The following is a 57671-nucleotide window of genomic DNA, read 5'->3' on the forward strand; positions in this document are numbered from 1 at the left end:
CGCCTCCTCCTACTCGATTATATCTAATTCTATTTAATTTTTTTATGATTTCACGGTTGCTGGAGTTATAAAAAAATTAGGAAAAACATTGACAAAAAGCAAACAAATTAATATTATGTTTATTATATTATAAACTTTATAGGGAAGTGTTTGCTTTATGAAAGACGCTGAAATGTTTTGGAGTGCGTCTCAGGATGAGCTTAAACAAGGATATTTCGAAGGTGAGAATCAATATGTTTGTTTGCTGTGCGGAAATGCAATTGAAAAGGGAATCGTATACCCGAAAGATGGGGTTCTTTATGAAGCGAAGAGGTATATGGGGATTCATATTGAATATGCACACCGCTCCGTTTTCGATTACTTGATTGATCTCGATAAAAAACTAACAGGTCTCACGGACCATCAAAATCGCCTTCTTCGCCTTTTTTACCAAGGGAAGAATGATGCTGAGGTTCAGGAGGAAATGGGGATTGGGAGTCCTTCCACCATTCGGAACCATCGCTTTGTGTTGAAAGAGAAAGAGCGTCAGGCTAAGTTGTTTTTAGCCCTGATGGAACTATTGAAAGATAAAGATGAACATGCGCCGGCATTTATCCCGCTTCATCAAAAAGCAAGGATGGTCGATGATCGTTATAACGTTACCGAGGATGAAAAGGTGACTGTACTGAAAAAATACTTCCCTAAAGGCAGTCAGGATGCATTAAAGTCTTTCCCGCCAAAGGAAAAACAAAGGCTGATCATTCTCCAAGAAATTATGAACCGTTTTGAAAAAGAGCGGAAATACGGAGAGAAAGAAATCAATCAAATATTGGGTGCAGTTTATCCTGATCATGTTCTATTGAGAAGATACTTAATAGAATATGGATTCTTAGATAGAAAGCCTGATGGGAGCCAATATTGGCTGAAGAAATGATGACTGGAGGCATGAAATATGGATCGTAAAAAAGAATTGAAGCAATTATATAAAGAAACGAAAGTTGAAGCAGGTGTATACCAAATCAGAAATACGGTAAATAATAAAGTCTTTATCGGAAGCACCAGGAATATAAAGACGTTGAAGGGGAAACAATTTGAATTGGAAGTCGGAACAAACACGAATAAAGTGCTGCAAGATGAGTGGAACGAATATGGGAAAGAGGCTTTTTCTTTTGAGGTACTGCAGGTATTGAAACCGAAAGAAACGGGATTTTTTGATGCTAAACGAGAATTGAAAAAACTTGAAGAAGAGTGGCTGGAAAAAATACAGCCATACGAAGAACGGGGATACAATAGAATGAAATCGAACTGACTTGTATGTAGCCTTTAGAGATTCTCCGCGATTCCCGGCTTCTTGTTATTGGTGGTTCCTTTATCCCCTTGGAGGGTGGGGGATTGGTGTCCTTATACACGAATTACTACTCTTGCACAAGGGAACTTCGGGTCTGAGTGGGAAGAATGAAATAAAGGAATACATGGAAAAGGATAAAAAGAACGGCTGAATTTGGGCGTGTTCAAAACAGGGAGTCATTTATGGCTCCTTTTTTGCGGGAAGAAAATCAGGGGATCTCACTTGTTGTTAGTTTTTAAATGGTTTAAGCTAGTAATGAGGGAACTTTTTAAAATGAGGGGAAACCCGTGGGGACCTTCACTAAATAATTAATTTTAGGAGTAGCGAATGAAAAAAATAGGATGGACCATAACGGGGATAGGGACAATCGTTGCGCTGGGGGCCTTGCTTTATCCTTTGAATGTTATTGATAAAACACTATGTATATATTTATTACTCGGCGGTGCAGGGCTAATGTTTGTCGGGTCTATGATCAGGGCTTTTCGGCTGCTGAAAAGATGATTGATTTTTAAGGTTGATTAAAATCGTGCGATTAAGGTGATGACATGGAGAAAGACCAATTGAAATATGCCCAGCAGCATTTGGCTAATGAACGCACCTTCTTAGCGTGGATAAGAACGGTGATTGCGATAGTGGGGGTTGGTTTTCTTGCGACAAGCCTGCATTTTACGATTGGTGTGCATCGGGATGCCCGGATTGACTTGATCAGTATCGTGCTGGGGATGTTTGCGTGTGCATTGGGCCTTGTGATTACAGTTCTGGCGACATTCGGTTATCTTCAGAAGAAGCGGCAAATCAATGAAGGGACGTTCCGGCCTTCAAGTGCGCATGTAATTCTAATCGCTGTTTTTATGGTCATATTGTTATCGATGATCATTTTATATTTTGTGTTCATAAAAGTTTAAAACTGTCCTAACCTAAATAGGGCAGTTTTTTTCAGTTTCAACTATTATATACTTATTCTTACATTATCATGGTAAGATTTCTTCCATTAATTAAAATGCAATCAAAAAACATTTCATTTTGGGTATGAAAGAATAATTAGAATCTTTCAAAAGCAATTTCATTCAGTATTGTGCACGTCAGCCATGGAAAAACTTAGTTTTTACCGGAAGGGTAAATCAACTGCAAGGAAAAGATCGATCAAGTTTTGTCTTTTGCCTTCCTTGGAAAAATATTTATCAGCCATCATCGGTTTGTGAATAAACTTCACATGGTCAACGCAGTTTTAAACTCTTGGAAGTACTTTACTTTATTCAATTTCGATCACGTTTTAAATATTTGTTTAATTTCCATTTTGTGAGATATGATAAAGAGGAACTAAAAGGAGGTCATCAAGATGGTGGATATCAAAAAAGGTGAAAGTTCTTTTTTTGTCGAAGAATCTGGTGAGAAACTAGCGGAAATCACATTCTTTAAATCAGGTGATGATGAAATCACGGTCGATCATACCGTTGTTTCTGACAAGCTTCGCGGGCAAAAGGTAGGAAATGCCCTTGTTGAAAAGGTAATAGGCTTCGCAAGGGAGGAAAAACTGAAAATTGTTCCGGTATGTTCGTTCGTTCAAAAACAATTTGAAAAAAATGCAGAATTCGAGGATGTATTGGCTAAATGAACCAGAGGGCTGGACCAGGGGATGAGTAATATCGCCTGTGTTCAGCCCTTTGTCATTTTTTTTTAGATAATCTTCACCCCTTCAATACTCCAAGAAAATAATATTAAACGCCTTTCCACTCAAATGTTGAGACGATACTTGAATTGGTTAAATTAGCATATGAAGCGGTGATATTTGTTCATAAAACGCCTGGTTATCGAAGTTTCCCAGAATAAAATAAATGGTATGAACGAGGCAGAACATATAAATCAAAGCCAATCATGACTTATGCCAAAGGGGGACCAATCCTTGCGTAACCATGGACTTGCTGTAGATTTTGTCATTGTTAGTGATGACTGCAAGCGGGCATTGTGACAGAGGGCGAAAAGTGGACCGTGATTTTCCGCATCTTGGAATGTCAGGCGGTTTATCCGCGAAAGGGATTGAGGACGAATCTTTTATCAAGGGTGGCGTCAGCGAACAGAGAAAATGGCTGATCCGCTATTTGAGAAAATCATTACTGTTAACTGGCATCATGTGGGTAGTCCGAGGATATTTCAGTGGAGAAATTTGTGATCACTTTAATAATTTTAATGAGATATTTGATGTTTTTAAAAATTAAAAATTGAAAAAACTTTTTTTTTATAGAATGTGGTCATGATAGGTATGTAAGCGTATACAACAAATCTTTCAATTTAGAATTATCAAAAAATTATAAAAAACCTGTTGACTACTACCTTAAATACACGTAAGATAATCACAAATACAAGACATCAAACATAAGCGTTTCGAAAAATATGAATAATGCGAAAAGCATTGAAGAGGATAAGTAGTCTTTTAAAAAGGCAGTCACAGAGAGCCGGGTAGCTGAGAGCCGGTATTGTCCCGAAAGATGAACTCACCTTGGAGTTTCAGCTTGAACGTCAGACTAGTAGGGCTGAACGGGTGCGTACCAGTACCCGTTACCAAAACAGAGAATAGTGTAGGCTATTCAAAGTGCGCATGGAGTTTCATGCGAAAAAGGGTGGTACCGTGGAGTGGCTCATCAAGCCTTTTCACCCCTTTAACTTGCCGAGTGCAAGTACATTTGGGGTGAAAAGGCTTTTTTGTATGCATAAAAAGCTGAAAATTCTGAATGTTATGAAAACATTTAGTAGAAAAGTGAAGGAGGTTTTTACGAAATGACACAAAAGTCAGTTGTTGCTGATCGGAAGAGTGGAAAAACACATTATAGTGGAGCCGAATTTCTGCTGGATGCATTGAAAAAGGAAAATGTTGAAGTCATCTTTGGTTATCCGGGTGGATCTGTATTGCCGATTTATGACAAGCTTTACAGTTCAGAACTTTTTCATATTTTGACAAGGCACGAACAAGGTGCGATTCATGCAGCGGAAGGATACGCCAGGATTACCGGCAAGCCGGGGGTGGTCATAGTCACATCCGGTCCAGGGGCAACGAACATTGTCACCGGTTTGGCAGATGCGATGATTGACTCTTTACCGCTTGTGGTAATTTCGGGTCAGGTTGCTACAAGTGTAATTGGTTCGGATGCTTTCCAAGAAGCTGATGTACTGGGGATTACTACCCCGATTACAAAACATAACTATCAGGTAAGGAAGCCGGAAGACCTTCCGCGCATTATAAAAGAAGCTTTTTATATCGCTTCAAGCGGCCGTCCCGGTCCAGTATTAATCGATATACCTAAGGATATGGCCATTATAGAAGGTGAATCGACGGATAAGGAGCCAGAAATGGATCTCCCTGGCTATCAGCCGACGACCAAGCCTAATTACTTACAGATCAGAAAGCTTGTTGAAGCCGTAAGCGGAGCGAAAAGACCGGTCATTCTTGCTGGGGCAGGAGTCCTGCATGCAAAGGCCTCCCATCTATTAAAGGAATATGTCGAGCAGCAAGGCATTCCCGTCGTCCACACTTTATTGGGTCTTGGGGGCTTTCCGGCGGAACATCCTCTCTTTACCGGAATGGGTGGTATGCATGGCTGCTATGCAGCAAACATGGCGTTATCGAAATGTGATCTATTAATCAATATCGGTGCCAGGTTCGATGATCGATTGACTGGGAATCTAGCCAAATTCGCACAGCATGCAACAGTGGCCCATATCGATATTGATCCAGCGGAAATCGGTAAAAATGTGCCGACAAAAATTCCGGTCGTCGGAAGTGCCAAGGAAGCTCTGGCGGAGTTGATTGCGCAAAATGGCAAGAAACCGGATATTGATGTATGGACAACGCAGCTGACTGCATGGAATAAAGAGTTCCCATTGCGTTATACACATGAAGAAGGCGTACTGAAACCTCAGCGTGTCATCCAGATGCTTCATGAAAAAACGAATGGGGAGGCCATTGTTACGACGGATGTTGGACAGCATCAAATGTGGGCAGCACAATACTATCCGTTTAACAAACCGAATTCATGGGTCACTTCCGGTGGATTGGGGACGATGGGCTTTGGCTTACCTTCGGCTCTCGGAGCGCAACTGGCGAATCCGAAAGCGACGGTGCTTTCCATTTCGGGGGATGGTGGATTCCAGATGTGCCTGCAGGAACTTTCAGTCATTGCCGAAATGAATCTGCCAATCAAGATCATCATCGTCAACAACGGGGCACTCGGGATGGTAAGACAGTGGCAGGAACTCTTTCATGATAACCGCTTCTCACACAGTATTTTTCAATCGCATCCGGATTTCGTGAAATTGGCCGATGCTTATGGAATTCCGGGATACAAAGTGACGACGGAGGAAGAGGCGAGCAACTGCCTGGATGTAGCGTTAAAGACTGATGGTCCAGTGTTGATTGATTTCCGTGTAAAACAAAAAGAAAATGTCTTTCCGATGGTAGCACAAGGAAAAGGGCTTGATGAAATGGAAGGAGTTTAATCAATGAAGGGAATTCTTAGCCTCACCGTGAACAACAGGCCAGGCGTCCTGAATCGGATTACGAACCTGTTCACGAAAAGAAATTATAACATTGAAAGCATGACTGTCGGACCCTCCGAACAGGATGGCATTTCAAGGATGACCTTCGTGGTCGATGTTGATGACGAAGCTGTCATTGAACAGATCACCAAGCAATTGAATAAGCAGATCGATGTTTTGAAAGTATTTGATATTACGAATCAATCGATTGTGGCGAGGGAACTTGCACTCATTAAAATATTGGTGACTACACAAACCCGAGCCGAGATTTATTCAGTCATCGAACCCTTCCGAGCGTCAGTTATAGATGTCAGTAAAGATAGCCTGACAGTTCAAATCACTGGGGAATCGGATAAAATCGAAGCCTTCATTGAACTGATCAAGCCATATGGCATCAAGGAATTGGCAAGGACAGGGACAGCCGCCATCCCGCGTGGAATGCAAATTGCACACGCTAAGAGTGCGACAATCGTATAAAAACAAAACAAAAAAACAAAACAAAAACAATGATGAAAAGGGAGATGTAATTATTATGGCAAAAGTATATTATAACGCAGAGGCAAACGAGAATTTTTTCAACAATAAAAAGGTAGCGGTAATCGGATATGGTTCACAAGGACACGCACACGCACAAAACCTACGTGACAGCGGTGTAGATGTAATCATCGGAATCAGGAAAGGTAAATCATTCGATAAAGCGGTAGAAGACGGCTTTAATGTTTACACAGTGAAAGAAGCAGCAGAACAGGCAGATGTAATCATGAACCTATTACCGGATGAAACTCAGCCGAAAGTATACCAAGAAGAAATCAAACCGGTATTGCGTGCAGGTCAAGCGTTAATGTTCGCACACGGATTCAACGTCCATTTCAATCAAATCGTTCCTCCGGCAGATGTAGATGTATTATTAGTCGCTCCTAAAGGTCCGGGACATCTTGTTCGCCGTACATATGAACAAGGTGCAGGGGTGCCGGCATTATTCGCCATCTATCAAAATGTAACGGGTGAAGCAAAGGAATTGGCACTTGCGTACGCTCGGGGAATCGGTTCTTTAAGAGCTGGCGGTTTGGAAACCACTTTCCAGGAAGAAACGGAAACGGATCTATTTGGAGAACAGGCAGTACTTTGCGGCGGATTGACTGCCCTTGTGAAAGCTGGATTCGAAACCTTGACAGAAGCTGGATACCAACCGGAAGTAGCATATTTCGAGTGTTTACATGAACTTAAATTAATCATCGACCTTATGTATGAAGGCGGTATGGAAAACATGCGCTATTCCATTTCTGACACAGCTCAATGGGGAGATTTCGTTTCTGGACCACGCGTTGTGACGGAAACTACGAAAGAGTCAATGAAAGCGATCTTGAAAGACATCCAAGACGGTGAGTTCGCTAAAGGATGGATCTTGGAGAACCAAGCGAATCGTCCAGTCTTCAATGCGATCAATAACCGTGAAAACCAACATCAAATCGAAGTGGTTGGCCGTGAATTAAGAAAAATGATGCCATTCGTGAAACCTCAACAAAAAGAGAAAGAAGTGGTAGCAGTTGCGAAAAATTAATATATTTGAAACTACACTTCGAGATGGGGAGCAATCAGCCGGTGTAAATTTGAATTTTACCGAAAAACTTGAAATTGCTTATCAGCTTGAAAGATTGGGTGTTGATATTATCGAAGCCGGTTTTCCGGCAGCATCCAAAGGGGATTTCAACTCCGTACAGGAAATCGCGCGCAAAATCAAAAACAGCTCTGTCACAGGGCTGGCGCGTGCTGTAAAAGGTGATATTGATGCAGCTTGGAATTCATTAAGGGACGGCGCAGAACCAAGATTGCATACGTTCATCGCCACTTCGCCCATTCATCGTGAATATAAGTTGAAAATGTCGAAGCAGCAAGTGATTGAAAAGTCCGTTGAAATGGTTAAGTACGGAGCAGCGCGTTTTCCGATCGTGCAATGGTCTGCAGAAGACGCAAGCCGTACAGAACTTGACTATTTGGCTGAAATCGTTGAAGCGGTCATTCAAGCTGGTGCCAAGGTCATTAACATCCCGGATACTGTAGGGTATGCAGCTCCAATCGAATACGGAAACATTTTCAGGTACCTTCGTGAACATGTTCCTTCTATTGATAAAGTTAGTTTATCCGCACACTGCCATGACGATCTTGGAATGGCGACAGCCAATTCATTGGCTGCCATCGAAGGCGGGGCTACGCAAGTCGAAGGCACAATCAACGGAATTGGAGAACGTGCCGGAAATGTGGCGCTCGAAGAAGTGGCCATGGCACTCTACATCCGTAAAGATTTCTATCAAGCGGGAACGGATCTTGTATTGAATGAAATTAAAAGGACTAGTGATTTGGTCAGCCGCCTTACGGGAATGCAAGTTCCTGCTAATAAAGCCATTATTGGTGCCAATGCATACGCACATGAATCTGGCATTCACCAGGATGGCATGTTAAAAGAAAAAACGACATACGAAATCATATCACCTGAGCTCGTCGGTGTTTCGTCCAATTCACTTGTTTTAGGAAAGCATTCAGGACGCCATGCTTTCAAAGAAAGATTACAAGAGTTGAACTTTACGGTAACGGATGAGGAATTGAACTCGTTATTCGTCCAATTCAAGGAATTGGCCGATAATAAAAAGACGATGACAGATGAAGATATCGTTGCGCTGGTACTTGAAGAGAAAGCGACGGACATCAGTTTTTATGACATGGTTTCCTTACAGATTTCCCACGGTACCCATCAGACGGCGACAGCTACGGTCACACTGAAAAAAGGCGATAATGAAGAGATTCAGGAAGCGGCTACAGGTGCCGGCAGTGTTGAAGCCCTATATAACACGCTTGAAAGATGTTTGGGCAGCGAGATCAGCTTGCTGGACTATCGAATTCAATCGGTGGGCGGCGGAATGGATGCCCTTGCCCAGGTTTTTGTGAAAATTGATTATAACGGAGTGGAAACAAGCGGCCGCGGTCTCGATCAGGACGTCTTGGAAGCATCCGCCAAAGCGTATTTGAATGCTGTGAACCGTGTGATCATCATGAAGGAACTAGAAGAAAAAGCAGTATTACTATAGGAAGGGGAGATTTCGATGAAAAGGAATATTGCGGTGCTTCAAGGAGATGGCATCGGGAAAGAAGTAACAAGAGGCGCTGTAGAAATCCTCGAAGCCGTTGCCCAAAGATATGGACACGATTTTGAATTTCAATATGGTGAGATTGGCGGAGGGGCCATCGATAACACAGGTTCACCCCTGCCGGATGAAACAGTGGAGATTTGTAAAAACAGCGATGCGGTATTATTAGGAGCAGTTGGAGGACCTAAGTGGGATAACCAGCCTGCGCACCTAAGACCGGAACGAGGTTTGCTGAAAATCCGAAAAGATTTGAATCTTTATGCTAACATCCGTCCAATCAGCTATTATTCCAGCTTGTCGGAATCTTCTCCTCTTAAAAAGGAATTCATTGAAGATGTGGATTTCGTAATTGTCAGGGAACTAACTGGCGGCCTTTATTTCGGAAAGCCAAGTGAACGCGTTGAAAAAGAGGGGAAAGAGGCGGTCGTCGATACACTTTTCTATCAGAAAAGCGAAATGAAGCGCATCATTGAACTTGCTTTTGAATTAGCATCGGATCGCAAGAAAAAAGTAACATCCGTGGATAAAGCGAATGTTCTTGAATCCAGCAGGATGTGGCGTGAGACGGCTGAAGAAATTGCCAAGGACTATCCGGATGTAATGCTTGAACATATGCTTGTTGATAATGCAGCCATGCAATTGATCAAAAACCCGAAACAATTTGATATTATCGTGACGGAGAATATGTTCGGTGATATTTTAAGCGATGAAGCGTCGGTATTGACTGGTTCGCTTGGAATGCTTCCTTCCGCCTCTATATCAACAAAAGGGCCAAATCTCTATGAACCGATTCATGGCTCTGCCCCGGATATCGCGGGAAAAAATCTGGCCAATCCGATTGGGACGATTTTATCGGCGGCTTCCATGCTGCGCCTATCCTTTGGTTTGGAAGATGAAGCGAAAGCCGTTGAGCAGGCGGTGGAAACGGTCCTTGAATATGGCTTGAGAACAGGCGATATCGCAAATGGCCAACCGAATATTACGTCTACTTCAGAAATGATTGCAGAAATTAAAGCAAATCTTTTAGACCAGGAAGCCATTTCCAACATCATGGGAGCTTACGCATAAACTTCTTTCACGGCCTAACATTAGGCCGTGTTTTTTAAAAAAATACAAGATTAATCGAGGTGGGATAAAGATGGGAAAGTCGATTATAGAGAAAATATGGGATCGCCATATTGTAAATGAAGAGGAGAATAAACCGGATTTAATATATATAGACCTTCAATATATTCATGAAGTGACCTCTCCGCAAGCATTTGAGGGATTGAGATTAAAAGGACGCTCAGTCAGGAGACCCGACCGCACTTTCGCGACAATGGATCATAATGTGCCAACTGTTAATCGCTATTTCATCGAGGATGATATTGCAAGGAAACAATTAGAGGCGCTTGAGCAAAACTGTAAGGAGTTCGGTATCCGTCTTGCTGATTTAGACAGCCCGGATCAAGGTATCGTTCACGTTATCGGGCCGGAATTAGGCCTTACACAGCCAGGGATGACGATTGTCTGCGGAGACAGTCATACATCCACACATGGTGCGTTTGGCTCGATTGCGTTTGGAATCGGTACGAGTGAGGTCGAGCATGTATTGGCCACACAAACCCTATGGCAAACAAAACCCAAAACATTAAAGCTTGAGGTTAATGGCAAGCTTGGTCATGGCGTGATGGCGAAAGATGTCATTTTATATGTGATTTCTAAATTCGGTGTCGATTTCGGTACGGGACATATCATTGAGTATTGTGGGGAAGTTTTCCGGGATATGTCAATGGAAGAGAGAATGACGGTTTGCAATATGTCGATCGAAGGCGGGGCAAGAGCGGGGCTGGTAGCTCCCGATGAAACAACTTTCTCTTATTTGAAAGGTCGTAAATATTTGCCGAAAGGAGAAGAGTTTGAGCGCTGTGTTCAGGACTGGAAGTCACTTTCCAGTGATGAGGATGCTGTATATGACCAAGAAATCATTCTTGATGGCAGTCTGATTTCACCAATGGTCAGCTGGGGGACAAATCCTGGAATGGCTAGTGGAGTGGACGGAAAAGTACCTACCTTCGCAGAAGATATCATGGATCCTAAGGAACTGAATCGGGCCATTGAGTATATGGGTCTTGAGGAAGGCATGCCGATCACGAAAATTCCCGTACAACATGTATTCATAGGATCGTGTACCAATTCACGCATTGAGGACTTACGGCAAGCCGCAGAAATGATCGAAGGCCAAACTGTTCATAAAGGGGTTCGGGCGATGGTCGTACCCGGTTCACAAAGCGTCAAAAGGCAAGCGGAAGATGAAGGGTTGGATGAGATTTTCAAATCTGCGGGCTTTGAATGGCGTGAATCGGGCTGCAGCATGTGCCTGAGCATGAATCCTGACTTTGTTCCGGCCGGTGAGCATTGTGCATCCACAAGTAATCGGAACTTTGAAGGCAGGCAAGGAGCTGGAGCAAGAACGCACCTGGTTAGTCCAGCCATGGCAGCCGCGGCCGCCATTCATGGGAAGTTTGTCGATATCAGGAATTTGAAAAGAACTGAACAAGTCCATTAAGAATACGAATTAACCGGAGGTGCAGAGAATGGAACCCATTACTATATATAAAGGAAGAGCGGCGGCACTTGACCGTAAGAACGTGGATACGGACCAAATCATTCCAAAGCAATTTTTAAAACGGATTGAGCGAAGCGGATTTGGCGAGTTTTTATTCTATAACTGGCGTTTTGATGAAAATGGAAAGGAACGTCCTGATTTTGAATTGAATCAGCCCCATAATCAAGACACATCCATTTTAATAGCAGGTGAGAATTTTGGCTGCGGTTCTTCGCGTGAGCACGCCCCTTGGTCATTGAAAGACTACGGATTCGATATCATCATCGCTCCTTCTTATGCTGATATCTTTAAAAGTAATTGCATGAAAAATGGCATGGTTCCCATCGCTTTAACCCAGACTGAAGTAAACTATTTAATGGAGAGGGTGTCGGCTCTTGATTATGAGTTGACGATCGACCTTCCCAATCAGACATTGAAAGATGGTCAAGGGTTTGAAACAAGCTTTGAAATTCATCCATATTGGAAGGAAATGCTCATCAAAGGCTGGGATGAAATTTCGATAACGCTTCAATATGATAAAGAGATTTCGGACTATGAATCTCAAAAAAAGGCAGTATCAAGTATTTAATCGAAGAAGGTCATTTCCCGTTATCCTTTCATAATTGAAAGGAAGCGGGATTTTTTTTATCGGGGAAAGACGAAAAGGCGTTCATCAGGCATATAATTTTTTGTGTTTCCAGCTATTACATGCTAAACTGTTTCTCAAAAAGCGAACGGTGAGGCGGAAAATAGGATGGATGATGAGAACAACGAAAAGAAGGTCGGAGAAACCAAAATTATCGCCTTTCCAAATCTCGGTGAAAGGCTGATTGTAAAAGGACTGGATGAGCTTGGAAACAGAAACTTTAAAGCGGCTGCACAGCTTTTCAGCCAAGCCAGGGAGTATGAGCCCGAAAATGATGAAGTTTGCATGGGACTAGTGGTATCGTTAGTCGAACTTGAATATTACCAGGAGTCAAAAGAGTTGTGTATAGAGATGCTGAATAAAGGCATTGGCGACTATTTTCAACTGATCAATATTTATTTGATGGTACTGCTGCAATTGGGCGAGCATCAGGAAATGGTCACGACGATCGAACTGCTATTTGAAGAAAGTCAAATTCCTTTTGATAAAGAGGAGCATTTTGAAAAGATGCTTCAGTTCAGTAAACGGGCCCTTGAGGATAAAAAAGAGGAGAAGGAAAGGCAAAATCAGCAGCTTTCAGAGGAATTGCAGGAGGATGAGCTTTTTGAAGGGAAAACGGATAATGAAATGCTTATGGTCATTTCAAAACTCACGAATATCAATATTCGACCATTTATCCCTCAAATCGTAGAATTTCTACAAAAAGATGAGGGACACCCTTTCTTTAAAACGATGCTCCTTAACATCCTTATCGACCAGGAATATAACGAGGAAGTGACGTTGAGGAAATTCAATCAATCAAAGTCGGTCATACCAAGCGAATTGAAAAGTTTGAAGGAGACGGACTTCTATAAGAAGGTAACCGGACTGACCGAAGAGGAAATCAGTCAGGATAATCCGAGCTTATTTGAAATGGTCCATAGTTTGATTGAACGTCATTCTTTTTTATTGTTTCCTTTTGAACCCGGACCAGAAAGCTTGCCGGCATGGGCAGCTGCCTACCATGCCTTGGCGGAAGAATACATGACCGGGGAAGTTTTCATGAGGGAATTAGCGGACCTTTACCATGCTGATGAGGAAAGCGTTGCGGATATTCTTTCCTATATAAAAGAAATTGAAGAAATTTCTTATCCCATTATTTAAGCTATTGCTGTTGTAACAGATTAATCCTATGGTATAATGTAGTGGTTGTAATGTATAATCGTCTAATTTTGACGATTTCCCCAATATTTTTGGGATATATTTGAAGGATGACTTGTTAACACTTGCAAAGCATATTCATCCAATGCTTATTATTGAAGTATATAGATTTTTGGAGGGAAACACATGTCTGTAAAATGGGAAAAACAAGAAGGTAATCAAGGCGTACTAACAATCGAAGTTGACGCTGCAAAAGTAAACGAAGGTTTAGACGCAGCTTTCAAAAAAGTAGTGAAACAAGTAAATGTACCTGGCTTCCGTAAAGGTAAAATGCCACGTCAAATGTTCGAAAAAAAATTCGGCGTAGAATCACTTTACCAAGATGCGCTTGATATCATTCTTCCAGATGCTTATGCAAATGCTGTCGAAGAAGCTGGAATTCAGCCTGTAGATCGTCCAGAAATCGACATCGAGAAAATGGAAAAAGGCGAAAACCTGATCTTCACTGCAACTGTAACAGTTAAGCCTGAAGTTAAATTGGGAGATTACAAAGGTGTTGAAGTTGAAAAATTCAAAACTGAAGTAACTGACGAAGATGTTCAAAACGAATTGAAAACTTTGCAAGAGCGTCAAGCTGAGCTTGTCGTTAAAGAAGAAGGACAAGCTGCTGAAGGCGATACAGTTGTTCTTGACTTTGAAGGATTCGTTGATGGTGAAGCATTCGAAGGCGGAGCTTCAGAAAACCATTCATTGGAAATCGGTTCAAACTCTTTCATTCCAGGATTTGAAGAGCAACTTGTTGGTCTTGAAACTGGCGCTGAAAAAGATATCGAAGTTTCATTCCCTGAAGAATACCATGCTGCTGAACTTGCAGGTAAACCAGCAGTATTCAAAGTGAAAATTCACGAAATCAAAACAAAACAACTTCCTGAGTTGGATGATGAGTTCGCGAAAGATGTCGACGACGAAGTGGAAACTTTGGCTGAACTTAAAGAAAAAACAAAACATAAATTAGAGCATGACAAAAAACATGAAGAAGAAAACTTCATTCAAAACACTGTAATTGGTAAAGCTGTTGAAGGTGCAGAAATAGACGTTCCTGAAGCAATGATTTCAAACGAAGTTGACCGCATGATGAATGAGTTCTCTCAACGCATTCAATCTCAAGGTCTTAATTTGGAACTTTACTACCAATTCTCAGGTCAAGACGAAGAAGCTTTAAAAGCGCAAATGAAAGAAGAAGCTGAAGGGCAAGTTCGTACGAGCCTAACTCTTGAAGCGATCGCTGAAGTTGAAAAACTTGAAGCTACTGACGAAGATGTAGAAGCTGAACTTGCACAAATGGCTACTATGTACAATATGGAAGTTGACGCGATCAAACAAGCTCTTGGAAACTTAGATGGAATCAAAGGCGATCTTAAAATTAAGAAAGCAATTGACTTCTTGGTAGAAAACAGCAAAACAGTTGACGCAAAATAATTTTTATTAAATAAGTAGATTAAAATATTTCCTTTAAAAAACAAGGCGCGAGTAATCGTGCCTTGTTTTATACATATTGAGAATTAGTGTAAATTTCAAATATCGGTTATTTCCTGATTGATTTTTTTTGGATTTCGGTGTAGATTAGTTCTAATACCGCATATACATATTTATACAGCAAATCCTGCTTTTAAAAATCCAAAGTTTTGGGCATACTGGTAAAGGGCAAATACATATTGATTGATTATTGTACTTATTTAACAACTCGGACCGTGAGCATTTTTGTTACTAAACTTCCAAGAACATGATAAAATGCAAAACATACTTAGGATTTTGGAATGTTTAAGTAGATGTGTGCCTAGTTTTTTCATTACGATTGGGTACCGCTATGTAATAGAGTTGGAAGAGTATTTAAAGGGGTGAACGTACATGTTTAAATTTAATGATGAAAAAGGACAATTAAAATGTTCTTTTTGCGGTAAAACACAAGAACAAGTCCGTAAACTGGTTGCTGGTCCAGGTGTCTATATTTGTGACGAGTGTATAGAACTTTGTACGGAGATCGTCGAAGAAGAGCTGGGCACTGATGAAGAAGTAGAATTCAGAGATGTTCCTAAACCTATGGAAATCCGTGAAATTCTTGACGAATATGTGATTGGACAAGAACAGGCAAAGAAATCTTTGGCTGTAGCTGTTTACAATCATTATAAACGTATCAATTCCAATAGCAAAGTCGACGATGTGGAGCTTTCCAAAAGTAACATCGCCCTAATCGGACCGACGGGAAGCGGGAAAACCCTTCTTGCGCAAACATTGGCGCGATTACTGAATGTTCCTTTTGCCATTGCTGATGCCACTTCACTGACGGAAGCTGGATATGTTGGGGAAGATGTCGAAAACATCCTGCTAAAATTGATTCAAGCAGCTGATTATGATGTGGAAAAAGCGGAAAAAGGCATCATTTATATTGATGAAATCGATAAAGTTGCCCGTAAATCGGAAAATCCTTCCATTACACGTGACGTGTCTGGTGAAGGTGTGCAACAAGCTTTATTGAAAATACTTGAAGGAACGGTTGCAAGTGTTCCGCCTCAAGGTGGACGTAAACATCCACATCAGGAATTCATCCAAATCGATACGACCAATATTTTGTTCATCTGCGGCGGTGCCTTTGATGGCATCGAACCGATCATCAAACGCCGTCTTGGTCAAAAAGTCATTGGCTTTGGCTCTGACGTGAAAAAGGATGATATTGCAGAAAAAGAATTGCTTTCCAAAGTCCTTCCTGAAGACTTGCTTCGTTTCGGATTAATTCCGGAATTCATCGGACGTCTTCCGGTAATTGCGACTCTTGAGCAATTGGATGAAGCTGCTTTGATTGAAATCCTTACAAAGCCGAAAAATGCCCTTGTTAAACAATATCAAAAATTGCTTGAGCTTGACGATGTTGAATTGGAATTCGAACAGGAAGCGCTAAGTGAAATTGCTAAAAAGGCAATTGAACGTAAAACTGGTGCACGTGGTCTGCGCTCCATCATCGAAGGCATCATTCTTGAAGTGATGTTCGATCTTCCTTCACGTGATGATGTTGCAAAATGTGTAATCACAGGCAGCACGATTTCGAAAAACGAATCGCCAAAGCTCGTCCTAAAGGACGGTACTACCATCAAAGGACAAGAAAAGAAAACATCTGCTTGATTTATATGAAAAAGCAAGACTGCCAGTTCATCCTGGCAGTCTTTTTGTTTGTCTTTTTTTAAAATTTTTGTTATTTAGGATAAAAACGCCAAAATTTTCATCACGAATTTCTTGGATAATTTCGCCCTTCCAAAGGAGATACTAACAGAAATGACAAACTGGAGAGTGCAGGAGGGAATACGATGAATTGGACAGGATTGGCGTTATTTATCCAGCTGTTTTTTGGGATCATTATTGGATTGTATTTTTTGAACTTATTGAAAGGCCAGCGGACACAAAAAGTTTCCATTGACCGTGATTCACGTAAAGAGATGGACCAATTACGGAAGATGAGATCGATTTCGTTAACAGAGCCATTGGCAGAAAAGGTTAGACCAAGCACATTTAATGAAGTCATTGGTCAAGAAGATGGAATTAAATCTTTAAAAGCCGCTTTATGTGGGCCGAATCCCCAGCATGTGATAATTTACGGTCCTCCAGGGGTAGGGAAAACGGCAGCTGCCAGACTTGTTTTGGAAGAGGCGAAGAAAAATGGCAAGTCCCCCTTTAAGAATTCGGCTGTTTTCGTTGAATTAGACGCCACCACAGCCAGGTTCGATGAACGAGGGATTGCCGATCCGCTTATTGGTTCTGTGCACGATCCAATCTACCAAGGAGCTGGGGCAATGGGACAGGCTGGCATTCCGCAGCCAAAGCAGGGTGCAGTCAGCAATGCTCATGGTGGCGTACTGTTCATTGATGAAATAGGGGAGCTTCATCCAATACAGATGAATAAACTGTTAAAGGTATTGGAGGATCGTAAGGTCTTTCTGGAAAGTGCTTATTATCAAGAGGAAAATCAAAATATTCCCACTCACATCCATGATATTTTTAAAAATGGACTACCGGCTGACTTTCGGCTGATTGGAGCTACAACAAGAACGCCAAATGAAATCGCGCCTGCGATACGTTCTAGATGCATAGAAGTGTTTTTCCGTGAACTTGACCGGGAAGAAATAATCACCGTGGCTAAGAATGCCTCTGATAAAGTCGGGATCACCATCAGTGAAAAGGGCTTGCAGTCGATTTCGGATTATGCCCGAAATGGCAGGGAAGCTGTCAACATGATTCAGACTCTTTCAGGAATATCAATTAATGAAAACAGGACTTTTATCAGAGAAGAAGATATAGATTGGATGGCCCATAGCAGCCAGCTGACCCAAAGAATGGACAGGAAAATAGAATCGAATTCTAAAATAGGCCTTGTCAACGGTCTTGCCGTATATGGTCCCAACAGCGGGGCGTTGCTGGAAATCGAGGTTACGGTCATGGCTGCCTCTGATGAAAAAGGTTCGATAAACATTACCGGCATCGTTGAAGAAGAAAGTATCGGCGGCGGGAGTGGCAAATCGATTCGCCGCAAGAGCATGGCAAAAGGTTCGATAGAGAATGTCATTACGGTTTTACGGTCGATGGGAGTGCCTGCCAATCAATTCGATATCCATGTGAACTTTCCTGGCGGAAGTCCAGTAGATGGCCCTTCTGCAGGAATTGCAATGGCCACAGGCATATACTCGGCCATATATAAAATCCCTGTTGATCACACCTTGGCGATGACTGGAGAAATAAGCATTCATGGCGGCGTTAAACCGATCGGCGGTGTCATTCCGAAAATCAAGGCGGCTAAACTTGCCGGGGCAAAGAAAGTAATCATCCCAGCCGAAAACATGCAGCCGCTTCTAGCTGAAATCAAGGATATAGAAATCATTCCTGTTTCGAATGTAAAAGAAGTGCTGGATCAGGCACTGAAAAAAGAATTGATGTCGGAACAAATCCTTACAACCTTGGACCTATCAAAAAAAGAAAGTGTATAAAGGAAATGCCCCGGCTAAAAATAGAACCGGGGCATTTTAAGGGCCATATTGGCGTTCCTGACAAACTTGACGTAAAAATAAACACGCATTCAAACGTGCTTTTTTATCTAATATTGGAGATAATAATAGCAGTCGAAACGTGTTAAGGTAAACGAATAGACACTTCTATATAAATAGGATAGAATTGTTAAAAGGTTGAGAACATGGGTAAATAGTTTACAACGACGATACTAATTAGATGGAGGTGTCAGGAAATGACTGATAAAGAAATCATCGTCCCCCTCCTGCCGCTTAGAGGACTGCTTGTATATCCAACGATGGTACTTCATTTAGATGTAGGCCGAGATAAATCAGTGCAAGCCCTTGAGAAAGCAATGGTGGAAGACCATCTTATATTTTTGACGACACAACAAGATGTTTCGTTGGACGAACCAGGTGAAGAAGATTTATTTACAATGGGAACTTTAACAAAGGTAAAACAGATGTTGAAGCTTCCGAATGGTACAATCCGGGTGTTGGTGGAAGGGTTGAACCGCGCAGAAGTCATTGAATTTTACGATTATGAGACACATTATGGTGCCAAGATTAAAATATATGAAGACAGTGATGAAAAGGATGCTGAGCATCAAGCATTAATGCGCACACTACTGGATTATTTTGAACAATACATAAAAATGTCCAAAAAAATAACCGGTGAAACGTTTTCGTCCACTGCGGATATTGATGAGCCTGGGCGATTAGCGGATATAATCGCTTCACACTTGCCTTTGAAATTGAAGGAGAAGCAAGAAGTGCTTGAGACCATTGATATGAAAGAGCGTTTAAGCCGTGTCATCGAGATTATCAATAACGAGAAGGAAGTTCTTTTTCTCGAGAAAAAGATCGGCCAGCGTGTTAAGCGTTCGATGGAACGGACTCAAAAGGAATATTATTTACGAGAACAAATGAAAGCGATCCAAAAGGAATTGGGCGATAAAGAAGGAAAAACAGGGGAAATTGAGGTCCTCAACGAAAAGATTGAAGAAGCGGATATGCCTGAGCATATCAAAGAAACGGCATTAAAGGAATTGGACCGTTATGAAAAAGTTCCTTCGAGCTCAGCCGAGAGTTCTGTCATCCGCAATTATATCGAATGGCTGATTTCGCTTCCGTGGACCAAAGCGACCAAAGATGACTTGAATATTCATAAAGCCGAAAAAATCTTGAACCGGGACCACCATGGTTTGGAAAAGGTGAAGGAGCGGGTGCTTGAGTATTTGGCCGTCCAGCAATTGACCAATTCATTGAAGGGACCGATCCTTTGTTTGGTGGGACCGCCGGGGGTCGGGAAAACGAGCCTGGCTAAATCGATCGCTTCATCCCTGAATAGGAATTTCGTCCGTATATCTTTAGGTGGAGTGCGTGATGAATCAGAAATCCGCGGACATCGCCGCACATATGTAGGGGCGATGCCGGGACGGATCATTCAAGGCATGAAAAAAGCCGGAACGATCAATCCTGTCTTTTTACTGGACGAAGTGGATAAGATGTCCAATGACTTTAGGGGAGATCCATCTGCAGCGATGCTGGAGGTGCTTGATCCGGAGCAAAATCATAATTTCAGTGATCATTATATTGAAGAAACCTACGATCTTTCCAAAGTCATGTTCGTAGCGACGGCGAATAATTTGGGATCGATTCCCGGTCCGCTTCGTGATCGTATGGAAATCATTTCGATTGCAGGTTATACTGAGATAGAGAAACTTCATATAGCCAAGGATCACTTGCTGCCTAGACAGCTGGAAAACCATGGTCTATTGAAGACACAACTGCAAATCCGTGAGGAAGCTCTAACAAAAATCATCCGTTACTATACTCGGGAAGCCGGTGTTCGGAGTCTGGAGCGACAGCTTGCAAGCATCTGTCGGAAGACTGCAAAAATCATCGTTTCCGGAGATAAAAAGCGGGTCGTCATTTCTGATAAGAATGTCGAGGAGTTTTTAGGGAAAACCATGTTCCATTATGGACAGGCGGAAGTCGAGAACCAAGTCGGTGTAGCCAATGGGTTAGCGTACACGTCGGTAGGTGGCGATACGCTGCAAATCGAGGTTTCCTTATCACCAGGTAAAGGCAAGCTGATCCTGACAGGAAAGCTTGGCGATGTAATGAAAGAGTCAGCCCAGGCTGCTTTCAGTTATGTCCGTTCAAAAACCGAGAAACTTCAGATTGATTCGAACTTCCATGAAAAATATGATATCCATATTCATGTCCCCGAAGGTGCGGTCCCAAAAGATGGCCCTTCTGCAGGCATCACGATTGCAACAGCGTTAATATCGGCCCTTACAAATAGGCCGATCAGAAAAGAGGTAGGCATGACAGGCGAAATTACATTACGCGGACGGGTTCTTCCGATCGGCGGGCTTAAAGAAAAATCTTTAGCTGCCCATCGCGCAGGACTTACGAAAATTATCATCCCGCAAAATAACGAAAAGGATATTGATGATATCCCGGAAAGTGTCCGTAAAGCATTAACATTTGTTCCAGTTTCACACGTCGATGAAGTCCTTGAGCATGCATTGGTAGGTGTGAACGAATGAAAGTGACGAGTTCAGATATTGTCATCAGTGCTGTGAAGCCTGAACAATATCCAAATACCCCAATACCGGAATTTGCCTTGGCAGGCCGTTCCAACGTTGGGAAATCCAGTTTCATCAACAAAATGATCAATCGAAAAAACTTGGCGCGCACATCCTCTAAACCGGGTAAGACGCAGACCTTGAATTTTTATATCATAAATGAAGCACTCCATTTTGTGGATGTACCGGGTTATGGTTATGCGAAAGTATCTAAGACGGAGCGTGATGCTTGGGGAAGGATGATCGAAACGTACTTCACTTCCCGTGACCAGCTCCGCGCTGCGCTTCTGATCGTCGATTTGCGTCATCCACCGACAAAGGATGATATCGCAATGTATGAATTCCTGAAGCATTATGACCTGCCCCGGATCGTTATTGCCACCAAAGCGGATAAAATTCCAAAAGGCAAATGGCAGAAGCACTTGAAAATCACGCGCCAAACGTTAAATATGGAAAAAGAAGATGAATTGCTTCTATTCTCTGGTGAAACAGGAGAAGGTAAGGAACAAGCATGGGGCGTCCTTAAGAAATATATGTAAAAGAAAAGGGTATTCCGCATCTGGAATACCCTTTTTCATTATGGAATTTGTATAAATTGCCAATCAAAAATTTTCACTTTTTTCGAACCAAAAAATAAATGCCGATTGCCATCAAGGCAAATGGCCAAAATCTTTCGATGTTCGCGGTAGTTGTATCATCAAACCCGAAAGACGTTTGGATTTTATCATAGAATAATAAAGTGATCGAGATGATGAATAGTACCATGCCGTGAAACATTCCAGATTTTGTTTTACGTGCCCGGAGAATAAATCCCAGAGAGATGATTAAAATAAAGATACCTATATTATCCGGCCAAATATCCAGGTTCTCGACGATGTGGAAGTGAGCCCCGAACCCGAGTAAGATGACGCCTGGCAGGATGGACTCATATTCATTTCCGCTATATGCCTGAATCAGAAAGGCGGCACCAACTATACATAATAAGGTGGGCCAGCTGAAAAAGCCTGGAAAGATTTCGATTTGGGAATGTTCAAGAAAAAAGTAGAGCCCGAAACCGATTAAAACGATTCCTGGGAAAATACGCTGCGTTTTCATTTTATCCTCCTATGCAATTCGATTACTTGAAGTTTTTTGCCATTTTTGTTATGGTACTTTTGTACACAATGTCGAAATATGTATGTAACTTATGTAACTTACAAATCCGCTTAGACACCTTTTGTAACAATTCAGGCGTTTTGGCTGTCTTTTCCATGGTAGCATACGTTTTCATAAACTGTTCATATTATTTGCGTGAAACCATTTTAGTACATGGTATAATAAATTTACATGAAAAATTTTGGGGGTGCAAAACAAAAGGATGCATATTCTAGCGGTTGGTATAAATTACAAAACTGCCCCTGTTGAAATTCGGGAAAAACTATCGTTTAACGAAGCCGAACTTGCCGAGGCAATGAAAGCTCTTAAAAATAAAAAAAGCATCTTGGAAAACATTATTATTTCAACATGTAACAGGACGGAAATATATGCGGTCGGTGACCAGCTTCATACAAGCAGGTATTATATAAAGGAATTTCTTTCGGAATGGTTTAACATCGATAAAGAAGAATTTTCTAAATACCTGTATATCTATGAAGCCGATGGGGCTGCCGAGAATTTATTTTCAGTGACCTGCGGCTTGAATTCCATGATACTGGGAGAAACTCAAATTTTGGGACAAGTGCGTTCCAGCTACATGTTAGGACAGAAGGAAGATACGATTGGTACCGTTTTTAACCATCTCTTCAAACAAGCCCTTACATTAGCGAAAAAAGCCCATTCAGAAACGGAGATCAATACGAACGCCGTTTCTGTCAGCTATGCGGCAGTCGAGCTTGCAAAAAAAATCTTTGGAGGCCTGAACGGCAAGAATGTCTTGATTCTTGGGGCCGGTAAGATGGGTGAGCTGGCCATTCAAAATCTTCATAGCAATGGCGCTGACAGCATTACGGTCATTAACCGTACCTTCCAGAAAGCGGTCGACCTGGCCGAGAGATTCAATGGTACGGCGAAACAGCTTCAAGAGCTGCAATGCGCTTTAGTGGAATCTGATATCCTGATTACTTCAACTGGATCAAAAGATCTTCTTGTAACAAAGGAAATGATGTCATTCGTCAATAAGCTTCGTAAAGGCCGTCCTATTTTCATGGTCGATATCGCAGTGCCGCGTGACCTCGATCCGACATTGGCCGAGCTGGAAAATGTCTTCTTGTATGATATTGACGATCTTGAAGGGATCGTCCAAGCCAATATCGAAGAACGTAAAAAAGCTGCCGAGAAAATAGAATTGATGATCGAATCAGAAATTGTGGACTTCAACCAATGGATTAATTTACTTGGTGTGGTTCCCGTCATTTCTTCTTTACGGGAAAAATCCCTATCGATACAGAAGGAAACGATGGAAAGCATCGAAAGAAAGCTTCCGCATTTAAGCGAACGTGACAAAAAAGTTCTGAACAAGCATACGAAAAGCATCATCAACCAAATGCTGAAAGATCCGATACTTTATGCAAAAGAGCTGGCAGATGAGCCGAATGCAAAAGAGCAATTGAATAATTTTATGAAAATCTTTCATTTAGAGGAATTGATTGAAGACCAGCTGGTTGCGGATGAAAAAGAACGGAACAGCTCCAAGTCATCCCTATTGAATCCAGTTCCTGTCCAGTAATGAGGTAGATATGGAATTACTAATGACAAGATTGCATGAAGCCACTGTTTTATTGTATGCCATCAGTATGCTTTTATATTTTATCGATTTCCTTAATAATAACCAGAAGGCGAATAGGGTCGCCTTCTGGTTGCTTTCTATTGTTTGGGTACTGCAAACAATTTTTTTGTTTCTGTATGTTTTGAAAACGGGAAGGTTCCCGGTATTGACGATTTTTGAAGGCTTATATTTTTATGCATGGGTCCTCATTTCGCTATCTTTAATCATTAACCGATTGCTAAGAGTCGATTTTACGGTCTTTTTTACGAATGTATTAGGTTTCATGGTCATGGCCATCCATACCTTTGCGCCTGTTCAGATAGAATCTCAAGTGCTTGCACAGCGCCTGGTTTCAGAGCTATTGCTCATACATATCACTTTTGCCATCCTATCATATGGGGCATTCACGCTTTCTTTCGTTTTTTCACTTTTATACTTAATTCAATATGATTTACTGAAAAGGAAGAAGTGGGGAAAACGCCTGCTTCGTCTCGGCGATTTAACAAAGCTCGAGCATATGTCTTATGTCCTCGCGGTAATAGGTGTTCCATTATTAGTGGTCTCCCTTATCCTGGGGATTCAATGGGCTTATATAAAAGTGCCTGGGGTATCCTGGCTGGACATGAAGATCATCGGCTCATTCATTTTGCTTATCGCTTACAGTGTGTTTTTATACTTGAAAATTCGGAAACAAATGTATGGAAGGACGCTAGCCTTTCTGAATATTGGATCTTTCATGATTGTGTTAATTAACTTTTTCCTTTTCGGAAGCCTTTCAACATTCCACTTTTGGAATACATAGGAGGAAACTATGAGAAAAATAATTGTCGGTTCTAGACGTAGTAAATTAGCGATCACCCAAACGAATTGGGTAATCGATCAACTTAAAGAGCTTGGGGTCCCATACGAGTTCGAGGTGAAGGAAATTGTCACAAAGGGTGACCAAATCCTTGATGTAACACTTTCCAAGGTAGGCGGAAAGGGCTTATTCGTTAAAGAAATCGAACAAGCGATGCTTGATAAAGAAATTGATATGGCCGTACATAGTATGAAAGATATGCCTGCTGTGCTGCCTCCAGGCTTGACGATTGGCTGCATACCACCGAGGGAGGACCATCGGGATGCCTTGATTTCAAAGAATCATGAAACCCTTTCCGAACTGAAGCCCGGTTCCATCATTGGTACAAGCAGCTTGCGACGTGGCGCGCAAATTTTGGCTAGAAGGCCGGACCTTGAAATTAAATGGATTCGGGGTAATATCGATACCCGTCTGAATAAGCTGAAAACGGAAGATTATGATGCCATCATTTTAGCAGCGGCCGGACTATCAAGAATGGGATGGGAGCAGGACATCGTAACGGAATTTTTAGATGAGGATATTTGCATTCCGGCAGTTGGACAAGGAGCACTTTCCATTGAATGCCGCGATGACGACAAAGAACTGCTGGCGGAACTTGCAAAATTGACCTGTGAAAAAACGAAAAGAACGGTTGAAGCGGAACGTGCCTTTTTGGATAAAATGGAAGGCGGATGCCAGGTGCCGATTGCCGGATTTGCGGTGGCAAAAGATAATGGATCCGTTTCGTTGACGGCTTTGGTCGCTGCCCCGGATGGAAAGGTGATTTATAAAGAAATGGTTGAGGGTGCTGATCCCGAGGCGGTTGGGCATGCTGCTGCCAAACAGATTAGTGAAATGGGCGGTAAAGAATTGATTGATCGCGTAAAAGAAGAGCTTGATCAGTAATGAATCCCGTTCAACCCCTTAAGGATTATCAGGTATTAATCACCAGAGGGAAAGGACAGGCAGATGGTTTAAAAGAGTCGATCGAAAAAAATGGCGGAACACCGCTTCTTGTGCCATTGCTTGAGTTCACTCTTCCTGATCATATGGAAGATGTACAACAGCGGTTAGAAGAGTTGCTTACATATGACTGGATCATTCTGACCAGTCAAAATGGGGTGGATTTCTTCTTTAAGCTACTTGGAAACCAGCCTTTGAAGCTTCCGAAAATAGCAGTAATCGGCTCCAAAACAGAAGCGGCCCTGAAACGGCATGGATATAAGGCGGATTTCGTTCCAGCTCAGTTTGTTGCCGAAGGGTTCGTGGCGGAGTTCAATACCCGGCTTGGTCCGGGGTCACGCGTGCTGCTGGCAAAGGGAAATCTCGCAAGGGCGGTCATTGCGGAGGCGATCAATGAAGCTGGTGCATCCTGTGATGAAGTGATTATTTATCATACAGTGCTTCCCCGAAGCAGTGAAAAAAAACTGGTGCATCTTATAAAGAACCATGAAATCGACATCATCACCTTTACGAGTTCATCGACAGTCAATCATTTTTTACAGATCATGAAACGCCATGAATTGGATACATACATAGATCGGATCATCATCGCCTGCATCGGGCCGATTGCCGCTAAAACGGCTGAAAAACATGGGCTATCCGTCGATGTCTGTCCAGATGTTTATACGACGGATGCCATGGTTGCGGAGTTAATACGCTTCATCTTAAAAAGAAGTAAAAAGGGAGGAACTTTAAAATGAAAAACATTCCATTCAATCGCCACCGCCGCTTGCGTGCAAGTGCTGGCATGAGGGCATTAGTCCGTGAAACACAATTGCATAAAGAGGATTTGATCTATCCGATCTTCGTCATCGACGGGGAAAATGTGAAAAATGAAATCAACTCTATGCCAGGCATCTATCAGCTATCCATGGATAATCTGGGGGCCGAAATGGATGAAGTCGTGAGTCTGGGAATTAAATCAGTCATTTTATTCGGTGTCCCTTTTGATCATGATAAGGACGAACAGGGCACAGGGGCATTTCATCACAACGGACTTGTGCAAGCGGCAACCCGCTTTATTAAAAAACAATATCCTGAAGTTATTGTCATTGCGGATACCTGCCTTTGTGAGTATACAAGCCATGGCCATTGCGGGGTCGTTGAAGGGGAAAAAATCCTCAATGACGCTTCTCTTGACCTTCTTGCCAAAACGGCAATCAGCCAGGCAGAGGCCGGCGCCGATATTATTGCGCCTTCCAATATGATGGACGGTTTCGTTGCGGCTATCCGTACAGGACTAGATGAAGCGGGTTATGAAGATATTCCGATCATGTCCTATGCGGTGAAATATGCTTCGGCCTTTTACGGCCCATTCCGTGATGCTGCGAATGGTGCGCCACAATTTGGTGACAGGAAAACTTACCAAATGGATCCCGCCAATCGCCTTGAAGCGTTCCGTGAGGCTGAATCCGATGTTGCTGAAGGTGCGGACTTCCTAATCGTGAAACCAGCCCTTTCCTACATGGACATCATCAGGGACGTTAAGAATAACTTTAATCTTCCGGTTGTTTCCTATAATGTCAGCGGTGAATATTCAATGGTTAAGGCTGCTGCCCAAAATGGCTGGATTGATGAAAAAGCGATAGTGATGGAAATGCTGACAGGCTTGAAACGCGCAGGTTCCGACTTGATCATTACGTATTTTTCAAAAGAGGTAGCACGCTGGATAAACGAAGATAATCAATGATATAAAAAATATAACCTGTAATGGAAAAAGGGGATTGAATCATGCGGTCATATGAAAAATCGAAAAAAGCGTTTGCCGAAGCAAAAAATTTGATGCCAGGCGGCGTGAACAGCCCGGTGCGTGCCTTCAAATCTGTGGATATGGATCCCATTTTCATGGAGCGTGGAAAAGGCTCAAAAATGTATGATATCGATGGAAATGAATATATCGACTATGTTCTTTCATGGGGACCGCTTATCCTGGGTCACACGAATGACCGTGTCGTGGAATCATTGAAAAAGGTAGCGGAAACAGGTACAAGCTTTGGAACTTCTACGCTTATAGAGAATGAACTGGCCAAGTTGGTCATTGAACGGGTGCCTTCGATTGAAATGATCCGGATGGTATCTTCAGGAACTGAAGCGACGATGAGTGCACTAAGGCTGGCACGAGGCATTACAGGCCGTGATAAAATCCTGAAATTCGAAGGTTCCTATCATGGCCATGGCGATTCATTGCTAATCAAAGCGGGTTCAGGCGTTGCAACATTAGGTTTACCGGATAGCCCTGGAGTACCGGAAGGCATTGCAAAAAATACGATTACCGTAGCATATAATGATCTTGCTGCCACCAAATATGCGTTTGAACAATTTGGCGAAGACATCGCTTGTATCATCGTAGAACCTGTTGCAGGGAACATGGGCGTGGTTCCGCCACAACCTGGTTTCCTCGAAGGCTTACGTGAAGTGACGACCCAATACGGGGCTCTATTGATCTTTGACGAAGTTATGACAGGGTTCCGTGTGGGCTATAATTGTGCACAAGGCTATTTTGGCATCGTTCCTGATCTGACTTGCCTTGGGAAAGTAATTGGCGGCGGCTTGCCTGTCGGAGCATTCGGAGGCAAGCGTGAATTCATGGAACAAATTGCCCCAAGTGGGACAATCTATCAAGCAGGGACATTGTCTGGTAACCCTCTTGCGATGACGGCTGGCCTTGAAACGCTGAGCCAATTGACTCCAGAATCCTATGATGAGTTCACCCGAAAAGGGGATATGCTCGAAAAAGGAATTGGCGAAGCAGCGGAAAAGTACGGAGTTCCCCATACATTCAACCGTGCCGGTTCCATGATTGGACTTTTCTTTACTAATGAAGAAGTCGTAAACTATGATACAGCTAAAACATCCGACTTAGAATTCTTTGCTTCTTACTATAGGGAAATGGCGAATCAAGGCATCTACTTGCCGCCATCACAGTTTGAAGGTTTATTTCTTTCCACTGCACATAGTGATGAAGATATCGAAAAGACCATTGCAGCGGCAGAACAGGCTTTTGCAAAATTGAAATAATGATGCAAGGCTTCATGAATTTCCGCTATATTCGATAATAATAAATTTGAACTGGCTACCATTTTTCCAAAAACTTTTGGAGAAAGGTAGCCAGTTTTTTTGAATTTAATCAGTAAATGGAAGAAACGAATCAAAAGCTAGGAGGACGAATTAATTGGTAGAAGTCCCGAATGAAGATAGGCCGGGCCGATTGTTACAATCCAGCTTAATTTCAGCCTGAAAATTGAATCTCCTTCTTTTTAAAGGGCTAATATAAGGAGTATTGCAAATGAAATGAAGGAATAATCAGCTTCCTTCCTTCATAGATTGATATTGGTATAGGTACCGTTTCCTGAAGCTGAAAGGAGGAGTTGTCTTGTCGCAAGAAAATGAATCGTATTTACGATTTTCTTTAGAGGAATCCGTTTGGTTCCAGAAGGGACAGGAAGTGGCTGAGCTATATTCCATTTCCCTTGATCCAAATGTGGCGATTCAAGAAAGTGATCAATATGTTTATATACGAGGCTCGTTAGATTTAAGCGGTGAATACAAAGGCTCGCAAAATGGTGAAGAAGAGGAGTTTTCGCAGACCTTTTTGCCAAAAGCGGTTCAAAAGGTCGAGAGGCATCTCGATGGACTTAATGAGTTCACACACCGTTTTCCGGTTGATATAACGATTCCGAATAATCGGATTGCCTCATTGGATGAGGTAGATGTCTCGATTCAAAGCTTTGATTATGCCATGCCAGAGCATAACTGTTTGAAATTGCAGGCGGACCTTTTGATAACCGGAATCTATAATGATTCATATGTGGAAGAACGTTTCGATACCGACCAGGAAGTTGGGGAAACAGAGGAACAGGAAGAAACGGATGGGGAGAATGAGTCATATATTCCTTATGCAGCTGCAGTGCCGCCAATCCCGGACTTTCAGCCTGTTTTCCGCGATGAGGAGGAAGAAGAGTTATACACGCCTTTTTCTGCAGAAGCAAAACGAGTTTCTGAAGCAAACGAAGAAGAAGAAGAGGAACCGATTTATTTAAGCGATCAGCATAATGCCCCAGTTTTTGAAATGCCCGTTTCACCGTATCCTGAAGAGGAGGAGTGGGAAACGGAAGTGCATAGAGAGGAAGAAGCTGTAGAAGAAGATGTAATTGGCGATCCGCCTGAATCCACGGAAAAGGTACCTTCAATGGGAGAGGCGAAACTGGAGGAAGTACCAAGCAGGCAGGATTCCATGGAGAAGATGGAGATTCCTAAGGTGACATTGAGAGAAGAAGTAGTAGAAGAGCCAAGTCATGCTACCAAGCATCAAAATAGCCCAGTTTCAAATTTTGAAACCGAGGATGTCATCCGGCAGGGAGAAAATGACGTTGCAGCGGGTCCTATCCTTAATGAGAATGTGAAGGTGGAGCAGGAAGAGGAATTCAATTCGTCCATAAGCGATCTATTCAAAAAGAGGGAAAGACCTGCGCCTCCGGCTAAGGAGGGTAAGAATTTCAAAGGCAGGAAACAAGCCGCGGAACGTGATGATAAAGAAACGGCCGATCATGATGAAAAGCAGCTATCCATCATGGATTTATTCGGACGGAAACAAGAAGAAGAACTGGTAAGAATGAAGGTTTGCATTGTTCAGCAAGGGGAAACGCTTGATGACTTGGCTCAACGATATGATGTTACGGTTCAATCGATACTTTTCAGCAATGAATTGGAGTCGAATCAGAACGTCCATGAAGGGCAAGTCATCTATATACCGAAGGCTGTTGCATATAAGAATTGACCAGGACAGAGAGCAGAGCATATGGTCTGCTCCTGTTTTTTAGGTGCTAGAGGAATCGGATCGTTTAGTTTTTTTAGAGAAAGTGAGTGAGTCTCGTGAGGGAAAACGAGAATCAGCAGCCTGCCAATCGGGATCGGGACGCGGAGACCGTATTGAAGGAATATGCCATGTATGTACAATATATTGAGGACTTCGGACGTGTAAAAAAAATATACAGTGATCGCGGTACATTTGCCTTGAAATCCATGTTACCGCAGAATGGCATTGATTTTATCAAAAATGTTCAAAAATTGTACCATCGAGGCTATAACCGGATCGTTCCCATTTATCAAACGATGGATCAGCGTTACGCCGTTCTTCATAATGGACGTTTGTATTACCTGATGCCCTGGCTCAATAATGAAGGGGACGGGGAGCGCGATGAAAAACATAAGCAAATGTTCAGGGAGCTTGCTCGGATGCATACACTTTCCGTTAAGGAAATACAAGTGGATATCGAGGAACGGGAAGCCCATTATGAGCGGACGCTTGATGCCTGGAATAACGAGAAGGACTTTATGGATGAGTATATTGTCAGCTGTGAAAAGAAGTGGTATATGTCTCCATTCGAACTGACGGTTTGTTCTTTCTACACTGATATTTCACAAGCGCTGAAGTACTCGATCAAGAAGTTTGAAACCTGGTATGAAAAAACGAAGGATAGTGAAAAGGTTCGAACCGTGGTCACGCACGGAAAGGTTTCCATGAAGCATTTCGTTTATGATGAGCGGGGATATGGCTACTTCATCAATTTTGAGAATTCGAATACGGCTCCGCCGCATTTTGATTTACTGCCATTTCTCGTTAAATCGGCAAGGACCTATCCTGTCCAATGCGATGACTGCGTTGACTGGCTATATAACTATTTTCGTTATTTTCCGTTGAAAGAAGAAGAATTGCTGCTCATGCAAAGTTATCTGGCATTCCCTGGGTCAGCTTTGGAATTAGTGAAGGGTTACTCAGATGGCAGGGGTCATCGTTCAGAGCTTGATAATGTTACACAACTGCAGCGGCAATTTTGGCTTTTGAAAAATATTGAATATATGGTGATGAAAATCGAAGAAATCGAACAGCAGAAAAAGGCTGCTGCCGAGGCTGCCAAAGAAGAACAATCACCCTCAAGCTAAATATACATGATTGGATTATCTCCAGTCATGTATATTTTTTTGCTGTAAGGGAATACTTAAATCCAGTCGAAATACAAAGACATGGCCAGGAAAATAAAGGCGATTAGCAGGAGCATATCGAAGAAAGTCGGGAAAATCAGCGTACGTAATCCTTGGAACACAATAAAGGGGAAGATGAACTGCTGGCAGACACCGCGGAATTTCTTCACCCAAGGCGGTAAAGTATAGGGAGTATATCTTCGCTTCATATTATTACCTTCCTTTTTAGGACTTCTTTTTATTCTATGGGTGGGCAGTGGAAAAGGTGAAACAGGTGAAACAGCCGTCACATTCACTGTTCCTGGAGGATAAAATAAAGAATATGAACTTGATTTGTATCAAATGGGATGATTCCTCAGAAAGTAAGCGAAAAGATGATTGACTGGAGCCCCATGTTTTTTGTACTATATACTATATGCATTCAATGATTTTACATATGAATATAAATCAATGCAAAGACCGGAAATAGTAAGATGAAATGCACTTTTCAGAGAGGAAACCAAATTGGTGCGAGGTTTCCAGGCAGCAGCATCCGAAGTCGTCCGCGAGCAGTCTTCGTGAACCTCTTAGTAGCGAAGGCCGGTGAAGAGCCGTTATCCGATATTGAGAGCCGAAAGAGATTTTTTTATTTTTCGGAAAAAAGGTGGCACCGCGAACAACTTCCTTCGTCCTTTTATGATGATGGAAGTTTTTTTTATGCCCAAAAAGGAGGAAATGTTATGGAAGAGAACCAAATTTCTATGCCGACTAAATATGATCCGCAGACGATAGAGAAAGGCCGCTACAAATGGTGGCTTGATGGAAAGTTTTTCGAAACGACGGGTGACGATAAAAAAGAACCTTATACGATTGTCATCCCGCCGCCTAACGTGACAGGTAAGCTTCATCTTGGCCACGCTTGGGATACGACGCTTCAAGATATATTGACACGCATGAAGAGGATGCAAGGCTATGACGTTTTATGGTTACCGGGCATGGACCATGCCGGTATCGCCACTCAAGCGAAAGTAGAACAGAAACTTCGTGCTGAAGGCGTGAGCCGTTATGACCTTGGGCGAGAAAAATTCGTCGAAGAGACATGGAAATGGAAAGAGGAATATGCGAGCCATATCCGTGAACAATGGTCGAAGCTCGGTCTTGGACTTGATTACACACGTGAACGCTTCACTCTTGATGAAGGGCTTTCAAAGGCTGTGCGCGAAGTGTTTGTTTCGCTTTATAACAAGGGCTTGATTTATCGCGGCGAATACATCATCAACTGGGATCCATCAACGAAAACGGCGTTATCCGATATCGAGGTTATTTACAAAGATGTGCAGGGCGCATTTTACCATATGAAATATCCTTTGGTTGACGGATCAGGTGAAATTGAAATTGCCACCACCCGTCCAGAAACGATGCTTGGCGATACTGCTGTTGCTGTACACCCTGAAGATGACCGTTATAAACACTTGATCGGCAAAATGGTCCGCTTGCCAATTACAGGCCGGGAAATCCCGATTGTCGGTGATGATTATGTCGATATGGAATTCGGTTCAGGCGCGGTCAAAATTACTCCGGCTCATGATCCGAATGACTTCGAAATCGGGAACCGTCACGATTTGGAACGCATCCTTGTCATGCATGAAGATGGCTCTATGAATGAAAAGGCCGGTAAATATGACGGCATGGACCGTTTTGAATGCCGGAAACAAATCGTCAAGGACCTTCAGGAAGAAGGAGTACTTTTCAAAATCGAAGATCACCTTCACTCAGTCGGCCATTCAGAGAGAAGCGGTGCTGTTGTTGAACCATATCTTTCGACTCAATGGTTCGTTAAAATGCAGCCTTTGGCTGATGCATCCGTTGAGCTTCAAAAAGGAACCGATGAGGAAAAAGTTCATTTCGTACCGGACCGTTTCGAAAAAACGTACCTGCATTGGATGGAAAATATCCGTGACTGGTGCATTTCCCGTCAGCTTTGGTGGGGTCACCGCATTCCAGCCTGGTACCATAAAGATACAGGTGAAGTGTATGTAGGTCACGAAGAGCCTGCGGACGCTGAAAACTGGGAACAAGATACAGATGTTCTTGATACATGGTTCAGCTCGGCATTATGGCCGTTCTCGACTATGGGCTGGCCAGACAAGGACAGTGTCGATTTCCAACGCTACTATCCAACCGGGGCACTTGTGACAGGCTATGATATCATTTTCTTCTGGGTATCGCGGATGATTTTCCAAGCTCTTGAGTTCACGGGTGAACGTCCATTTGAAGATGTGCTGATCCACGGTCTGGTTCGTGACGAACAGGGGCGCAAGATGAGTAAATCGCTTGGCAATGGTGTCGATCCGATGGATGTAATCGATCAATACGGTGCCGATTCGCTGCGTTACTTCTTATCCACGGGCAGCTCGCCAGGCCAGGACCTTCGTTATAGCACGGAAAAAGTGGAAGCGGTTTGGAACTTCTCCAATAAGATTTGGAACGCATCCCGTTTTGCTTTGATGAACATGAACGGCATGACTTATGAAGAAATCGATTTAAGCGGTGAGAAGTCTGTAGCTGATAAATGGATCTTGACGCGTTTGAATGAAACGATTTCAAACGTAACCAGACTTGCGGACCGTTATGAGTTTGGTGAAGTGGGCCGTGTGCTTTACAACTTCATTTGGGATGATTTCTGTGACTGGTATATTGAAATGGCGAAGCTTCCACTATATGGCGAAGACGAAGCAGCTAAGAAAACGACGCGCTCGATCTTGGCTTATGTACTGGATAACACGATGAGATTGTTACACCCGTTCATGCCATTCATTACCGAAGAAATCTGGCAGAACCTACCGCATCAAGGTGAGTCCATCACTGTTGCTGCTTGGCCGGAAGTGAATGAAGGGTTGACGGATACAGCTGCAGCCGAGGAAATGAAGCTGCTGGTTGAAATCATCCGCTCTGTCCGTAATATCCGTGCTGAGGTGAACACACCGCTAAGCAAAAAAATCAATTTGATCTTAAAAGCGAAAGATGAGTCCATTTTAGGGACATTACAGAAAAACAGCAGCTATATCGAGCGTTTCTGTAATCCTGAGCAATTGACGATCGGAATCGAAGTCGAAGAACCTGCTCAAGCCATGACAGCTGTCGTAACTGGCGTAGAGCTAATCCTTCCGCTTACAGGACTGATCAATATTGACGAAGAAGTGAAACGTCTTGAAAAAGAACTCGACAAACTTAATAAAGAAGTTGAGCGCGTACAGAAAAAATTGGGCAACGAGGGCTTCGTTAAAAAGGCACCGGCAAGCGTCATCGAAGAAGAACGTGCCAAGGAAAAAGATTATAGCGAAAAACGCGACTCTGTAATCCACAGGATCAGTGAACTGAAACAACTATAAAACAAAAGGATGAACCAGCTTGAAGCCGGTTCATCCTTTTTGTGTTTAAACGCTATTTAAGAAAAATATTCCGTTAGGGGGATATTCTTTCTTTTATGAATGTAAGGTACTCCCGTACGATATTCATATCGCTTAGTGCACTTAATGTCCGGCTGCCGACGACATCCTCGATTTCGTTGAGCATGAGGCTGCCATCTTCCGCAAATATGAAATCGATACCGACCATGCCAAAATCAAATGACCTCATTACTCTTTCAACAAGGGCTAATTCAGAAGCAGTCAGCTCATATAGAGAAGCCGATCCGCCCAGCGTATAATTTGCCTTGAAACTGGAAGCGGACTCCCTAAGTACAGCAGCCTTCACTTTTTTTCCAACCACAAAGACGCGGATATCCCTACCGAATAAGCCAGGTTTTTGGACTATCCAATGTCCATCATTCAGTTCGGCAAGATCATCGGCATGCTCGATTAAATATACTTGTTTCCCGCCGCGGCCACGTGTTTCCTTAGCAATGAAAGGGAACTCCATGTCATCGGCACTCGGCCTCCCGTTACAATATACGGTATCGGCCATTGGAATCCCGAGCGAGGACAAATATTGATGCGTCTTTGCTTTGTCATTCGCGATTTCCGATACGAAGGAGGAGTTAAAGCAAGCAATCCCCAGTTGCTCAAGTTGCTTTGTAAAAAAAGGGTCGATGGTCCGGACGATAGCAAAGTCCGGCAATGAAATTGGCTGTGTCCCATGTTCCACGTACAACTCGTTGAAACGATGACCGATCCTAAGGTCTTCCCGAAAGTGAAAGTGTAAATCAAGATTAAGCTTACTTGCTTCGTCAAGCATCCAATCTATGTATCCCTTGTTTTTCAAGGCATCCTCACGGTTATAAATCAACCAGCCTGCTTGTTTTTTCATTAGATGCACTTCCTTTTCCTAATTCTTTAAAGATATAATCGAACATGCTATCAGCGATGTTGATGCCTGTACATTCATAAATATTCAGTAAATGCGAATTCGAATTCACTTCGCACAAAAGCGGACCTTCTTCACCGAACAACAAATCGACGCCAGCGAAGTCGGCACCCAGTATTTGTGCACATCGGATGGCAAGTTGTGCTTCTTCACTTGTGGGTATATATGGTGCAGCCTGCCCCCCGGCAGTCATATTAGCTCGGAAGTCTTGCTCGGAATGGCGTTGCATCGCTGCTATGACTTGATTGCCCACGACATTCACACGAATATCCCGACCTTTGCTGTGCTCGATGAATTCCTGGAGTATAAATGGTTTGTGGCCAAGATTACGGATCGTCTTTAGTAACTCATCCTCTGCTTGGATTAAATATACTTGTTCCCCAAAAGAACCGTATGCTTCTTTAACGACAAGGGGATACCCAAGTTCATTGCCGATTTGTATGAAAGCATCCATATTGACCCTTTCAATCCCTTCGTACGTAAAAGGGGGAAATATGGTTTTCGGCATCGGTATGCCATGCCCGGTCAATGCTTGATGTGTTTTTGCTTTGCTGTCGCAAATATCGATCGCTGTACTGCTGTTATATACGGGGATGCCGAGCAATTCCAAATGGCGCGCCAAATGAATGTCTTTATCCATGAATAGGACAAAGTCAGGCAGCTTATCAAAGGCACCTTTAAGCAGTGGCACCCCTTTTTCGATAATGGGAATGAGATCTGAATTGCGGATAAGGGTTGCCATGATATCTTTCCTTTCAGCCGCCTCTTTAATGAACAAAGCCAAACTGGAAAACTTATCATGCTGTAAATAGCCGTTAACGACAATCCAACAGTGGAAATCTGAAGGTTTCATAGTAAAACACTACCTTTCATCTAGGTTAATCGTTCATATATTGATAAAATAATCTTAACGCATAAGAGCGGTATAAAGAAAGAGGAGGCTCAACGATTATGGTTACAACCATGAAAGAAATCAATCATTTTTTTGAACGGCGCCAAGTTCAATTGGGCATGAATTTTGGCCTATCACGGATGGAAGCATTGTTAACTGAATTAGGTGACCCGCATAAGGCGCTAAAGTATATTCACATTGCAGGATCCAACGGGAAAGGATCAACACTGCAATATATTAAAGAAATCCTGCTTGCCCAAGGCATTCGGGTCGCTTCCTTCACTTCGCCTTATTTAATACGGATGAATGAGCAGCTGAAGATAAATGAGGATGAAATCAGTGATAAGGATATTATCGCTGTCTTCCGGGAGCTTTGGCCGATCATCCAAGAGATGGACAGGGAGGGTAATGGTCCCACTCAGTTCGAAATTTTGACTGCGATGGCATTCTCTTATTTTAGCAAAAAGGAAGTGGATTTGGTTTTGATGGAAACCGGTTTGGGAGGCAGGCTCGATACAACGAATGTCATCCAGCCGTTTCTTTCGATCATTACCTCGATTTCTTTGGAACATACGAACATCCTGGGAAACACACTTGGGGAAATTGCTTTTGAGAAGGCGGGCATCATTAAAAGCGGTGCGCCGATCATCAGCGGAGTCACAGCCGGGGAACCAGCAAAAGTAATTGAAGAAAAAGCGTCGTCATTAGGCGTACCTTATTACCAATTAGGCAAAGACTTTCATGTAGGCAAAATAAAGCAAAGTGAACGAGGGCAAAGTTTCTCCTTTTCGCTTGCAGACAGGTCCATCGAAAATGTGGAAATGCGGATGTTAGGCCGTCATCAAATGGAGAATGCGGCACTGGCCATTGCTGCTGTCACATTAGGAATGGAAAATATCGATGAAAAAAGCATACTTAAAGGAATAGGGGGAGCGAAATGGGATGGCCGCTTTGAAAAAATATCGGATGAGCCGTTGGTGATCATTGATGGTGCACATAATCCTGCCGGCATCGACGTACTGAAGGAAACGCTAAAAGTGCATTACCCTGACTATAAGTACCGATTCATATTCAGTTCATTTAAAGATAAAAATTATTCCGAGATGCTTCATGGACTGGAAACGGAAGCGATGGAAATCATCATTACCGAATTCGACCATGAACGGGCGGCGGATGCGAAAACGCTTTATGAAAAGTGCAGTCATCCAAATAAAAGGATAAACAGGGATTGGCAGGCGGCAATAACGGAAGGCAGAAGGAAAACAAGGGGAAAAGAGATCCTTGTTATCACAGGGTCCCTTCATTTCCTTTCACTTGTAAGGGAGTTCCTAATCAAAGAAGATGCCTAAAGGGATGTGCCTTTACCGGCGGACTAATTAATTTTCCCGAATGCATATTTAGAAAGCATCCTCTTCACCTCAAGTTTTATTAATTCCATTTTTTAAACAATAAAGACTTTAGGCAAAAGGGTTCTATCTATAAGTTAAAACAATGTTGATTGGAGCGGGTGTTCGAGACTCCTGCGGGAACAGCGAGTCCAGGGGAGACCCCGCAGGCGCAAAGGCGCCGAGGAGGCTCACGGACCGCCCGCGGAAAGCGAGTGCCTCACGTTCCAATCAACGTTCAAATTGCACAAACGCCTATAGAAACTGTAGACAAACTCGGTTTTCATCGAGTTTGTCTACAGTCTGGGAAAGGGATCTTTTCAAAGGTCCTTTTCTCTTGTAAACAGAGTCTCTTGAAAAGAAAAAACGCTATTAGAGTGATTGATAACAAATCACCAAGTATATTTGTTAAAATATGTTTATATATTGATTCTATTTGACTGATGAATAGTAGAATCTACTTAATAAAATAACGGGAGGAATGATAATCATGAAGAACCGAAGTGATTATTACATAACGGAAGGGACTTTTAGGGTTTCAAAGAAAGGCAATCGAATCCCCATGCACTTTGTATAAATGATGGTAATCCATATCTATCTCTTCGTATTGGGCTTAATTTTAGGCTCATTCTTCAACGTTGTCGGTTTAAGTGTTCCAGCTAGTCATTCATTTGCAAATCGTCGCTCCGCCTGCCCTTCTTGCGGGCGTACATTGACATTCTTCGAGTTGATACCGGTTATTTCTTATATGTTGCAAGAAGGGAAATGCCGTGGCTGTAAAACAAGGATTTCACCCCTTTATCCGGCAGTGGAAATGCTGACCGGTGTTTTGTTTACCTCTGCCCCCATATTCCTTGGCTGGTCGAACGAACTCCTGATTGGCTGGACATTGATTTCATTATTTATGATCATCTTCGTGACTGATGTCGCCTATATGCTCATACCTGATAAAATACTGCTTTTCTTTACGGTGATTTTTATCGTTTTAAGAGTCTCATTTCCGCTGTCGCCCTGGTGGGATTCAATTGTCGGGGCAGCGGTTGGCTTTAGCCTGCTGCTATTGATCACTGTCGTGAGTAAGGGTGGCATGGGTGGCGGTGATATCAAGCTATTTGCAGTGATTGGCTTTGTACTGGGAATGAAGATGGTGCTATTATCGTTTCTTTTTGCGTGTTTTTATGGGGCATTCCTTGGCATCATCGGATTGCTGACCGGAATCCTAAAAAAGAAAACACTTTTTCCTTTCGGACCTTATATCGTTTTTGGGACATTGACTGCTTATTTTTGGGGCGATGCCCTTTTACATTGGTATGTAACTTTTTTAAGATGAGCTTAAAGGGCCATCCTAATCCAAGAGGAATTTGTCAAAAATCACCGGAACAATAGCAAAGTAGGGAACGATCCCCAAATGGCTGCAAGTGAAGATGGCATGAAAGAGGAATGTATGTAATTGGTGAGGGGCGATATTGAATGGTTCATGAACCGGAAGTACCAGTACCTGGATATCCCGTTTGGTTACCCATATATGATTAGGGAAATTTGACGAAACCTATTAATGACAAGACGACAAAAGTCTTGTTATTTTTTTTTACCTCTATGTTAGGATGAACAAAATGATCTGGAGGGGAGGAAAAAAATTGGGCAAGCCGGAACAAAGCAAGGGTGTAACGATTAAAATAAATGGGGAAGAAAAAGTATTTCCAGATAAAAAGATTGAAAGTCAAGAGGCGGCGAGTAAGGAGCAGGAACACACGGATGAGAGTTTCGAATGGATACTCCCTGAGGATTCAAACGAAAACAAAATCGTATTGGTTCCCTCACCGCCGAAGAAGAAAATGCCGAAGTTCATCGGTTTCGGCACCAGTTCGCTGAAAAGCTCGGATAACAGACCGATCAAGACATTCATGATTGCTGTCATTTGTGCCGTCTTTTTTGGGTCGATTCTTGGCTTGATCGCCGTTAAAACGATTACAAAGGAAAAAGCAGAAGTATCTTCGGTCGAGACCCCGATTCCAACGGAAGCCACTGTTGAGGATAAAAAAGCGGCAGTGACTGAACCAGGAAACCAGCTGAAGACATTCCTTGTACAGGGAGGAGTATTTAGCAGCGAGGATGCAGCAAGGCAAATACAAAAGAAAATCATTGAAAAGCAGGTTCCTGCTGAAATTTTCAAATTGGAAGACAGCTATTATCTATTCTTGGGATCGGCAGAGAGTCTAGCTGCAAGTAAGGAGCTGGCCTTGTTCTTAAAGTCCTATGATGTGGACGTATATTGGAAGGAAATCAATTTTGAAGCGGCCGGGACAAGCCAGGAAGATGAGAAAACCCTCGATAAGATGAAGGCAGTATACGCTTCGTTGGCAGAAACATCCGCAACAAAGCTTCGTGGAAAGGGAGGGACGGTAAACGAAGAAACCCTGAAAAAAAACATGGATGAACTGAAGGCGGTGAAATTATCGCCGGAGTTTTCGAAAATGAACGATGACCTGACTGCTGCCGCAAAGTCGATTGACGAATATGGGACTTCCAAAAATGAAGAAAAGTTATTCCAGGCTCAAGAAAGTCTGCTTGGTTTTTTATTGAATTTCCAAAACATATCGAGTTAAGTAAAGAAAAAAAGGGGAGCTGCCTAATGGCACAAGCTCCCCAATATGAAACCATCTGTGACACCTTTTTTATTTTCCGGGAAATACTTACAGGCATTTGTCGATTCCTAGTAAACAATAATTGTGGATTGCAACATAATTTGATAGGATAGATATTGTATCTCCCTATGTAAAGAAAGGTGACTTTTATATTATGCAGCCATTGATTTTAGCTTCTTCATCACCACGTCGTAAAGAACTTCTACAATTTCTTCAAATCCCCTTTGAAAGCATGAATTCCAATGTCGATGAAAGTATTGATGAAAACATGTGTCCTGATGCAGCGGTGAAAGAACTTGCCTCCCGTAAAGCGGAAGCAATCGCAGCAAAATTTCAGGAAAGCTGGGTGATCGGCTCGGATACGGTTGTTGTCCTTGATGGTGAGATATTGGGTAAGCCGACAAGCCGGGCGGATGGAAAAAGAATGCTGGAAATGTTATCAGGACGGACACATGAAGTATACACAGGTGTCGCCATCCTATTCGGCAAGCATCGCAGAGTATTCGCAGAAAAAACGGAAGTGACATTTTGGGAGCTGCCAGAAGCTGAAATCGAACGTTATCTGGATAGCGGTGAACCCTTTGACAAAGCTGGCGGCTATGGGATTCAAGGATACGGATCTCTTCTTGTCGAACAAATCAAAGGGGACTATTTCTCAGTCGTCGGGCTTCCGGTCTCAAGACTGGCCCGGGAACTTAAAGCGATGCAGGAAGAGTTAGGATAAGATAATTTGATTTCGTCTGGCATCTTCCCTTTTCTAAGGAAGGGTTGATCTTTTGAGCGAAAAAATGTTAATACGGGATTACCCGAAAGAAGAGAGGCCGCGCGAAAGGTTTCTGCAGGACGGGCCGCAAAGTCTCTCCAATCAGGAATTGCTTGCTTTGCTACTCAGGACGGGATCAAGGGAGGAATCAGTCCTGCAACTATCCGGCAGGCTCATCAATGCCTTCAAGGGCCTGCGCTTGCTAAAAGAAGCCTCTGTGGAAGAGCTGACCGTGATCAAAGGGATTGGTGAAGCAAAAGCGATTCAAATCCTGGCCTCTGTCGAACTTGGCAGGAGAATTAACAATTTGAATGATCAAGACCGTTATGTGATTCGATCTCCTGAAGATGGAGCCAATTATTGCATGGAAGAAATGCGGTTTTTATCACAGGAACATTTCGTCTGTCTCTATTTAAATACGAAAAATCAAGTGCTTCAAAAAACTACGGTATTCATCGGCAGCCTCAATGCCTCGATCGTGCATCCGCGCGAGGTCTTTAAAGAGGCTTTCAAAAGGTCCGCTGCCTCTATCATCTGTCTTCATAACCACCCCTCCGGAGACCCCTCTCCCAGCAGAGAAGATATTGAAGTGACGAAAAGGTTAGTCGAATGTGGTAAAATAATCGGGATTGAAATATTGGACCACATCATTATCGGGGAACATAAATATGTTAGTTTGAAGGAAAAAGGTTATTTATGACACTATCAAAATTTTTGACGATACGATATAATATTGTTTATGATTTTTAAAAGAGGAAACTTTTTCAAAGGGTCTTATTGTCAAAAAACGACAAATTATTATTTGAACTTATAAAAAGGCATTTTTGTTTACGAAAGGGAGATACCATAATGTTTGGAATTGGCGCTAGAGATATAGGGATTGATTTAGGAACGGCGAATACGCTTGTTTATGTGAAAGGAAAAGGTATCGCGGTACGTGAACCATCGGTTGTAGCTGTGCAAACAGATACAAAGCAAATCGTTGCAGTCGGAAACGATGCGAAAAACATGATCGGCCGTACACCTGGTAACGTGGTTGCCCTTCGCCCGATGAAGGATGGAGTAATTGCTGATTATGAAACGACGGCTACCATGATGAAGTACTATATGAAGGAAGCTCAAAAGAAGGGCGTATTCGGCAACAAGCCATATGTCATGATTTGTGTGCCTTCTGGAATTACGGCAGTTGAGCAGCGTGCAGTCATCGATGCAGCTAGACAAGCTGGAGCCCGTGACGCATATCCTATAGAAGAACCGTTTGCAGCAGCGATCGGTGCAGACCTTCCGGTTTGGGAGCCTACAGGAAGCATGGTCGTTGATATCGGCGGAGGAACGACGGAAGTGGCAATCATTTCCCTTGGCGGAATCGTTACAAGCCAATCGATCCGTATTGCCGGTGACGAAATGGATGATGCCATTATCGTTTACATCCGTAAGAACTACAATTTGATGATCGGTGAGCGGACTGCTGAAGCGATCAAAATGGAAATTGGTTCTGCTGGAGACACGGAAGGCGTCGAAAACATGGAAATTCGTGGACGTGACCTATTGACTGGATTACCGAAAACAATCGAAATCACAGCTGAGGAAATATCCAAAGCATTAAGCGACACAGTTTCTGCAATTGTGGATTCCGTGAAAAACACGTTAGAGAAAACACCACCTGAATTAGCCGCTGACATCATGGACAGAGGCATTGTATTGACAGGCGGGGGTGCTTTGCTGCGCAATTTGGATAAAGTCATCAGTGAAGAAACGCAAATGCCGGTGATCATCGCTGAAAATCCGCTGGATTGTGTTGCAATCGGAACGGGAAAAGCGCTTGACCACATTCATTTATTCAAGACTAAATCAAGAGATTCCCGATAAGCATTACTTCTCAAATAGGGCCGGCTCAACAAAAGGTGCAATTTTGAGCCGGTTTTTCTTATGTTTTGCAGTTTAATTAAATCAAAGTGTAATTTTAAAACCATAGAGTAAATTTTAGATAGAGGTGCAATCACCATGCCACAGTTTTTTAATAAAAAGCTCCTTCTCTTGCTCGTTAGTATTATCGTTCTCGTGGCATTGATCGGTTTTTCATTAAGGGAGAGAGAAGAGTTGACTTGGCCGGAGCAATTCCTGAAAGATACGACAGGCTGGGTAGGAAATGTGTTTAATAAGCCAGTATCGGGTATAACAGGTTTTGTAGGGGGCTTAAAAGACCTTCAACATACATACGATGAAAACAAAAAATTGAAAGCCCGCTTGGATGAATATGTATTATTGAAAACCCAAGTTCAAGATTTAAAGGAAGAAAATGAAGAACTTCGCGATAACCTCAAAAAAGAAGATGACCTGCGGAAGTATTCGCCCACTCAGGCTACGGTCATTGGACGTAATCCCGACCGCTGGCATGAAATGCTGACAATCAATAAAGGGAAGCGTAATGGGGTAGAAAAAAACATGGCAGTCATCACGTCCAATGGGTTAGTCGGTAAGGTGAAATCAGCGACGGATTTCACGGCCTCGGTTCAACTTTTAAGTTCGATCGATAAGGCCAACCGTGTCTCAGCCATCGTTCAAGGTGATGATAAAGCATATGGCTTGATTGAAGGATTCGATGATAAAAAGAACCTTTTGCTGATGAAACGGATTCCATATGATAAAAAGATCAAGAAAAATTCATTGGTCATCACATCCGGTTATGGAGGGATCTTTCCGAAAGGTCTGCTGATCGGGAAAGTTGTCGATGTCAAAGTGGATCAATATGGATTGAACCAGACCGCATATATTGAACCTTCGACGGATTTTTATGATATTAATAATGTTATGGTCGTTCAGCGCGAAGTGAACGGTGTACCGAAAGAAAGTGAAGGGGAGGATGAAGCTGAGTGAGATATTTCATCCTTTCTTTTATAGCCTTGGTTTTTTTTGTTTTTGAAAGCATCTTCGCCCAGATGTTTGCTGGAGATGCATTCGGGTCCGATAAAATCCTCGTGCCCCATTTCATGATGATTTTCGTTTTTTTCCTGACCATGTACGGGTCCAGGAGAATGGGTATGCTTTATGGGGCGATTCTTGGGTTGACTTATGATGTTGTATATACGGAAATCCTTGGGACTTACATGTTCCTGCTGCCTTTTCTTGCCTATCTGATATCGAAAAGTATGAAAATCCTGCAAAATAATATTTTGATTGCCTGCCTTACTGCGCTTTTATTCACGGCAATTTTAGAGGTCGTCATTTTTCAGATGAATATCATCCTATCTTTTGCAGATATGGGATTTGGTGAATTTGCGGAACGGAGATTGATTCCGACATTATTATTGAATCTAGCGTTCATTATCATCAGCTGCTATCCTTTAAAGAGAATGATTGAAAAGCTTGATTTGCAAAGAGAAACGGAATAACGTTCCTGTGTCTTAAGAAGCAGGTGGGAAATGTATTTTCTCTTTTCCGTGTACGTAGAAAAAGGAAATTTGTTTTCCTATGTCGAATTATATTTCATTGAGGTGAAACAAACGTCATGAATAAAAGAATTCAGCAAAATGTCATGATTAAGGGAACAAAAGACGGGTTTATGCTTCATCTCGATGATTCTTGCTCATTTTCCGAATTATTGAAAGAGTTAGAAGTGAAGCTTTCGGCAAACTATCAGTTTCAAGAAAATGACCCGTCCATTTCCGTAAAAGTACATACAGGGAACCGCTATCTTGATGAACAACAAGAAGAAAAGATTAAAGAGGTCATCCATAAAAAGAAGAAGCTTTTCGTGGATGAGATGATTTCGAATGTCCTGACGAAGGATGAAGCGAAACGATGGAAAGATGAAAACCAAGTGACGACCGTGACCAAGGTCATAAGGTCGGGACAGGTTTTTGAAGTTCCCGGAGACTTACTTTTAATTGGGGATGTCAATCCCGACGGAACGGTTCGTGCGGGTGGCAACATATATATCATGGGACAGCTAAAGGGAATAGCCCATGCCGGTTATAAAGGGAATAATGAGGCCATAATAGCAGCCTCTGTCATGAAGCCTGCCCAACTGCGCATTGCCGGACAAGTGAATTTATCTCCTGACCAATATACGAAATGGGGACATGACTTGGAATGCGCCTTCATGGATGAAGAAGAAAATATCATTATAGAAAAACTGCAAGTCTTAAAGAAATATAGACCTAATTTAAATAGATTAGAAGGGGGTCTCTAATCGTGGGAGAGGCAATAGTTATAACATCCGGTAAGGGTGGTGTCGGGAAAACGACCACCTCCGCCAATTTAGGAACATCTTTAGCTCTTCTAGGCAAGAAGGTTTGCTTGATTGATACGGATATTGGTCTTCGGAATTTGGATGTGATCATGGGATTGGAAAATCGCATCATCTATGATTTGGTCGATGTGGTCGAAGGGCGCTGTAAGTTACACCAGGCGCTCATTAAGGATAAACATTTCGAGGATTTGCTTTATTTGCTTCCAGCTCCACAAAATAGTGATAAAACAGTGGTGAATGAAGAGCAGATGAGGAAACTCATAGGCGATATGAAGCCTGACTATGATTATGTCATCATTGATTGCCCTGCAGGCATTGAACAGGGCTTCAGGAACGCCATAGCTGGAGCGGATAAGGCAATCATCGTTACGACTGCAGAGAGACCGGCTGTCAGGGATGCAGACCGTATTATTGGCTTGCTTGAAAAAGAAGAGCATATTGAACCGCCTCAATTGATCATCAACCGGATACGCGGCCATTTGCTACATGAGGATGAAGAAATGGATATCGATGGAGTTGCCGATTTTCTTAAGATTGATTTGATCGGCGTCATTCCTGATGATGACCAAGTCATCGTGGCAGCGAATAAAAAGGAACCCATTGCCTATAATCCAGACAATAGAGTTTCGCTTGCCTATCGGAACATTGCCAGAAGGATCCTTGGTGAATCTGTACCCTTGACTCCAATTGGCAGCGAACCAAAGGGCTTCATGTCCAAATTGAAAAAATTCTTTAGCGTGCGGTAAATCTATATTCTTTTGTCAGGAAGCGGGGAGCATTTGATGCCCTCGCTTTTTTTTATGCTTCTTGCAAAATAAAAAAGGCAAGCCATATACTGGCCTGCCTGATCTATATGCTAAAAATGCAGCGCGGGTTATCCGCGTCTTCCACCTCTGCCGCCGCGTTTTGATTCGGTGCTGCGTTTAAGAGTCGATAAATTTTCTTCACTAGTCTTTAAAAAGCGAACCATTTTATCTTCGAAATTTTCCTTTGGTTGGAAATTACCTTTTGAACGAAAGTCTTTAGAACGGCTATCCCCTTGGCGTGGTGGGCGTTTGGTATAAGAAGAGGTTTGCCCTTCGGGTCTATCTATAGCCTTTTTGATGGACAAGGCAGTTTTTCCGTCTTTCTCACTAATCACTTTTACTTCAATTTGGTCGCCTACTTTAAGATGGTCATTTACGTCTTTTACATAGCTATCTGCTACCTCACTGATATGCACAAGACCTGTTGAGCCTCCTGGTAATTCTACGAATGCTCCAAAATTAGTGATACCTGTTACTTTACCTTGTACTTTGCTGCCTATTTCGATTGACATAAAAAAATGTTCCCCCTCAATAATGTTAAAACCACTTTATTATAACAAATTTCGGGGAACAATATCAATCTCAATTATTCGATTTTCTGAATCAATACCCGAATCTCCTTGGGAATTCATAAGTTTCCGGATGATTTTTCATTGGAAAAAAATTTTTCAGGGATGTGCAGAAAGAAAATCTTTTCTCCGTCATAGTCTGGACAAGTTGCTCATACGTTGTAATATAGCGCTTTGACATGAGCAGGGGGGAAATCTGGAATGGATGATCGCAGGAAAGATATCCGAAATCGTATCGCCAAGAGACGCAAGTTCAATGATAAACCGGCAGGTGGCAGTAGTTGGACGGAGATCAACAATGAGGAACCATATGGGATTGATTCATATAACGGGTATTCCGAGAAAGATCATCCGCTCTTCAAGAAAGAATATTTTTTCTTTAAAATCCTTGCCAGTGTATGCCTGTTCTTGATTATCGCTGTGATGTTCAAACACCCTTCTGTGAGGCTGGACCCTGCCAGAAGTTTTGTCACGGAGAACATGAACAAGGAATTTCAATTCGCTTCAATCTCCAACTGGTATGAAAGTGCGTTTGGTAAACCGATCGCTTTTTTACCGAATGAAGCCGATAAGGAAACTGTTGATTCGAATGGAGAATATGCAATGCCAGCCTCTGCGAAGATTACCCAAAACTTCGAGACGAACGGTGAGGGAATCATATTGGAAACGAGCAAAGGCTCAAAGGTCGAGGCCGTCAATGAAGGGGTAGTCATTTTTGCCGGTGAAAAGGAGGGGATTGGAAAGACGGTCGTCATTCAGCATGCCAATAAAAGTGAATCTTGGTATGGGCAGCTGGAAGGAATTGATGTGAAATTGTATGAGTTCGTTAAAAAGGGCAATGAAGTCGGACAGGTTACACTAAGTGAAGATGGATCCAAGGGCAGATTTTATTTGGCGATAAAAGAAAATGATGCTTTCGTCGATCCTAAAAAGGTGATTTCCTTTGAGTGAATACGGGAAATTACTGTTTAAAATCAGGGTGCACCCGACATTGTGGTTTGTCATTGGCATCGCCATCCTCACTGCCCATTTCGTTGAAGTGATGATGCTGTTGCTCATCGTCTTCATTCATGAAATGGGGCACGCTGTCTGTGCCCAGCATTTCAAATGGCGGATAAAGTCAATTCAGCTGCTTCCTTTTGGGGGGGCTGTCGAGACTGAGGAGTACGGAAATAAGAGTTTGAAGGAGGATTTGGCGGTAGTGCTTGCCGGTCCGCTTCAACATGTTTGGCTCATTGGTGCAGCTTTTTTGCTCTATTTCTTTTCTATCATTCCATATGAGCTGTATCAGCCCTTTTTGTATATGAATCTTATGCTGCTGATTTTTAATCTGCTGCCAATTTGGCCCTTGGACGGGGGACGGCTGCTATTCATCGGTGTATCCCTATACTGCACCTTTCTGGAAGCGCAGAAACATACACTTCACTTTTCTGCAGTATTCGCTATCCTGGCTTTTTTGACCTGGATCATTCTGGATCCGCTCAATTTGAACATCTGGCTCATCATCTTTTTCATAAGTCTCTCACTCGTCATGGAATGGCGGCAGAGGTATTATGCTTTCATCCGCTTTCTTTTGCAGCGCCATTACGGGCATACGAATGATTTGGCGAAACTGAAGCCAATCTCGGTGGATTCACAAGAACCGATTTATAAAGTGCTGGAACTGTTTCAACGCGGTTGTAAACACCCCGTCATCATCATGAAAAACGGGAAAGAGAGCGGCTCGTTGGATGAAACGGAAATCCTTCACGCCTATTTTTCCGAGAAAATGACAAACGGGAAAATCGGCGACCTATTATATTCTTATTAAATATGTTATCCTTTCTTCAAATTGAGGAGAGGATTTTTTTTGATGAAAAAAATGATCGCGAACCTAGCTTCACGCGAAAAAAGAGTGGCCGTACTAGAGAATGGTGTTTTACGTAAACTTGAAATCATGCCGCCTCAAAAGCGCAGTACGGTCGGTAATATTTATCTTGGGAAAGTGACGAAGGTTTTACCGGGAATGGATGCCGTCTTCATTGATTATGGTGCAGAGAAGAATGGTTTTTTACACCGTGACGAGATTCCCTCTTTCCAGCTGACAAAAAAAAGTGAGGGGAAAGCATCCATCGGTCAATTTGTCCATCAGGGAGAAAAGCTGCTAGTTCAGGTGACTCGGGATGAAACGGGCACCAAAGGAGCTAAATTGACTGGGCTGATCGAGTTTTCAACAGAATCCCTCGTATACATACATGGAATAGATTATGTTGGTGTTTCAAAGAAATTCAAAAACGATGATCTTCAAAAGCAGTGGCGGGAAACGGCCTTGCAGCATAAACATCCTGATGAGGGATTGATTGTCCGCACCTCGATGGAGAACGAAAGTGAATCGGTATTCCTTGACAGGTTAACTGGATTGCGGGAGCTCTATAAAGGGCTAGAAGCTAAGGCTGCGTCCTTTAAGGCCCCGTCCATACTCTATGAGAGGGACGCATACCTTGACATGATCATTTCTGAAATGTCGGGAACGGCGACAGGGGAACTTGCCATCGATGATTTCGAGGCTTATCTGGAGTTGAAAAAGTGGATACAGGAAAACCGTAAGGAGTGGGATATATCCCATGTATCGGGTCCAAAGAATATTTTTTCCGAATGGAATGTCGAAGCGCAAGTTGAGAAAATGGCCAAGAAAATCGTTTGGCTTGAGAATGGCGGATATTTAATTTTTGAAGAAACGGAAGCTTTCACCGTAATCGATGTCAATTCAGGTAAGTTCACCGGAAAGGTGGCGAAGGAAGCAACATTGTTTGCGGTTAATCAGGCTGCGGCGAAAGAAGTCGCCCGTCAACTGAGATTGAGGAATATCAGCGGGATCATCTTGATAGATTTCATCAATATGGACAATTCACGGCATAAGCAGGAAATCATCGATATCGTCAAAAAGGAAGCGGTGAGGGATGAGAAGCGAATCCAGGTCATCGGCTTTACGGAATTGGGCATTTTACAAATGACGAGAAAACGAACCTCCCCGTCTTTAAGTGAAATGATGTCGGTACCATGCCCCGTGTGCAGTGGAAGCGGTAAAATCGAGAGCCCGGAAACGGTGGCCTTCCGGTTGGAACGGGAACTGCTGGAACACAGGAAGACGGATGATGAAGCGGTCTGGGTGGAGGTCAGTAAAGCAGTGGCGGACGTGCTGCTTGGCGAAAAAGAATCATATCGGCCGACACTGGAGGAATGGATCGCTAAAAAGATATTCCTATCTTTTATCCCAGGTTCGAGGAATGCCTATTCCATCAAGCGCTTCGGGAGCGTTCAGGAAATCGAGCGAGCTTTCAAGTGATGGACGAGAATTCCTACAAATATATTGACAGCTCTTCCGGTTTCATGATAGGATTTTAATGTTATGTTTGTAGCACCCGTGCTACAACCGCTCAACAACAGGTCTTAAGCTTTTGTCTATTTGACAAGACGCCTGTGATTGGCGAGTCTGAGACATTTAAGGAGGTGCAAGTATGTACGCAATTATCGAAACTGGCGGTAAACAAATTAAAGTAGCAGCTGGCGAAGCGGTTTACATTGAAAAATTAAACGCAGAAGCAGGCGAAACTGTTACATTTGACAAAGTTTTATTCGTAGGTGGCGAAGACGTGAAAGTCGGTGCTCCACTAGTGGAAGGCGCTACTGTAACAGGTACTGTCGAGAAACAAGGTAAGCAAAAGAAAATCACTGTTTTCAAATACAAAGCGAAGAAAAACAATCGTAAAAAACAAGGTCATCGTCAACCATACACAAAAGTTGTTATCGAAGCAATCAACGCGTAAGGGCTGATTCTAGATGATTAAAGTTGTATTTGATGCTCCGCAGGAACGGATTACTTCGTTCACCTTAAGCGGACATGCTAATTTTGCTAAAAAAGGTTCTGATATCGTTTGTGCAGGTGTATCGGCTGTTTCCTTCGGGTCAGTCAATGCGATTATGTCCTTAACGGATGTAGAGCCTGAGATTGAGCAAGGGAGAGAAGGCGGCTATCTTCGCTGCGTTATTCCGGCGAATCTTTCACCGGAATCCGAAGAAAAGGTGCAGCTGCTCTTGAACAGTATGCTCATATCACTGCAAACCATCGAACGTGATTATGGTAAATACATGAAAATTATCCTCAACCAATAGGAGGTGGAACAAATGTTAAGATTAAATCTTCAGTTCTTCGCTTCGAAAAAAGGAGTAGGTTCTACAAAGAACGGACGTGACTCTCAATCTAAGCGTCTTGGCGCTAAACGTGCAGATGGTCAATTCGTTTCTGGTGGTTCTATCCTTTACCGTCAACGCGGAACAAAAATCTATCCAGGTGAGAACGTAGGCCGTGGTGGAGACGATACTCTATACGCTAAAGTAGACGGTGTTGTTAAATTCGAACGTTTCGGACGTGACCGTAAAAAAGTAAGCGTATATCCAGTTGCACAAGAAGCATAATTGGCATCTTTGAACAGAGGCTGACTCAAAAGGGTCTGATTCCTTCTACAAGACACTATATACCGCGTCATTTTTAATAATGGTATGTTATATAGTGATGAAGGGGTCCGGCCCTTTATTTATACTATAGGAACGAACCAGCATTTTGCAGGAGACTTTAGTCATTAGTATAAGGAAAACAATCTCTGACTTACAAATGGCTCGCCAATCGGCGGGCTTTCTTAAACTTTCAGGGGGGAAATCCAAGAATACTCATCCATCCGATTTGGTTAAACCAAATAGACACTCCAATTCAACTATAATATCTCCAATTGGTGCATAAATAAGGCCCATTCTCTTTTTTAGTTCAAATGGCTCTACCATCGTCCAAAGAACTCAGGGTGTGCGGCTGTATTTTTTGGACGGGGGCTTTCATGTGAAGGCATGTGAATCAAGCTTTATTTCCTGTTTGTTGTTTTTTTGATATACTGTACAAATGGAAGTATTCAACATGATAGAGCCGAAAAAAGTTTCTTTATCATAATTGAAGGTGTTAATAATGGATAAAAATTGGACGACTATTGAAACTCTGCGTCAAACCAGGCATGACTGGCTGAATAAAATTCAAATCATCAAAGGGAATCTGGAGTTGAACAGAATCGACCGTGTCAAGGGCATCATTGATGAAATCATTGTTGAAACCCAGAATGAAGCACGCCTTTCCAGTTTGAATTTACCTAAATTCACCGAGATGCTGTTGACGTCGAATTGGAATAATGGATCCTTTTATTGCGAATATGAAATCATTGATGTTTTTGAAGGCTCAACTGAGATGGACGGGCTGATGTATCGCTGGACAAACGATTTCTTTAAAATTCTGGATAAGAACCTGGATCCGTTTTTTGAAAATATACTGGCTGTTTCCATGTGTAAAAAAGAAGTGAGCGATATGCACTGTTCATTTCATATGCAAGGCAGGTTCATTGATCAATCCCCAGTGATCGAGTTTTTGGAAAGTTCATTGACGGCCGAGCAATCAATTGAAATTCTTGAATGTAATGAGGATGAAATATTTTTTAAGATGGATATTAACTTTTAGAGAAGTATACAGCAAGAAATGACTTGCAGAAAACAAGGAAGTGATAGCATGTTTGTCGATCAAACGAAAGTCTATATAAAAGGCGGAGACGGTGGTAACGGAATAGTTGCTTATCGTCGTGAGAAATTCATACCAAAAGGCGGACCTGCCGGCGGAGATGGCGGTAATGGGGCAAATGTCGTTTTTGAAGTGGAAGAGGGCTTGCGTACGTTAATGGATTTCCGTTATCAACGTCACTTTAAGGCACCCCGCGGAGAACATGGCATGTCCAAAAACATGCATGGTGCGACCGCAAAGGATATGGTCATCAAAGTTCCACCAGGCACGGTTGTCATTGATGAAAAAACGAAGGAAGTCATTGCTGATTTAGTTGAGCACGGGCAGCGCGCCATTATCGCAAAGGGTGGCCGTGGAGGCCGGGGAAATTCCCGTTTTGCTACACCTGCCAATCCTGCACCTGAAATCGCGGAGAATGGTGAACCGGGCCAAGAGCGCGATATAATCATGGAATTGAAACTGTTGGCTGATGTCGGTTTGGTTGGTTTCCCAAGTGTAGGGAAATCCACTTTGCTTTCTGTCGTATCCGCAGCAAGACCTAAAATTGCCGAATACCATTTTACAACGATCGTTCCTAACCTCGGAATGGTGGAAACGGAAGATCACCGTAGCTTTGTCATGGCCGATTTACCGGGTTTGATCGAAGGCGCTTCAGAAGGAGTGGGCCTTGGACATCAATTCCTGCGCCATATTGAAAGAACGAGAGTAATCGTTCATGTAATAGATATGTCGGGTCTTGAAGGCAGGGATCCATATGAAGACTACCAAACAATCAATAAAGAGTTGGAAGAGTATAACCTGCGCTTGACTGAACGTCCGCAAATCATTGTAGCAAGTAAAATGGATATGCCGGACTCAGCAGATAATTTAGCAGCATTCAAAGAAAAGCTTGAAGAAGACTATCCTGTCTTCCCGATTTCTGCCGTAACGCGTGAAGGAATCCGTGAGCTTCTTTATGCAATTGCTGATAAAATCGAAGAAACGCCTGAGTTCCCTCTTGATCATGAAGAAGAGAATACTGGAATACACCGGGTTCTTTATAAACATACATCACAGTCGGATGAATTTAACATTGAACGCGAATCCGATGGCAGCTTTGCCGTATCAGGATTCAAGATCGAGCGTCTATTCAAAATGACTGACTTCACCCGTGATGAGTCCGTGCGTCGTTTCGCCAGACAGCTTCGTTCATTCGGAGTTGACGAAGGCCTTCGTAAAAAAGGTGCGACAAATGGCGATATCGTCCGTATCCTTGAATATGAATTTGAATTTGTTGATTGATTGTAAACCATGATGGCAGGCAAAAGGAGGCGTGCGGAGTTTGAATAAGGCCGATCAGAAGTTTTTCCTCGTTCGAGAGGATGTCCTTCCCGAAGCGATGAAAAAAACGCTGGATGCAAAAGAAATGATTGAACGGGGAAAAGCAGAATCAGTTTGGGAAGCGGTACAGCGAGTGGACCTAAGCAGGAGTGCATTTTACAAATACCGTGACACGGTTTTTCCGTTTCATACAATTGTGAAGGAAAAGCTGATTACACTGTTCTTCTATCTCGAAGATCGTTCTGGTACTCTATCGGAGCTCTTACGGCTCGTCGCCTCATCCGGTTGCAACATCATGACCATCCACCAAACGATTCCTTTGCAGGGACGTGCAAATGTCACCCTATCCCTTAATACGGGCGGGATGACGATGGATATTGATGATCTGCTTACTAAACTGCGTAAAATGGAGTTCGTCGAAAAAGTCGAAATCATTGGTAACGGCGCATGAAAACAGCCTGTACATTTCAGATGTACAGGCTGTTTTCATTTGTAAGAGGAAATTAACGATTAAGTATTGTAAAAAATCAGAAAATGGCATAACATAAACAGTAGATTTTCCGTGAGAAGGAGTTTATAATATGACATCAAAAATTGCATTTCTTGGACCAAAAGCAACATTCACGGATTTAGCTGTATCGCGACTATTTCCTAATGATATAAAAATACCGATGAACACGATTCCGGACTGCCTTGATGCTGTTCGGGACGGGGAAGTGAATCACGCGCTCGTGCCGATCGAGAATGCTTTGGAGGGTTCGGTAAATATAACGATGGATTACTTAGTCCATGAAGTCACATTACCGATGAAAGGCGAAGTGACGATTCCGATCCAACAGCATTATATGGTGCATCCAGATCATGCATATCCTGGTTTCAAACCCGACATGGTTTATTCGCATTCCCATGCCATTGCTCAATGCCGCAAATTTCTACATAATGAGCTAAGGGGCATTCCATATGAGTATGTCACATCCACTGCAGCCGCTGCGAAGATGGTGATGGAGAATCCCGATATCAATATTGCTGCGATTGCAAATGATATGGCTGCGGAGGAGTACGGTTTAACGATTGTAAAACAAAATATTCACGATTACGAGCATAATCACACCAAGTTTATCGTCGTATCCAACAGTGAAGTCGACTATGAAGGGCATTTGACCGTTGAAGGGGACAAGAAAACGACCTTGATGATTCAGCTGCCTGCCGACCACTCAGGGCAGCTGCACCAAGTCCTTTCCGCTTTTTCCTGGAGGAAACTGAACCTTTCCAAGATTGAATCGAGACCAATGAAAACAGGATTGGGCAATTACTTCTTCATCATCGACATCGAAATGTCTCTTGATGATGTCCTCATCCCAGGAGCGATCTCTGAACTCGAGGCCTTGGGATGTACGGTTTCGATCATGGGAAGCTATTCATGCTTTAAAGTCCAAACTGGTGTACCGCAACGATGAATGATAAATGGTATAACCTCAGCTGATACAATAAATAAGAAGGGTGCCCCGGGAGTATTTCCGGGGCATTTTTTGTGTTCGTCAAGATTTATAATTCTATATAGAAATAGGCAGGAATGAATGCTATTCATTATTTGATTTTGAGGAAGATGGCTTTATGTTTTTCATGATAAAAAGAGCCTATGACTCTGAATGGAAAACAAACACCGATTGTGATGAACGCAAATACAATAAGTAAATCCCGTTAGGCCGCCTGTGGAAATAGGAACAGTAATACAATACGTTGATGACTAAATCAGTGGAAGCACCTTTTTTATCAAAAATGTGGTGGTAAGCAGAGATGGATAATCAATTCAATTTTGTTGGCGATTGGGAATTCGATGCAAGCGATAGGCGGAATTGCCGAACTTAAAAATAGTGTTCTAGAAAAAGACCAAGAAAAGGATGAAAAGGAAGAAGAGCAAGATAAGGAGCAGGAACTACAAAATATCAATATCCTTATATGGAAGAGAAGCCATCTGATGCTGAATTAATCCAAGCGACGGGAGGCGGTTCCGTCATTAGTCTTATCGGGCAGTTGAGAAGTAACGAGGAAGAAAAAGAAAACTCCGGGTAAGGCAGCTCAAATGAAAGCAATTCCGATGGTGAGTGAGCATAATGGCCAATAAAAAAATCCTCAAAAGATATGGTTTTGAGGATTTTGCGTTCATTCAATCGACTAAAATGCCAGCATCCCTTAAAGCACACTCCGCTTCGTCGAGCAGTTCTTCAGATGCTGCGCTCAGTGTATGGAGATGGATGCCGCTCGTCAGTTCTGATAAAAAAGATGCGTTCGTTGCCGTCACCCTTGAAAGGAATTGCTGGACTTCCTTCCGGCTGCTGACCATGATGGAAGCGGTTAGGTCGCCGTATACGGGGTGCTCTATTTTAACATCTTTAACCGTGATGCCGATATCCACGAGTAAATATAGCTCTTCTTGGGTCCGCGAAGGATCGTGTTGGCAAGCAATGATCCTTTCCGGCTTTTGCGTGCTCCCCGTTTGTAAGTACAGATAGCCTTGGCTCGTGGCAATGATAGGTTCATTCCGCGCTTTCAGGAGGGTTATGTCACCAACGATAACCTGCCGGCTTACATTCGTTATCTGCGAAAGCTCGCTGCCCGTTACAGGCTCCGCGCTTGTTTGCAATAAATGTAAGAGTTTCGTCCGTCTTTCTTCCCCGAGTAATTTCTTTCTTTCCATAAACATTCACCTCTTTAATTACAAACATTCTAACACAGATTGGAGGGTTTTATCGAATGGCAGCTATTCCTTCGATGCATTCCGCCAACTTGTGAATGTCGTCTGCCGTCGTGTTTTTGCCAAAGGAAAGGCGGACGAATTGATGGGCTTCATCTTCGCTTTTCCCAATGGCCATCATCGTTTTTGAAGGATCCTGTTTACCGATTTGACAGGCACTTCCCGTCGAAACAGCGAATCCTTTCTGGTTTAATTCCAGCATGATGTACTGTCCTTGCAGTCCAGCGAAGGTCAGCGCCAGAATGTGAGGCAATTGCGCGCTTTTTGCTTCGATGATTTGAAAATCGATTTTCCTTTCCGTTAGCCGTTGGATCAATTGCATCCTAAGTGTGGAAATCCGTTTCCGTTCATCTTCCATGATATCCCCCAATTTCTTGGCAGCGGTTACGAAGGAAGCAATTCCGGGGACGTCCACTGTTCCTGGTCTGAAACCATATTCATGAGTGATATTCGGTACAGAAGGCTTCAACCGGTGGATGTCCGGGAAAATGACGGCCCCAGTCCCTTTTGGACCATAAACCTTATGACTGGAAACGGATAATCCATCACATGAGGCAGCTATCTTCCCAAGCGGTAATTTAGCAAATGATTGGACACAATCCACATGAAAAAAAGCCTGGTGTTTTCGAACGATTTCACTTATTTGTTCAATGGGTTGAATGACCCCGATTTCCGAATTCACATGCTGGACAATGACCAAGCATGTTTTCTCCGACATACATTCCTGCAGATGTTCAATATCAACCCGGCCATCTTCCAAATGCCGT

The 57671-nt window shown here is 42.8% G+C and carries 56 protein-coding genes, 1 pseudogene and 3 other annotated features (1 of these 60 running past the window's edge); of the genes and pseudogenes, 50 read left to right on the top strand and 7 right to left on the bottom strand.

Translation table 11 applies throughout. From position 1 onward, the window contains the following. The first annotated feature begins 157 nt into the window (after positions 1-157). The 20 genes and pseudogenes from J7J00_RS22020 (at position 158) to yihA (ending at position 21557) form a co-directional block, all read left to right on the top strand. Positions 158-913 (top strand): DUF2087 domain-containing protein, encoded by a 756-nt coding sequence (locus J7J00_RS22020; protein WP_214794617.1) that lies wholly within the window; start codon positions 158-160, stop codon positions 911-913. A gap of 18 nt (positions 914-931) precedes the next feature. Beyond that, positions 932-1288 carry a GIY-YIG nuclease family protein gene (locus J7J00_RS22025; protein ID WP_214794619.1) on the top strand — a complete coding sequence of 119 codons (357 nt, stop codon included), beginning with the start codon at positions 932-934 and terminating at the stop codon, positions 1286-1288. A gap of 52 nt (positions 1289-1340) precedes the next feature. Next, positions 1341-1478 (top strand): annotated as a pseudogene (locus J7J00_RS28370) (2TM domain-containing protein); the annotation flags it as partial. 176 nt (positions 1479-1654) lie between these two features. Continuing rightward, positions 1655-1828, top strand: a complete 174-nt coding sequence (locus tag J7J00_RS22030) for a hypothetical protein (RefSeq protein WP_179890986.1) — start codon at positions 1655-1657, stop codon at positions 1826-1828. A 44-nt stretch (positions 1829-1872) separates the two neighbouring features. Continuing rightward, positions 1873-2232: a YidH family protein gene (locus tag J7J00_RS22035; RefSeq protein ID WP_098370045.1), complete on the top strand. Its 360-nt coding sequence runs from the start codon at positions 1873-1875 to the stop codon at positions 2230-2232. A 434-nt stretch (positions 2233-2666) separates the two neighbouring features. Beyond that, positions 2667-2942: a GNAT family N-acetyltransferase gene (locus tag J7J00_RS22040; RefSeq protein ID WP_214794621.1), complete on the top strand. Its 276-nt coding sequence runs from the start codon at positions 2667-2669 to the stop codon at positions 2940-2942. A gap of 316 nt (positions 2943-3258) precedes the next feature. Beyond that, positions 3259-3543, top strand: coding sequence for a hypothetical protein (locus J7J00_RS22045; RefSeq protein ID WP_214794622.1), 285 nt, complete (start codon positions 3259-3261; stop codon positions 3541-3543). 185 nt (positions 3544-3728) lie between these two features. Continuing rightward, positions 3729-3987 (top strand) — a binding site (T-box leader). 115 nt (positions 3988-4102) lie between these two features. Next, entirely contained in the window at positions 4103-5818 is a 1716-nt protein-coding gene (ilvB, locus tag J7J00_RS22050; RefSeq protein ID WP_214794624.1) for an acetolactate synthase large subunit, read from the top strand. A 3-nt stretch (positions 5819-5821) separates the two neighbouring features. Further along, positions 5822-6334, top strand: coding sequence for an acetolactate synthase small subunit (gene ilvN / locus J7J00_RS22055; protein WP_141994366.1), 513 nt, complete (start codon positions 5822-5824; stop codon positions 6332-6334). A 55-nt stretch (positions 6335-6389) separates the two neighbouring features. Then, positions 6390-7418 (top strand): ketol-acid reductoisomerase, encoded by a 1029-nt coding sequence (ilvC, locus tag J7J00_RS22060; RefSeq protein WP_098370048.1) that lies wholly within the window; start codon positions 6390-6392, stop codon positions 7416-7418. After that, positions 7405-8940 (top strand): 2-isopropylmalate synthase, encoded by a 1536-nt coding sequence (locus tag J7J00_RS22065; protein WP_214794626.1) that lies wholly within the window; start codon positions 7405-7407, stop codon positions 8938-8940. Before ilvC ends, J7J00_RS22065 begins: the two co-directional genes overlap by 14 nt. Positions 8941-8955: 15 nt before the next feature. Further along, positions 8956-10068 (top strand): 3-isopropylmalate dehydrogenase, encoded by a 1113-nt coding sequence (leuB, locus tag J7J00_RS22070; protein ID WP_214794628.1) that lies wholly within the window; start codon positions 8956-8958, stop codon positions 10066-10068. A 70-nt stretch (positions 10069-10138) separates the two neighbouring features. After that, positions 10139-11548, top strand: a complete 1410-nt coding sequence (gene leuC / locus J7J00_RS22075; RefSeq protein ID WP_214794630.1) for a 3-isopropylmalate dehydratase large subunit — start codon at positions 10139-10141, stop codon at positions 11546-11548. Positions 11549-11576: 28 nt separating this feature from the next. Beyond that, the gene (gene leuD, locus J7J00_RS22080; protein ID WP_214794632.1) at positions 11577-12176 is read left to right on the top strand and encodes a 3-isopropylmalate dehydratase small subunit; all 600 of its coding nucleotides are present in this window, start codon (positions 11577-11579) and stop codon (positions 12174-12176) included. Between the two features lie 165 nt (positions 12177-12341). Further along, positions 12342-13376, top strand: a complete 1035-nt coding sequence (locus tag J7J00_RS22085) for a tetratricopeptide repeat protein (protein WP_214794634.1) — start codon at positions 12342-12344, stop codon at positions 13374-13376. 183 nt (positions 13377-13559) lie between these two features. Continuing rightward, on the top strand, positions 13560-14852 hold the full coding sequence (tig, locus tag J7J00_RS22090; RefSeq protein ID WP_214794636.1) for a trigger factor: 1293 nt from the start codon (positions 13560-13562) through the stop codon (positions 14850-14852). Between the two features lie 429 nt (positions 14853-15281). Next, positions 15282-16550 carry an ATP-dependent protease ATP-binding subunit ClpX gene (gene clpX / locus J7J00_RS22095; RefSeq protein ID WP_134782382.1) on the top strand — a complete coding sequence of 423 codons (1269 nt, stop codon included), beginning with the start codon at positions 15282-15284 and terminating at the stop codon, positions 16548-16550. A gap of 182 nt (positions 16551-16732) precedes the next feature. Continuing rightward, positions 16733-18403: an ATP-dependent protease LonB gene (lonB, locus tag J7J00_RS22100; protein WP_214794638.1), complete on the top strand. Its 1671-nt coding sequence runs from the start codon at positions 16733-16735 to the stop codon at positions 18401-18403. A gap of 254 nt (positions 18404-18657) precedes the next feature. Then, complete coding sequence (gene lon, locus J7J00_RS22105) at positions 18658-20979, top strand: endopeptidase La (protein WP_214794640.1); 2322 nt, start codon at positions 18658-18660, stop codon at positions 20977-20979. Next, positions 20976-21557 carry a ribosome biogenesis GTP-binding protein YihA/YsxC gene (gene yihA, locus J7J00_RS22110; protein ID WP_063232814.1) on the top strand — a complete coding sequence of 194 codons (582 nt, stop codon included), beginning with the start codon at positions 20976-20978 and terminating at the stop codon, positions 21555-21557. The genes lon and yihA overlap by 4 nt, the downstream gene beginning before the upstream one ends. Positions 21558-21630: 73 nt before the next feature. Here the strand turns inward: yihA and J7J00_RS22115 are convergent, their stop codons facing one another. Beyond that, the gene (locus J7J00_RS22115; protein WP_214794642.1) at positions 21631-22113 is read right to left on the bottom strand and encodes a LiaF transmembrane domain-containing protein; all 483 of its coding nucleotides are present in this window, start codon (positions 22111-22113) and stop codon (positions 21631-21633) included. Positions 22114-22375: 262 nt separating this feature from the next. On the opposite strand from J7J00_RS22115, the gene hemA reads away from it, so the two are divergent. The 8 genes from hemA to ysxE all read left to right on the top strand — a co-directional run bounded on the left by hemA (position 22376) and on the right by ysxE (position 31544). Further along, positions 22376-23722, top strand: a complete 1347-nt coding sequence (gene hemA, locus J7J00_RS22120; protein ID WP_214794644.1) for a glutamyl-tRNA reductase — start codon at positions 22376-22378, stop codon at positions 23720-23722. Between the two features lie 10 nt (positions 23723-23732). Then, positions 23733-24563 carry a cytochrome C assembly family protein gene (locus tag J7J00_RS22125; protein WP_048688893.1) on the top strand — a complete coding sequence of 277 codons (831 nt, stop codon included), beginning with the start codon at positions 23733-23735 and terminating at the stop codon, positions 24561-24563. Between the two features lie 9 nt (positions 24564-24572). Beyond that, on the top strand, positions 24573-25505 hold the full coding sequence (gene hemC / locus J7J00_RS22130) for a hydroxymethylbilane synthase (RefSeq protein ID WP_214794646.1): 933 nt from the start codon (positions 24573-24575) through the stop codon (positions 25503-25505). Continuing rightward, entirely contained in the window at positions 25505-26302 is a 798-nt protein-coding gene (locus tag J7J00_RS22135; protein WP_214794648.1) for a uroporphyrinogen-III synthase, read from the top strand. Before hemC ends, J7J00_RS22135 begins: the two co-directional genes overlap by 1 nt. Next, entirely contained in the window at positions 26299-27291 is a 993-nt protein-coding gene (hemB, locus tag J7J00_RS22140; RefSeq protein WP_214794650.1) for a porphobilinogen synthase, read from the top strand. The genes J7J00_RS22135 and hemB overlap by 4 nt, the downstream gene beginning before the upstream one ends. Positions 27292-27332: 41 nt before the next feature. Then, positions 27333-28619, top strand: coding sequence for a glutamate-1-semialdehyde 2,1-aminomutase (gene hemL / locus J7J00_RS22145; RefSeq protein WP_214794652.1), 1287 nt, complete (start codon positions 27333-27335; stop codon positions 28617-28619). Positions 28620-28974: 355 nt separating this feature from the next. After that, a complete protein-coding gene (spoVID, locus tag J7J00_RS22150; protein WP_214794654.1) occupies positions 28975-30378 on the top strand; it encodes a stage VI sporulation protein D in 1404 nt (467 codons plus the stop codon). Positions 30379-30473: 95 nt separating this feature from the next. Beyond that, positions 30474-31544, top strand: a complete 1071-nt coding sequence (gene ysxE, locus J7J00_RS22155; RefSeq protein WP_309487224.1) for a spore coat protein YsxE — start codon at positions 30474-30476, stop codon at positions 31542-31544. 56 nt (positions 31545-31600) lie between these two features. On the opposite strand, the gene J7J00_RS22160 is transcribed toward ysxE, so the two are convergent. Further along, a complete protein-coding gene (locus J7J00_RS22160) occupies positions 31601-31792 on the bottom strand; it encodes a hypothetical protein (protein ID WP_098370063.1) in 192 nt (63 codons plus the stop codon). Between the two features lie 237 nt (positions 31793-32029). Then, positions 32030-32259 (top strand) — a binding site (T-box leader). A gap of 43 nt (positions 32260-32302) precedes the next feature. On the opposite strand from J7J00_RS22160, the gene J7J00_RS22165 reads away from it, so the two are divergent. Further along, on the top strand, positions 32303-34954 hold the full coding sequence (locus J7J00_RS22165) for a valine--tRNA ligase (protein WP_214794656.1): 2652 nt from the start codon (positions 32303-32305) through the stop codon (positions 34952-34954). 73 nt (positions 34955-35027) lie between these two features. Here the strand turns inward: J7J00_RS22165 and J7J00_RS22170 are convergent, their stop codons facing one another. Further along, positions 35028-35870 (bottom strand): ATP-grasp domain-containing protein, encoded by an 843-nt coding sequence (locus J7J00_RS22170; RefSeq protein ID WP_214794658.1) that lies wholly within the window; start codon positions 35868-35870, stop codon positions 35028-35030. Then, positions 35839-36780, bottom strand: a complete 942-nt coding sequence (locus J7J00_RS22175) for an ATP-grasp domain-containing protein (protein ID WP_214794660.1) — start codon at positions 36778-36780, stop codon at positions 35839-35841. The genes J7J00_RS22170 and J7J00_RS22175 overlap by 32 nt, the downstream gene beginning before the upstream one ends. Positions 36781-36878: 98 nt before the next feature. Here J7J00_RS22175 and J7J00_RS22180 point away from each other — a divergent pair, with 98 nt between their 5' ends. From J7J00_RS22180 to minD, 10 genes are all read left to right on the top strand, one after another. Next, entirely contained in the window at positions 36879-38168 is a 1290-nt protein-coding gene (locus tag J7J00_RS22180) for a bifunctional folylpolyglutamate synthase/dihydrofolate synthase (RefSeq protein ID WP_214794662.1), read from the top strand. Between the two features lie 613 nt (positions 38169-38781). Next, positions 38782-39534 carry a prepilin peptidase gene (locus tag J7J00_RS22185; protein WP_214794664.1) on the top strand — a complete coding sequence of 251 codons (753 nt, stop codon included), beginning with the start codon at positions 38782-38784 and terminating at the stop codon, positions 39532-39534. A gap of 307 nt (positions 39535-39841) precedes the next feature. Further along, complete coding sequence (locus tag J7J00_RS22190; RefSeq protein WP_214794666.1) at positions 39842-40810, top strand: hypothetical protein; 969 nt, start codon at positions 39842-39844, stop codon at positions 40808-40810. 193 nt (positions 40811-41003) lie between these two features. Then, the gene (locus J7J00_RS22195; RefSeq protein ID WP_192205958.1) at positions 41004-41573 is read left to right on the top strand and encodes a Maf family protein; all 570 of its coding nucleotides are present in this window, start codon (positions 41004-41006) and stop codon (positions 41571-41573) included. A 64-nt stretch (positions 41574-41637) separates the two neighbouring features. Further along, positions 41638-42312, top strand: coding sequence for a RadC family protein (gene radC, locus J7J00_RS22200; RefSeq protein ID WP_214794698.1), 675 nt, complete (start codon positions 41638-41640; stop codon positions 42310-42312). Positions 42313-42461: 149 nt separating this feature from the next. Beyond that, positions 42462-43481, top strand: a complete 1020-nt coding sequence (locus tag J7J00_RS22205) for a rod shape-determining protein (RefSeq protein WP_034308871.1) — start codon at positions 42462-42464, stop codon at positions 43479-43481. A 135-nt stretch (positions 43482-43616) separates the two neighbouring features. Continuing rightward, complete coding sequence (gene mreC, locus J7J00_RS22210; protein ID WP_214794668.1) at positions 43617-44489, top strand: rod shape-determining protein MreC; 873 nt, start codon at positions 43617-43619, stop codon at positions 44487-44489. Continuing rightward, positions 44486-45004: a rod shape-determining protein MreD gene (gene mreD / locus J7J00_RS22215; RefSeq protein WP_214794670.1), complete on the top strand. Its 519-nt coding sequence runs from the start codon at positions 44486-44488 to the stop codon at positions 45002-45004. Before mreC ends, mreD begins: the two co-directional genes overlap by 4 nt. Before the next feature lie 116 nt (positions 45005-45120). Continuing rightward, a complete protein-coding gene (minC, locus tag J7J00_RS22220; RefSeq protein ID WP_063232834.1) occupies positions 45121-45804 on the top strand; it encodes a septum site-determining protein MinC in 684 nt (227 codons plus the stop codon). A gap of 2 nt (positions 45805-45806) precedes the next feature. Continuing rightward, on the top strand, positions 45807-46610 hold the full coding sequence (gene minD / locus J7J00_RS22225) for a septum site-determining protein MinD (protein WP_214794672.1): 804 nt from the start codon (positions 45807-45809) through the stop codon (positions 46608-46610). Positions 46611-46738: 128 nt separating this feature from the next. Here the strand turns inward: minD and J7J00_RS22230 are convergent, their stop codons facing one another. Beyond that, positions 46739-47182 carry a S1 domain-containing RNA-binding protein gene (locus tag J7J00_RS22230; RefSeq protein ID WP_034308861.1) on the bottom strand — a complete coding sequence of 148 codons (444 nt, stop codon included), beginning with the start codon at positions 47180-47182 and terminating at the stop codon, positions 46739-46741. A gap of 258 nt (positions 47183-47440) precedes the next feature. Between J7J00_RS22230 and J7J00_RS22235 the strand changes: the two genes are divergently transcribed. The 11 genes from J7J00_RS22235 to J7J00_RS22285 all read left to right on the top strand — a co-directional run bounded on the left by J7J00_RS22235 (position 47441) and on the right by J7J00_RS22285 (position 56139). After that, a complete protein-coding gene (locus J7J00_RS22235; RefSeq protein ID WP_098370074.1) occupies positions 47441-48190 on the top strand; it encodes a M23 family metallopeptidase in 750 nt (249 codons plus the stop codon). Continuing rightward, the gene (locus J7J00_RS22240; protein ID WP_214794674.1) at positions 48183-49049 is read left to right on the top strand and encodes a M50 family metallopeptidase; all 867 of its coding nucleotides are present in this window, start codon (positions 48183-48185) and stop codon (positions 49047-49049) included. The genes J7J00_RS22235 and J7J00_RS22240 overlap by 8 nt, the downstream gene beginning before the upstream one ends. A gap of 42 nt (positions 49050-49091) precedes the next feature. Beyond that, positions 49092-50564 (top strand): Rne/Rng family ribonuclease, encoded by a 1473-nt coding sequence (locus tag J7J00_RS22245; protein ID WP_214794676.1) that lies wholly within the window; start codon positions 49092-49094, stop codon positions 50562-50564. Positions 50565-50639: 75 nt separating this feature from the next. Beyond that, positions 50640-50723 (top strand) — a sequence feature (ribosomal protein L21 leader region). 13 nt (positions 50724-50736) lie between these two features. Further along, positions 50737-51045, top strand: a complete 309-nt coding sequence (gene rplU / locus J7J00_RS22250) for a 50S ribosomal protein L21 (protein ID WP_034308849.1) — start codon at positions 50737-50739, stop codon at positions 51043-51045. A 13-nt stretch (positions 51046-51058) separates the two neighbouring features. After that, complete coding sequence (locus tag J7J00_RS22255) at positions 51059-51391, top strand: ribosomal-processing cysteine protease Prp (RefSeq protein ID WP_056525537.1); 333 nt, start codon at positions 51059-51061, stop codon at positions 51389-51391. A gap of 12 nt (positions 51392-51403) precedes the next feature. Beyond that, positions 51404-51694, top strand: coding sequence for a 50S ribosomal protein L27 (gene rpmA, locus J7J00_RS22260; RefSeq protein ID WP_034308845.1), 291 nt, complete (start codon positions 51404-51406; stop codon positions 51692-51694). 538 nt (positions 51695-52232) lie between these two features. Further along, positions 52233-52772, top strand: a complete 540-nt coding sequence (locus tag J7J00_RS22265) for a Spo0B domain-containing protein (protein ID WP_098370077.1) — start codon at positions 52233-52235, stop codon at positions 52770-52772. A gap of 48 nt (positions 52773-52820) precedes the next feature. Next, entirely contained in the window at positions 52821-54110 is a 1290-nt protein-coding gene (gene obgE / locus J7J00_RS22270; protein ID WP_214794678.1) for a GTPase ObgE, read from the top strand. Positions 54111-54150: 40 nt separating this feature from the next. Next, complete coding sequence (locus tag J7J00_RS22275) at positions 54151-54600, top strand: ACT domain-containing protein (protein ID WP_214794680.1); 450 nt, start codon at positions 54151-54153, stop codon at positions 54598-54600. Positions 54601-54730: 130 nt separating this feature from the next. Further along, positions 54731-55606 carry a prephenate dehydratase gene (pheA, locus tag J7J00_RS22280; protein ID WP_214794682.1) on the top strand — a complete coding sequence of 292 codons (876 nt, stop codon included), beginning with the start codon at positions 54731-54733 and terminating at the stop codon, positions 55604-55606. A 362-nt stretch (positions 55607-55968) separates the two neighbouring features. Continuing rightward, entirely contained in the window at positions 55969-56139 is a 171-nt protein-coding gene (locus tag J7J00_RS22285) for a hypothetical protein (protein WP_214794684.1), read from the top strand. A 177-nt stretch (positions 56140-56316) separates the two neighbouring features. On the opposite strand, the gene J7J00_RS22290 is transcribed toward J7J00_RS22285, so the two are convergent. Both J7J00_RS22290 and J7J00_RS22295 read right to left on the bottom strand, forming a co-directional pair. Continuing rightward, positions 56317-56847, bottom strand: coding sequence for a transcription repressor NadR (locus tag J7J00_RS22290; RefSeq protein WP_098370081.1), 531 nt, complete (start codon positions 56845-56847; stop codon positions 56317-56319). Positions 56848-56896: 49 nt separating this feature from the next. Further along, positions 56897-57671: the 3' portion of an IscS subfamily cysteine desulfurase gene (locus J7J00_RS22295; RefSeq protein WP_214794686.1), read on the bottom strand. It continues 353 nt past the right edge of the window; 775 of the gene's 1128 nt are visible here — the last part of the coding sequence; its start codon lies beyond the right edge, outside the window — the gene reads right to left on this strand; its stop codon occupies positions 56897-56899.

The sequence above is a fragment of the Bacillus sp. ISL-4 genome, from assembly GCF_018613275.1.
Classification (GTDB): Bacteria; Bacillota; Bacilli; order Bacillales; family DSM-1321; genus Peribacillus; species Peribacillus simplex_E.

Coding starts and splice junctions, on each gene's coding strand:
- J7J00_RS22195 (WP_192205958.1), top strand. CDS start 41,004: ATGCAGCCATTGATTTTAGCTTCTTCATCACCACGTCGTAAAGAACTT.
- J7J00_RS22170 (WP_214794658.1), bottom strand. CDS start 35,870: ATGAAAAAACAAGCAGGCTGGTTGATTTATAACCGTGAGGATGCCTTG.
- ilvN (WP_141994366.1), top strand. CDS start 5,822: ATGAAGGGAATTCTTAGCCTCACCGTGAACAACAGGCCAGGCGTCCTG.
- clpX (WP_134782382.1), top strand. CDS start 15,282: ATGTTTAAATTTAATGATGAAAAAGGACAATTAAAATGTTCTTTTTGC.
- J7J00_RS22185 (WP_214794664.1), top strand. CDS start 38,782: ATGATGGTAATCCATATCTATCTCTTCGTATTGGGCTTAATTTTAGGC.
- J7J00_RS22135 (WP_214794648.1), top strand. CDS start 25,505: ATGAATCCCGTTCAACCCCTTAAGGATTATCAGGTATTAATCACCAGA.
- lon (WP_214794640.1), top strand. CDS start 18,658: ATGACTGATAAAGAAATCATCGTCCCCCTCCTGCCGCTTAGAGGACTG.
- rplU (WP_034308849.1), top strand. CDS start 50,737: ATGTACGCAATTATCGAAACTGGCGGTAAACAAATTAAAGTAGCAGCT.
- rpmA (WP_034308845.1), top strand. CDS start 51,404: ATGTTAAGATTAAATCTTCAGTTCTTCGCTTCGAAAAAAGGAGTAGGT.
- obgE (WP_214794678.1), top strand. CDS start 52,821: ATGTTTGTCGATCAAACGAAAGTCTATATAAAAGGCGGAGACGGTGGT.
- mreC (WP_214794668.1), top strand. CDS start 43,617: ATGCCACAGTTTTTTAATAAAAAGCTCCTTCTCTTGCTCGTTAGTATT.
- yihA (WP_063232814.1), top strand. CDS start 20,976: ATGAAAGTGACGAGTTCAGATATTGTCATCAGTGCTGTGAAGCCTGAA.
- J7J00_RS22030 (WP_179890986.1), top strand. CDS start 1,655: ATGAAAAAAATAGGATGGACCATAACGGGGATAGGGACAATCGTTGCG.
- J7J00_RS22085 (WP_214794634.1), top strand. CDS start 12,342: ATGGATGATGAGAACAACGAAAAGAAGGTCGGAGAAACCAAAATTATC.
- leuC (WP_214794630.1), top strand. CDS start 10,139: ATGGGAAAGTCGATTATAGAGAAAATATGGGATCGCCATATTGTAAAT.
- leuB (WP_214794628.1), top strand. CDS start 8,956: ATGAAAAGGAATATTGCGGTGCTTCAAGGAGATGGCATCGGGAAAGAA.
- J7J00_RS22020 (WP_214794617.1), top strand. CDS start 158: ATGAAAGACGCTGAAATGTTTTGGAGTGCGTCTCAGGATGAGCTTAAA.
- hemA (WP_214794644.1), top strand. CDS start 22,376: ATGCATATTCTAGCGGTTGGTATAAATTACAAAACTGCCCCTGTTGAA.
- J7J00_RS22035 (WP_098370045.1), top strand. CDS start 1,873: ATGGAGAAAGACCAATTGAAATATGCCCAGCAGCATTTGGCTAATGAA.
- J7J00_RS22205 (WP_034308871.1), top strand. CDS start 42,462: ATGTTTGGAATTGGCGCTAGAGATATAGGGATTGATTTAGGAACGGCG.
- J7J00_RS22180 (WP_214794662.1), top strand. CDS start 36,879: ATGGTTACAACCATGAAAGAAATCAATCATTTTTTTGAACGGCGCCAA.
- hemL (WP_214794652.1), top strand. CDS start 27,333: ATGCGGTCATATGAAAAATCGAAAAAAGCGTTTGCCGAAGCAAAAAAT.
- hemB (WP_214794650.1), top strand. CDS start 26,299: ATGAAAAACATTCCATTCAATCGCCACCGCCGCTTGCGTGCAAGTGCT.
- J7J00_RS22125 (WP_048688893.1), top strand. CDS start 23,733: ATGGAATTACTAATGACAAGATTGCATGAAGCCACTGTTTTATTGTAT.
- radC (WP_214794698.1), top strand. CDS start 41,638: ATGTTAATACGGGATTACCCGAAAGAAGAGAGGCCGCGCGAAAGGTTT.
- J7J00_RS22160 (WP_098370063.1), bottom strand. CDS start 31,792: ATGAAGCGAAGATATACTCCCTATACTTTACCGCCTTGGGTGAAGAAA.
- J7J00_RS22265 (WP_098370077.1), top strand. CDS start 52,233: ATGGATAAAAATTGGACGACTATTGAAACTCTGCGTCAAACCAGGCAT.
- lonB (WP_214794638.1), top strand. CDS start 16,733: ATGAATTGGACAGGATTGGCGTTATTTATCCAGCTGTTTTTTGGGATC.
- J7J00_RS22175 (WP_214794660.1), bottom strand. CDS start 36,780: ATGAAACCTTCAGATTTCCACTGTTGGATTGTCGTTAACGGCTATTTA.
- J7J00_RS22040 (WP_214794621.1), top strand. CDS start 2,667: ATGGTGGATATCAAAAAAGGTGAAAGTTCTTTTTTTGTCGAAGAATCT.
- J7J00_RS22025 (WP_214794619.1), top strand. CDS start 932: ATGGATCGTAAAAAAGAATTGAAGCAATTATATAAAGAAACGAAAGTT.
- ilvC (WP_098370048.1), top strand. CDS start 6,390: ATGGCAAAAGTATATTATAACGCAGAGGCAAACGAGAATTTTTTCAAC.
- J7J00_RS22115 (WP_214794642.1), bottom strand. CDS start 22,113: ATGAAAACGCAGCGTATTTTCCCAGGAATCGTTTTAATCGGTTTCGGG.
- J7J00_RS22290 (WP_098370081.1), bottom strand. CDS start 56,847: ATGGAAAGAAAGAAATTACTCGGGGAAGAAAGACGGACGAAACTCTTA.
- J7J00_RS22165 (WP_214794656.1), top strand. CDS start 32,303: ATGGAAGAGAACCAAATTTCTATGCCGACTAAATATGATCCGCAGACG.
- tig (WP_214794636.1), top strand. CDS start 13,560: ATGTCTGTAAAATGGGAAAAACAAGAAGGTAATCAAGGCGTACTAACA.
- hemC (WP_214794646.1), top strand. CDS start 24,573: ATGAGAAAAATAATTGTCGGTTCTAGACGTAGTAAATTAGCGATCACC.
- ilvB (WP_214794624.1), top strand. CDS start 4,103: ATGACACAAAAGTCAGTTGTTGCTGATCGGAAGAGTGGAAAAACACAT.
- J7J00_RS22230 (WP_034308861.1), bottom strand. CDS start 47,182: ATGTCAATCGAAATAGGCAGCAAAGTACAAGGTAAAGTAACAGGTATC.
- J7J00_RS22245 (WP_214794676.1), top strand. CDS start 49,092: ATGAAAAAAATGATCGCGAACCTAGCTTCACGCGAAAAAAGAGTGGCC.
- J7J00_RS22255 (WP_056525537.1), top strand. CDS start 51,059: ATGATTAAAGTTGTATTTGATGCTCCGCAGGAACGGATTACTTCGTTC.
- pheA (WP_214794682.1), top strand. CDS start 54,731: ATGACATCAAAAATTGCATTTCTTGGACCAAAAGCAACATTCACGGAT.
- leuD (WP_214794632.1), top strand. CDS start 11,577: ATGGAACCCATTACTATATATAAAGGAAGAGCGGCGGCACTTGACCGT.
- J7J00_RS22235 (WP_098370074.1), top strand. CDS start 47,441: ATGGATGATCGCAGGAAAGATATCCGAAATCGTATCGCCAAGAGACGC.
- minC (WP_063232834.1), top strand. CDS start 45,121: ATGAATAAAAGAATTCAGCAAAATGTCATGATTAAGGGAACAAAAGAC.